Genomic DNA, 57,671 nt, shown 5'->3' on the forward strand with positions numbered 1-57,671 from the left:
CTGCGTCCACATCCAGAGCCTGAATCATGCCGCCATCCGGTTGGCAAGGCCAAGTACTGATTTTCCAAACAGCCTCTTAAGGCATCGAGTGTCTTTTGCGAAGGAAGGGGTATATTGCTCTTGGGTATTCCGAATCCTTCTTGAAATCGTCGTAAATATGCGCGTTCTATCAGAATTTGACTGATGCTGAGAGCAGCATAGGCATGATCGAGCGCCTGCTGTTTAACAGGAGCATCCGGCAGCCTGCTAAACGCTTCGATCACACTTTCGGTGAAGTTTGCGGACTTTTCCCAGAGACCTTCAGCAATGTGAAATTCACCTGCGTTTGTGCAAACAGGCGCGATAAAAAAGTCTTCGGCGGGATCTTCTAGTAGGGCGCTGCCCGAACGGGCGAGATCGCGATTGATCAGCTTGACCAGATCGCTTCGATTTGGACGGACTTGCCCTTTAGCTTCAATGACAACAAGGCGCGTGGCCAGATCAAGCCTAGTCTGGTGTACCTGAAATTCGGGCCTTAGTTGAAGCCCAGCCAGAACTCGCAGCGCGGCCCCGCGATCCCACGCTGCAATGCGTTTCCTCAAGCCCGAAATCTGTTCGAAAATTCCTTCCGGGGTGGAACCTCTGTTGAGATCAAAGTGAAACGGAAAATCCATTGCTGTGCTGCCCCGCTTTTTATTCCATCGCCCCATGTTTCTGTTTTGTTCGGTATATGAAAGAATAGCCAAGGTGCAAGAAGGGTTCGGTTTATCGCAACCAACAAATCAAGCGAAGGAGCGAGGCCCTTTGGCCATCATCGGTATGTTTGCTTTATTAAGGGGCGTTGTTGTCGCTCGCTCGTCGATGAACCAACGGCTGCTTCCGGGCGTCGCGATCCGGACTCCGAATGACTGGGATGTCGGCGAACGCGGCCATGCCCATCGGCCACCGTCTACCTCGTGCCGCACAGGATTCGCGTCGCCCAATCGACCCCGCCTGAGGTGCCCGCGGTTCTGCGGGCACCGCCCTGGCTCAGAAGTGGACGCTGAACGTCAACTTGCCGCCATGATCGGCCCAATCCCCGGCAACCGATCCGATATAGCCCGCGCCGATTTCGACATTGCCGAAGCGCGCCGACACGCCGCCGTCAATGATCGCGGTATCCTGGGGCAGCTGCGAACCGAGCACCGTGAAGCTGCCCGTCGCACCTACAAAGCCCGCGGTCGTGCGGCCCTGGAGATCGCCCGAGGCGTGCTGCCATGCCGCGCTGACGCGGGGCAGAAGCTGGCCGCCGCCGCCGAGTTCGATGGCTCCGCCGAGCTTCACGCCGAGGGCGAGCAGGTCGACTTTTCGGGCATCGCCCTCGACGTCGAGTACGCCCGTGCCCCCCGTCTCGCTGAAGCCATCGGTCTTCACCCTGACATTCGCATAACGGGCAAAAGGCTCGAGCGTGAACGGCCCCGCTGCCATGCTGTAGCCGGCCTCGGCGAAGAACTGACGGCTTTCGGCATCATATTGCGCGTCGACACTGCTGGTGACGCCGGGGAAGCTGATGCCGCGAGTGGTGTCGAGATCGTGCCAGGCGAAGGCGGCACCCGCACGGATCGCGAAGCCGCTTCCTGCATAGCCGACAAGGCCGCCGACGAACTGGGTGTCGACATCGGTGCTGCTGTCGCGCGCGCTGGCCCGGTAGTCGGCATTGGCGATACCGCCGCCCAGTGACGCGCCGAAGCCATTGCCGCCGAAGCTCAACCCCGCGATCATGCCGCGATACTCGGTTGTCATCTTCGCGACACCGTCACGCACATCCGCCTGGCCCCAGCTGCCCATGCCCTGCCCCCAGATGCCAAAGCCCTCGACATCGGGCTTGATGCTGTCGGTCAGCGCGTCGCGGACATGGCGGCTGTCCTGCACCAGCGCCGAAGGCACGCTGGCGTGGAGTTCCCCCGACAGGGCGTCGTACGCCGTGCGCGCGCCCGCCTGATTCTGGACGAGGACCGCCTCGAACAGCGTGTTGCCGACGCCTAGCGCCTCGACCGCATTAGCGGTGCTTGCTTGGTTCGGCGTGACGGCCACCGCGGCAAAGTCGATATCGTTGCGCAGCAGCGTCAGCGTCACCGCATTGGCCGAATAGCCGAGGCTCGGAGTCAGGAAGGCCAGGTTCGAGGTGACGTTGCCGAAACGGCCCGTGACCCCGCCATTGGCGGTCAGGATCGTGTAATCGGTCCGTCCGCGATACTGGCCGTTGGCAGCGAGCACCTCGACCGTGCCGCCGCTGATCGTCGCGGTGCCGGTCGCGTCGATGCGATCGGCAGCGCCGCTTGCCTCGACCTCGACCTCATAGACCGATCCCGCCGCAAAGCTGATATTGCCCGCCACCTGCAGGTGGCCGATCGAGTTGCCCGGAGCAACGGTGCCGTTGCCCGTCGCGACAATGCCGCCCACGGTGCCGTTGCCGCCCAGCGTGCCGCCATCGACGGTGACCGTCGAGACGATCGAGCCATTGACCGAGAGAGTGCCGCCCTCGACCGTGGTCGGCCCCGTATAGGTGCTGTTGCCCGTCAGGTTGAGACGTCCGTCGCCGGTCAGCACCAGCGACCCGTCGCCCGCGATATCGCCAGCATATTCGGTGTTGCTGTCCTGATCGACGGTGAGCGTACTGTCGTTGATGACCACGCTGCTCTCGTCGGTGCCCGAAAGCGACGCGATCGTCTGCGACGTACCCGAAATATCGAAAGTGCCGCCGCCCAGCTCGACCTCGGTAGTCGGATCGATCTGGCCTGCCAGGCGGACGGTGCCCCCCAGTATGCGGGTGACGCCCGTATAGCTATAATCGCCGCCGAAGGTCAGCGTGCCTGCGCCCATCTTGGCGAAGTCGCCGGTGCCCGAGAAGTCGCCGAGGAAATCGTAGTCGTCCGACCGGTTGAACACGAAGCTGCCATTGTTGACGAGATCGCCCGTAAAGCTGCCCGTGGTGCCCCCGTCACCCAGCTGGAAGCTGCCGTCGCCCGAGGTGACGACATCGCCGGCAAGACCGCCGGTCAGGATCAGCCCGCCATTGGTGATCTCGGTGGTGCCGGTATAGGCGAGCGCCTCCGTGTCGACGGTGAAGATCGCCTCGCCAATCAGGCGCAGATCGCCCGTGCCCGAGATGACGAGATCGTCGGCGTCGTCGATCGCGCTGCCATCGTCGAAGTTGAAGACCAGAAGGCCATCATTGACGACGGCGCTGGTTGCGATCGGGCTTTCCGCTCCACCCGGTGATGCGACCTCGTTGAGCTGGAGCGTGCCGTTCGCTGCGATGGTCACTGCGTCGAACAGGCCGACCGTGGCCGACGTGTTCCAATAGCCCGCCTTGACTGAAAGCTGCTCGAAGCCGTTCGTCTGCGTGATCGACTGCGTCGCCGTCGCCACCGCGCTGGTGCCCTCGAGCATGATGCTGTCGAAGCCCGCGCCGCCGTCGACCGTGCCGGTGATGACCGATCCGGTCTTCAGAACCAGGCTGTCATCAAATCCGCTCAACGTCGCCGCCGTGCCAGCGCCGCCTGTCAGCGCGCCGCTATTGGTGAGGGTCACTGCGGCGTGCGAGGTGAACGCAACCCCTGTGCCGCTGACAATCGTGCCGTTGTTGTTCGCGGTCGCGGTGTCGACGTTGAACACCACACCGCCGGTGATCGTGCCGCTGTTGGTGAGCGTAGCAGTCGCCCCGGCGACCAACGACTGGATGAGGACGCCCCCCGTCTGGCCCACGACGGAACCCGCATTGGCGACCGCGCCGCCATAGGAGAGGATGATGCCGTAACGCTGCCCGGTGATCGTGCCGCCCTCAAGGTTGTTGACGGTGCCAATCGTGGTGATCCCCGTCAGGTCCTGTGCGACCGTGTTGGCGCCCGTCGCCGCGGGCCCCTGATAGGCGAACATCGAGATACCGTCGGCACCCGCCGCGCCGGTACCGGTGATCGTGCCGCTGTTAGTGACCATGCCGCCGCCGATCAGGCGGACACCGTCATTGCTGTCGCCGCGGATCGTGCCCGAGTTGGTGACCTGTGTGTTGACCGCGCGACCCTCGAGCTGCGTCGTCGCAGCATTGTCGAAATAGGCGGTCGAGATGCCGTGTCCGGCACCCGTGATTTCGCCGCTGTTGGTAATCGTCGAGACCCCGCCCGCCAGCGTGACGCCGCCCTCGGGCGCGCCGTTGAAGCCGTCATAGGCGCCATGGCCGCGGATCGTGCCCGCATTGTCGAGCGTGACGGCGCCCGATTGGCCGAACACGCCGGTCCGCGCGCCGGTGATCTCGCCATCGGCTTCGTTGTTTAGCGTGAGCGCACCCGAGGTGCCGCCATGGACGCCATAGGATGCGGCGCCCGTGATCGTGCCGCTGTTGGTGAGATTCGCCGATTGGAGGATGCCGCCGAAGACCACGCCGTTGCCGCCCGTAACCGTTCCGCTGTTTTCGAGCGTGCCGATCATGCCCGCGACGGTCGACTGGATATAGACGCCGCCGGTCTGCCCCGAGATCGCGCCCGCATTGTCGACCGTGCCGCCAGTGGATGAGATGATGCCGAAGCGCTGCCCGGTGATCGTGCCGCCCACAAGGTTGTTGACGGTGCCGATCGAGGTCCTCCCGGTCAGGTCCTGCGCCACCGTGTTGGCGCCCGTCGCTGCGGGACCCTGATAGGCGAACATCGAGATGCCATCGGCACCCGCCGCGCCGGTGCCAATGATCGTGCCGCTGTTGGTGACCGTGCCGCCACCGATCAGGCGGACGCCGTCATTGCTGTCGCCACGGATGGTGCCGGTTGCGTTGTTGGTGATCGAGGTTCCGAGGGCGCGGCCTTCGAGCTGCGTCGTTGCAGCATTGTAGAAATAGGCTGTCGAGATGCCGTGGCCCGCGCCACTGATTTCGCCCGAATTTACGATCGTCGATAGTCCGGTGACGAGCGTTACCCCGCCATCGGGCAGCCCGGCGAGCCCGTCATAAGTGCCCGTTCCCCGGATCGTGCCGACATTGTCGAGATCGATCGCTCCAAGATCCGCCAGCACCGCCGAGGTGATGCCGCTGATCGTGCCGCCTGCCGCATTGTTGAGCGTCATTGTTCCCGAGCCGCCCTGATAGACGCCATTACCCGCGCTACCCGTGATCGTGCCGCTGTTGGCGACCGTGCTGCTGCTGATGTTGAGCAGGACTACGACTCCGTCCGCACCACTGATCGTGCCGGTGTTGGTGACCTGGGCATCAACCGGTGTCGCGCTGTTGTTCTGGATCTGGACACCGACAACGCCGCCCGTGATCGTCCCTGCGTTCTCGACTGTGCCGCCCGCCAGATGGATGACTCCGCCACGCGCGCCCAGGATGGTGCCGCCCATCTGGTTGATGACCGTGCCGACGGGGTCGGGGCCGCTGACGTCCTGGCCCGCAAACGCACTGGTGCTGACGCCGTCGGCGCGGCCGCTATTGAGGCGCCCCTCGATCGTGCCGCTGTTGATGACGGTACCGCCGCCGATCAGGCGCACGCCGTCATTGCTGTCGCCGACGATCGTGCCGCTGTTTTCGACCAGGATGTCGCGCGCGACGCCTTCGATGAGCCCTGATGCGGGATTGTAGGCGGCAGTGGTTGTGATACCCGCATTGGCGCCCGAGATATTTCCACTGTTGATAACGTGCGATTCGGGCTGGCCGATCACGATACCTGCATCGGGCAGCGCGGTGGGGTCGTCGGCAGTGCCATTGCCGCGGATATCGCCGGCATTGGTGACATTGAGCACGCCAAGTTCGGACATGATGCCGCTGCGCGCACCGATGATTTCGCCGCCGGCCAGATTGTCCACGGTCATGAGTCCGTTGGTCAGCTTTTGAACACCATAGGATGCGGTGCCGGTGATTGCGCCGCTGTTGGTGAGGCTCGCCGATTCTAGGATGCCGCCAAAGACGACGCCGTCGGCGCCGGAGATCGTACCGCCAGCAGCGTTGCTTGCAGTGCCGATCATGCCCGCGACGGTCGACTGGATGAAGACACCGCGCACCTGACCCAAGATCTCGCCCGCATTTTGCAGGGTGCCACCAGTGGAAAGCGCGACCCCATGTCGCGCACCAGCGATGGTGCCACTGGTTTCATTCTGGACGGTCGCGATCGAGATGATGCCCGTCAGATCCTGAAGCTCAAAGGCATAGGCCGATACGCCGTCGGCACGCGCGCCATCGAGGCGCCCCTCGATCGTGCCGTTATTGGTGATGGTCCCGCCACCGATCAGTCGTACGCCGTCATTGGTATCGCCGATGATCGTGCCGCTGTTCTCGACCACGATATCGCGCGCGACTCCCTCGATCAGCCCCGACGCAGGATTGTAGGCGGCGGTGGTGGTGATGCCTGCATTGGCCCCGGAGATGGTTCCGCTATTGACGACATGCGATCCCGGCTGGCCGAGCACGATCCCTGCATCGGGCAACACCGTGGGATCGTCGGACGTTCCGTTGCCCCGGATTTCGCCGGCATTGGTGACATCCAGCCGGCCCAGTTCGGCCATGATACCGCTCTTGTCGCCAGCGATCACGTCATCGGTGTCAAATGTCGCGGTCAGCGTGTCGGGCATCGTGTGGTGCACGCCATAGGGAGCAGCGATCGTGCCCTGCGCGAATAACAGATTGGTCGTTGCCACCAGCGCGGTGGTGATCATCGAACGAGTCTTGACGCTTGCGGTCACTGGAACTTCCCCCCGGAAATTTGGTCGCCTGCAGGGGTCGCGTCCTGCAGGCAGGATGCGAGATATCGCCACGCCGAAGAACCCTCATCCCATGATCATGGGATGAGGTCAGTTATCGCAAGATGTACCATTGAATGGCTGCAGTAATTTGATAAAAAACGATATTGTTTCCTTGGTGCGGGATCGGCCGGCAATAGCGTGCGCGCAATGAACGCGGCGCAGCGCACAGCGCTTCATGGTTAAGAGATTGACGTATCCACCTGCCCAAGCATAGCGATATCCCATGGGGTCATGCGGGGGCGCGATCCGGGCATGGGGGGTATTCGCGCGTGCACAAACAGGTGGCGGCGATCTCGGAGGCGTTCATGGCGGCGCCTCTGAACGATAACGGATGGGAAAATGCGCTGGGTCAACTGGCCAGCGCGACGCGATCAGAGCGTGGACAACTGCTGGCAGTGGGCGGTCCGCGCGAAATTCCGTTCAATTGCGTTACCAACGCACCGAGCGCCAGTTGGACCGAGGAGTTCGCCGAGATCGGTGGAGGCAGCGCCAAGGTGAACTGGCGCATTAAATGCGTGCGCGATCCACTCGTGGTGATGAGCGAGGCCCATTACGCTGCCGCCCGGCGCGGAATGGACTGCGAGATCTATGACGACTTCGCTTCGCATTATGACATGCTCCACGGCTGCCAGACGGTGCTCGTCAACGAGAAGAATCGGTTTTTCGGGCTCGCAGCGTTGCGCACGCGCGCTGACGGAAAGACCAGTGACGCCGATCGCGCGATCTTTGCGGCTATTGCGCCATCCGCGCAGGCGGCGATCCGGATGCAATATGCGCTCGAGCATCAGGGCGCCGTGTTGATGGCGGGAGCGCTCGAGGCGCTGGGTACGGCCGCCTTCATCTGCGACGCAGCCGGGCAGGTGGGCGCGCTCACCCCGGCGGCTGAAGCTGCCGCGCGAACACGCTCGGGCTTGCGACTGCACAGGCGTCGCCTGTCCGCCCTGCGCCCCGACGATGACAGGGCGTTTCAGCGCGCGCTGGGTGACGCGCTTCGCGGGTCAAAGCCAGCGCCCGAGCCTGCAAAACTCTGGCTGCGCGGGAGCGACGGCCCCCTTTCAGGCCAGATCTGCGAAATTTTCGCCTTGCCGGGCAAGCCATGGTCCTTTGGGTTCGATCCCCGCGTACTCGTAACGCTGCGCAAGCGATCAGAGCTGGATGATGCGCACCGCGATCTGCTCGCAGAGATACTCGGCCTGTCCGCGGCCGAGGCGGACGTCACCATCATGGTAGCGTCGGGCATTTCACGCGACGAGATCGGCGTTCGGCGCGGTTCGTCGGGCCAGACGGTCAACAGTCAGCTGAAGAGCATCTTCCGCAAAAGCGGGGTCAGCCGCGAAGCTGAACTGGTCGCACTGACGCACAGGCTGTTGCAGCGTTAGGAATGCCCCTCCTGTCACTTGCTGACCGAGTAGGCGATTGCACTTTGGGGGAAGTCCACCGAGCATTTCTTCCGGTATACGAGGCGGCACTTTATCCAGCGCGAAATCCGGCAATCCAGCCTCTCACGGCAGAGTGCCGTGGCAATCAGCAGTGTCTGATGGCGGAACGCTACGGTCTAGCGATGACCCGCTTCCCCGACAAACGCTCCTTGAATGGCCGAGGAGGCGGCGGATACGGACGTTATGAGATCACCGAAGCTTCGCCAATGAAGCGCCCGTCCCACAGATAGAAATGGCCTGCCTGCTTTATCGCATCTGCGCCTGCGGGCGTAAGGAAGACGAAACCGATCTGACGACTAGTTCCCGGTGAGAACGGTTCGTTGCCAATCTGCAGACGTGCGTCCCAGCCTCCTTTAGATATGGACTTCGACAAAAAGCAGAGGCAGCCAAATGCAACCTCGGCTGGGATTGCTTGCCGCCGACCGTCTTGATCAGCATCATAGAGCCGTACGTCGGCCACAAGATCTCGGCTTCTGGATTGGAACATTTCCTGGTTCATCGACTGGAGGATGCTCTGCTCTGCACGCGCATGCAATCATCGTGTGCAGGCGACTTTGTGCACGTGAACAAAGGGCGGCGTTCGCGGTGACCCAAATGGCCATCCAACGTCCGACATGTCGGCGCGAATTGCCCTCCACGCCCTAAGGCCTGCCTTGGCCGCATCCACCGGCAAGTCAGTCGAAATTCCTCCGCAAATCGCGGACGCCCATCAATAAGTGATATCCGCCTTGGGGATCCTCAGCATGTCGATGCAGCCTAGTACTGCGTCTTCGTGGCCCGCTCGCGGTGCGTCGCCTGTTTGGCTCGGTTTCCGCATACCGCCATGCTGCACCAGCGGCGGCGGCGTCCGCGCGTCCGGTCGACAAACATGAGCGTGCAATTATGGCCCTCGCATGCCTTCACATCGCTAAAGTTTTCATTGCACACAAGTTCCGCCATGACTTGCGCCAATGGAAGCAAGAGGCTCTCCGGAGTGCGCCAGCGCCGCTGGCGCGCCAGGACTGGCGTGCCTTGCGCACGTGTTTCTTGTTGCGCGACAATCTGGGAAAACTGTTCGTCGCGCGCAAGGATGCGGTTGATGGGTTCCAGATCGGCAAGTGCTGCGGCGCCCAGTGGCACGCCCCGGTTGCGGTCGACGAAATCGCGGAACCATTCGCGCAACGTCCTGGCCTGGGATGCGACCGAGTCCAGTTCGCCAGGAAGGGCTGTTCGGCGAAACGCGTCGAGCGCCTCGGCATCGACCAATCCCGATTGGTCCAGCCAGTTCAACATGCCTGCACCTGAACCGAGCCACTCGACCGGATGATCCAATGGTGTCGCGATCGAGTTCAGGAAATCCAGGCCTGGTGCGTCCGCGATAAATATCGCCTGCGCTCCGTTGCTCGTCATGGCTGTCCGTCACCTTTCACGGCCGATTGCCGAAATGTAACCATAAAAACACGATTTTAAAAGTTATGCAATTCATTGGATATCGCATGGCGCCCGCCAAGGTCCCGGCTCGCTCCGGCTGATAAGGCCGCCAAGGGCTTAGCCTTATTAGATTCTCCGAGCGCAGCCTTGGGTTGAGCCCTCCTTGGGTGGATTGTGACCGCCATCGCCCAAATAACCTTTCTAATGGAGATTGACAAGTTATCCAACACAGCATAACCCACCTGAAGTCGATAGACAGGTTACGCATTTTAATGGAGTCGAGGCCATGACCAAAATTCGGTTCAGGAAAACAGATGTCGACGGATTCAGCGTCTTCTACCGCGAGGCCGGATCTGCCGATGCGCCCACCATCTTGCTGCTCCATGGCTTTCCGAGCTCAAGCCATATGTTTCGCGACCTAGTTCCGCTGCTGGCTGATCGTTATCATGTCGTTGCGCCCGATCTCCCGGGCTTCGGGCAATCTGACATGCCCTCGCGCGACAATTTTACATATAGTTTCGAGCGTATCGCCGACATCATCGAGCGCTTTACCGAGGTGATCGGGCTCGAGCGCTTTGCCCTCTACGTCTTTGACTATGGGGCACCGACCGGCTTCCGGCTCGCAATCCGCAATCCGGACCGCGTGACGGCGATCATCTCGCAGAATGGCAATGCCTATGTCGAGGGGCTGAGCGAGGCCTGGAGCCCCATTCGAGCGTATTGGGAAGACGCGTCCGCTGGGAATCGCGAGGCGCTGAGGGCATTGCTGAAGCCCGAGACAACCTACTGGCAATATACACTGGGCGTGCCGGACGTGGCGACCGTGTCGCCCGACGGATATTCACTTGATGACCATTATCTTGCCCGCCCGGGCGCCGACGAGGTCCAGCTTGATCTTTTCGGAGACTACAAGACAAATGTCGCGCTCTATCCCCAGTTCCAGGAATATTTCAGGGATCATAAGCCGCCATTCCTTGCCGTTTGGGGAAGAAATGATCCCTTCTTCCTGCCGGCAGGTGCCGAGGCATTCAAGCGCGACATTCCCGACGCCAGGATCCGCCTGCTTGATGCCGGTCATTTTGCACTTGAGACGCACGCATCGGAGATTGCCGCGGAAATTCGCTCCTTCCTCGGCTAATCCGGGCTTCGCATCCCCGCTTCGATTGCAGGCGCACTCGCCGCGCGGGGTACAACGGTCAAGCCTGGAAGGCGCTGCTGCATTAGTTCCGGATGGAGCGATGCGCTGCGCCCGCTCGGCCGGGACAGCAAGGCTGTTCTCGATGCAGTGCCCGTCGATTGGCGGGTCGCCCGCACGGTGCGGCGGCCTCGCTGGTTCCGGCATAAAACCTTCCAGCCGGATCAGTGGATGGCGACCAACTCGTCCCTGCTGGGGACTCCACGACAGCCTGTTAGAAGTCGAGATCGCTCAGGCCAGGGTGATCGCCGGGCCGGCGCCCAAGTGGCCAGTGATAGCGCCGGTCCGTCTCGGCGATGGGCATATCGTTGATGGACGCAATGCGACGACGCATCAGGCCGCTGGCGTCAAATTCCCAATTCTCATTTCCGTAGGACCGGAACCAGTTGTCGCTGTCATCGCGCCACTCGTAGGCGAAACGCACGGCGATCCGATCGTCCGTGAACGCCCAAATCTCCTTGATGAGGCGGTAGTCGAGTTCCCGGTTCCATTTACGGGTAAGGAAAGCCACGATCGCCGCACGCCCCTGGAGGAACTCGCCCCGGTTTCGCCAAACGCTGTCGAGCGTGTAGGCGAGCGACACTTTCTCGGCGTTGCGGCTGTTCCAGCCATCCTCTGCGCTGCGGACCTTCTGGATCGCCGTCTCTGTCGTGAAGGGAGGCAAGGGCGGTCGCTGTTCGTTTATCGTATATTCCCAGCTTCTTGCCGCACCAGAATAACGGCGCGGTCACCTGATTACCTGGAGCGCGCGGCGAACTCGAGGCGGATGCCGTCGGCCATCGCAACGATGAAATGCAGGTTTTCGGATCCCGGGCGAAAAGGGCCGGGTGCAAATTCCACGGTCACGCCGGGATGGGCCGATACCCGCTCGAAGGTCGCTTGCAGGGCCGGTTCGTCAGGAACAGCAAGTGCGAGGTGGTGAAGGCCGATATTGGCACGCCGGTCGAACCCGATTGCAGTCCCGGGATCCTTTACCCGCCAGAGCGTCAGCGTGATGCTGCCATCGGATACGAACGCGCAAGGATAGTCGTCATTGCGGCCGACCTCTTTCCAGCCGAGCGCTTCGATGAAAAACTCTGCTGCCGCGTCGTGGTCGCGCACGGCGAGCCCGAGATGGTGGACGCCGCGAGTAAGGGCTTCAGTCACGCATGTCTCCTTCACATCATGCCCCAATTAGCGTCGCAGGCGGGGCGCATCACTAGAGAGGATGCGAGAAACACTTTCCCGCCTTTCGTGAAAATCGACCGTGCCGCTATTCCCTGGTCTGGCTGGACTTCCAGCAAACCGGCGCTTTTTGAAAGACATAGGGCGTAATGTTCGTTGCAATCGGCGTAGCAAGAAGCCCAGTGACAGTAATCTATCTATGGATAGATAGCGTTTGACTCGAAAAAACTCGTTCGCCATGAGTAATGTCGATCGATCAGTAGATAGACTGATTGACCACAAGCATTCTTAGGCCCCGCGCTCGATGCAGCGCGTGGGAGTGGGCGTGGTTCGCGTTGGGCATGTCCTTTTGGCGACGGAACACCTGGCGAATTTCGTCGACATTCAATGGGGAAGAAAGTGACCCGGTATCAAGCCATCAACGAGACGGAATTGTCTGACTATCACGAGCTCAATCCAAGGCGATCCAAGGCCTGGCTCGCCTCTGTCGCGGGCGTTGCCCTGTTCGTGGCGGCAGGAATATGGGGCTCTCATTATCTTGAGCAGGACCCACCACCTGTTGCAAAATCCGCATCGGTTGCCGTCAGCGCGCCCCTCCAGCGCGAGGTCGAGCAGAGGCTCAGCTTCCTGGGACAACTTGCTGCCGCGAAGCAGGTAGAGGTTCGCGCCCAGGTCGGCGGGACCCTGAAGGGGATCTATTTCGACGACGGCGATATCGTTCGCCAGGGGCAGCTGCTCTTCGAGATCGACCCCGAACCATATCGCATCAAGCATGCGCAAGCGTTGGCGGAGCTGAGCGCCGCCCAGGCGCGGCTCAGCCTTGCGACGCGCGAACTCGCACGCGCCCAGCAGCTCAAGGACACCGACGCAGGATCGGCCGAAAATCTCGAGCAAAAGCAGGCTGGCAAGTTAAGTGCCCAAGCCGCCGTCACCGGGGCGAGCGCCATGGTGCGCGATGCCCGTTTCGACATGGACCGCACGCGCGTTCGTGCGCCCTTCACGGGCCGGATCGGAGCGCACCAGGTCTCAGTCGGCAATCTTGTCGCCGGCAGCCGCGCTGGCAATGCGTCGACCACCTTGTTGGCTACGCTCGTGTCGCTTGACCCTGCCTGGCTGAATTTCGACATGAGCGAGGCGGATTACATGAAGTTCCAGCGCGAGCGGGCCAAGGCGCCAGGGCGGCTTGCGAACACCGTCTACGCCTCGCTTGGCGACGAGGCGAAATTCGACCGGATAGGGACGCTCGACTTCGTCGACAACGCACTCGATCGCGCAAGCGGGACGATCCGGGCGCGCGCCACGCTCAAGAACGCAGATGGGTTCCTTACGCCGGGCGCATTCGCCCGCGTGCGGCTTGCGCTGTCGACGAAGTCCGCGGTCCTGCTCGTGCCCGATGCTGCCGTGCTTCCTGACCAGTCGGATCACATCGTCCTGACCTTGGGCAAGGACAATGTGGTGACGCCCAAGAAAGTGGAGCTCGGCGACCTGCGCGGTGGCCTCAGGGTCATCCTCTCGGGGCTCGCCCCCAATGACAAGGTGATCATCGACGGCATCCCATCGGCGGCGCCTGGGTCAAAGGTCGCGCCGCACCCAGGCACGATCCGCTTCGACGCGGGCAAGGACTGAATTCATGAGACTAGCGCACTATTTCATTGACCGCCCACGCTACGCTGCGGTCGTGAACATCTTCATCGTGCTCGCGGGGCTGGCAACCGCGATGCTCCTGCCGATCGCCCAATATCCCAACATCGTCCCGCCCAATATCGACATCGTGACAAGCTTTCCCGGCGCTTCGGCCGATACGGTTGCCCGCACGGTCGCGACGCCGATCGAGCAGGCTGTCAACGGCGTCGAAGGCATGGACTATATCACGAGCCAGTCCACCGGAGACGGCAGGCTGACGACGACGGTCGTCTTCAAGGTCGGCGCCGATCCGAACACGGCCCTCATGTTGACGCGCAACCGCGTCCAGGACGTGCTCTCGCGCTTGCCACCGGAAGTCCAGCAACAAGGCGTGCAGGTCAACAAGACCATCAAGTCGCTGCTCCTGGGGATCCACATCTATTCCCCCGATGGCTCACGCAGCGTCGAGTACTTGTCCAACTACATGCTCAAGATCAAGGACGAGGTCGCGCGTGTTCCCGGCGTGTCGCAGTTCTGGAGCCTGGGCGAACGCCAATATGCCATGCGGATCTGGGTCGATCCGGACAAGGCCGCTGCCTATGATATCAGCGCGAAGGAAATCCTGGGTGCCCTGCGTGCGCAGAATGCCCAGGTCGCTGCCGGCGTCCTGAACCGGCCGCCGCATGCCGGCCACGGCGCCTATGAGGTCAATATCGAGACGCTTGGCCGTCTCGAGACACCCGAGCAGTTTGGCGACATAGTCATCAAGTCCGACGCGCAAGGGCGGGTCACGCGGATCCGGGATATCGGCCGCGTAGAGGTCGGTTCGGCGGACTATGGCTCGAAGGCTTATACCGACAAGGAGCCCTCGTCGCCCTCCTGGGTGATCGCAACGCCCGACGCGAACGTTATCGCCGTCCAGCACGCGGTCTGGGCGAAGCTGGAGGAGTTGAAGCAAAGCTTCCCGCCCGGCGTCGATTATATGCGCGTCTACGATCCGACCAACTTCGTCAGCCAGTCGATCGAGGAAGTGATTGTCACGATATTCATCGCGATCCTGCTCGTCGTCGGTGTCGTCTACCTTTTCCTGCAGAGCTGGCGGGCGACGCTGATCCCGGTGATCGCAATCCCGATCTCGCTCATCGGGACACTGACGGTTCTTGCGCTCACGGGGACGTCCATCAACAACCTTTCCCTTTTCGGCCTGGTCCTGGCCGTCGGCATCGTCGTCGACGACGCGATCGTGGTGGTCGAGAATGTCGAGCGAAACATGGCGCTGGGCCTTTCCCCGCGCGATGCCGCGCGCAGGACGATGTCGGAGGTCTCAAAGGCGCTGATCGCCATTGCACTCACACTCTGCGCCGTGTTCGTGCCCACCGCCTTCCTCTCGGGCATCTCGGGCATCTTCTTCAAGCAGTTCGCGATCACGATCGCGGCGTCGACGGTCATCTCGTGCTTCGTCTCGCTGACATTGAGCCCGGCACTGTGCGCCATGCTCCTCAGGCCTCACAAGAAGGGCGACGTCCACGAGGAGCCGCGAGGCCTGGCGCGCTTCCTCCATCCCTTCTTCCGTCGTTTCAACCATGGCTTTGAGCGGATGTCGTCATCCTATGGCAAGGTGACAGGTCGCCTCGTACGGGCAACCGGCGTCATGTTACTGGCCTATGCTGGCCTGGTCGGTCTCACGACGTTCCAGATGTCGCGCATGCCCACCGGCTTCATCCCGGACTCCGACATTGGCTATCTCGCGACTGTCGTGATGCTGCCACCCGGGTCGAGCCTCGATCGCACCGATGAGGTCATCCGGCAGGTCAACGAAATCGCGCTTGGCACTGAAGGCGTCGAACACACGTCTCCCATCGCCGGCTTCGATATCACGAGCTACACCGTGGCACCCAATATCGGTACGGTCTTCTCGGCGCTGCCTTCGCTCTACCGCAAGCACATCCCGGGCATCAACGCTGCCACCATGGTCAAGACCCTGCAGGCCAAGTTCGACGCGCAGATCAAGGATGCGGTCGTCGTCACGATCATGCCTCCGACGGTCCAGGGCCTGGGCAATGCGGGCGGCTTCAAGGCAATGCTCGAAGATCGCGCAGGTCTTGGGCCCGAGGCGCTTGCCAAGGCTGCAAATGACCTGGCTGCGGCCGCCAACAAGGATGGATCTTTTGCGGGCGTCTTCACGCTGTTCAATACCGGCGCGCCCTCGCTCTATACGGATGTCGATCGGCTGAAGGCGGAAAAACTGGGGCTTTCGTCCGACGACGTATTCTCCACGATGCAGCTCTATCTGGGCTCGCAATATGTGAACGACTTCAACCTGTCGGGACGCACCTATCCGGTCTTCGTCCAGGGCGACCAGCAATTCCGCTTGTCGGCCGACGACATTGCCAGGCTCAGAGTGCGCAATGCCACGGGCGACATGGTCCCTATCGGCGCGGTCGCGAGCTTCAAGGACCAGACAAAGCCGTACCGGGTGCCCCGTTACAACCTCTTCCCGGCCGCCGAGATCATCGGGGCCGCCGGACCTGGCGTCGCCTCGGGCACGGCGATGAAGCGACTGGAAGAATTGGCGCAACAGACCTTGCCCAACGGCATCGTGATGGAATGGACCGACATTGCCCGCCAGCAGCACCAGCAAGGCATTCCCACGGTCCTGATCTTCGCCGCCTCCGCGCTGTTCGTCTTCCTCGTGCTGACCGCGCAATATGAAAGCTGGAAGATTCCGCTCGCTATCCTGCTGATCATTCCTATGTGCCTGCTGGCCGCCTCCACAGGCCTCCAGTTGCGATCGATGCCAATCGACATTCTTGCCCAGATCGGCTTTGTCGTGCTGCTTGGCCTGGCGGCAAAGAATGCGATCCTGATCGTCGAGTTCGCAAAGCATCACCAGGATCGCGAGGGAGTTGGGCCAGAGGAGGCCGCGACGCTGTCGGCCCGGGAGCGACTGCGACCGATCCTGATGACCTCGCTTGCCTTCATAGCAGGCGTGTTCCCCCTCGTGATCGCTCACGGCGCGGGATCCGAGATGCGCCAGTCGCTCGGCACCGCCGTGTTCTTTGGAATGCTCGGGGTCACGATCTTCGGCCTGGTCTTCACGCCCGCATTCTACGCTGCCGTCCAAAGGCTGCGCGTCGGGAGGGCTCCAACTGCCCTTTCCCGCGATTTCACCCCGCTTGGCGACAGGAATCCCGCATGATCTCCAAACCCAAGAAAAGCGCCTGCATTGGCCGATACAGCCCGGTTCTCTGCCTGGTCCTCCAGGCCTGCGCGGTTGGCCCCGACTATGCAAGGCCGGAGACTAAGCTGGTCCCTTTCCACGCGAAGGTGGAAGCGTCGGCAATCCCGGCACGAGCGGCGGCGCCCCTGGATAGCTGGTGGACGGGGTTCAATGATCCCGTGCTGGTGACGGTGATCCAGCGCGCCCTCGACCAGAATCTTGATCTTGCAGCATCGCTCGCCCGCGTCCAGCAAGCCCGCGCCATAGCCAGGAGGGCGGGCGCCGACCTCTTGCCCAGCTTCGACGCGGCCGGGGCTGCCACCGCCTTCCGGCTGAGCGAGAACTCCGGCCAAAATGCCTTGCTCAGCCAGATTCCCGGCTTCCAACGCAACTTTGAAGACTATTCCGTGGGTGCGTCGGCAAGCTGGGAGATCGACCTCATGGGCGGCCTGGCGCGCGGTGCCAGGGCCGCCAGCGAAGAGGCAATGGCGGCCGAGGCAGACCGGATTGGGCTGCGCGTCACTGTCGCTGCCGATGCAGCCGACGCCTATCTCCAGGTTCGCGGCTATCAAGCCCGGCTCGCCGTTGCGCTCGACCAGGTGTCGAACGACAAACATCTCGCACGGCTCGTTGGCGATCGTTACAAGGCAGGGGCAGGGACCGGGCGCGAGGTTGCCCAGGCCGATGCCCTGTTGCGCCGCGCACGTGCGAGCATCCCCCCGCTGCGGATAGGCCTTGAGGCGCAGCTCAACCGGCTCGATGTCCTGATGGGGGTCCAGCCCGGGACCTATGCCCAGCAACTTGCAGAACCTGGGACCCTGCCGCCTGTCCCGGCAATCGCTGTGGATGCGGCGCCGACCGATATGCTGCGCCGAAGGCCGGACATCCTCGCGGCCGAGCGCCGGCTGGCGGCGTCGAGCGAGCGGATCGGCGTTGCGATCTCTGACTACTACCCCAAGATTTCACTCTCGGGCGCGCTTGGCTTCGGCAGCCTCAGCACTGGCAATTTGTTCAATGCAGGCTCTTTCCAGGCGCACGGGAGCGGGCTCATTCGCTGGCGCCTGTTCGACTTCGGCAAGGTAGACGCTGAGGTAAAGCAGGCGCGCGGTGCCAACGCGGAAGCGCTGGCGATTTATCGGCAAGTCGTGCTTCGCGCCGCCGAGGACGTTGAAAATGCCCTGGCCGCCTTTTCGCAGACGCAGCTTCGCACCAGCGAACTGGCAGCGCAGGTGCAGGCACTGACGAGGGCGCGCGACCTCTCCGAGCAGGCGTATCGAGCTGGCTCGATCCCGTTGACCGATGTGTTGAACGCCAATGCGGACCTGCTCGTGGCGCGGGACCAACTCGATACCGAACGTACCGCCATTGCACGCTCCGCGGTCGCTGTCTTTCGGGCACTGGGCGGAGGTTGGTCGCCACCGCCGGCGGGGTCGCGAGGCGCAACTGTCCTTGGCGCCAGCATTGAACCTGGAGACTGAAGCTTCGCCTGCGGATCGGGTGATTGATCCCAGGCGCCGTTGACCAGGTTTCCGACAGACTATTCCCCGCGAAGATGGAGGTGGAGATGACCAAGCAAATAGGCAGGGCAGGCAAAGACTTCTTCACGAGGCTTTGGCGAAGCTTGCAAGATTTCGCCGAAGTGGCCGAACTGTCGCAAACCGAACTGCTCGAACGACGCGTGGCGCAGATCGAGCGACAGCTTCGACAGCCGGAGGAACCCAAGGCCAGGCCGTCCATCGGTGCATCCAATGATTGATCAGCAAGAGGCCGCCCCATGAGGTCTAATGCGGAGGATATGCGACGCCCGGGAGATCTCGAAGGACAGTACGCATTCAGGAACGGTCCTTGCGTCATGGTCGACTTTGCCTTGCCTGGCAGCGCTGCCCGTGAAGATAAATCTTGCACTGCCTGGGCTATCTATCTATCAGGAGATAGATTTGGAGGTTATCATGAGTGACGTTGCAATTGCTATCATGGACGCCGCCGAAAAACGGATGCGCCTCGGTGGCTTCAACGGCTTCAGCTTCCGGGAGATCGCATCCGACGTCGGCATAAAGAGCTCGAGCGTCCACTACCATTTCCCGACCAAGGAAAACCTGGCCGCCGCCGTCATCCGCCGGCGTCAAAAGGAAACATCGGAGCGCATGGACCTGGAGTTCGCGATGAACCCGGATCCCGTGCAGGCCTGGTTCAAGGTGTTTCGCGCGACGCTGACCGAGTGCCGCATGTGTGCTTGCATCGTCCTCGGGGCCGCGCAGCTGGACTCGCCGTCCGAAGTGGCGGTGGCGGTGAAGAATTTCTTCAACATGTGCCTCGACAAGCTCGTCGAGCAGGGTCTCACCAAGGAGCGTGCCGCGGAACTGCTCGCGACACTCTCGGGCGCGATGGTCCTCGCAAATGCGCTTGGCGACGTCGAGGCATATGACCGGGCGACCTCGCAGATGATCAAGCAATCCGCCCGGCCTGCCGGGAGACTGAAGGCGTGACGGTACGGGGCGGGGCGGCTGTAATGTCGGGAGATTTGGTCGTGGATATGCAAGCAATGACCGGGCAAAGGCAGCTGCATGGCCAGCCTGGGCGGACGCGGATCGACAATGAAACGCTCTCGGTCGCCTTGAACCTCTTCCTCAGGAGGGGATATCTCGGGGCATCCGTCAAGGAACTTACCGCGGCGATGGGTATCGCCCGGCCGAGCCTCTACCGGTGCTACGGGAACAAGGAAGGCCTGTTCAAGCGGGCGCTCGAACTCCATTCGGAGCGGCATATCGCCTATTTGCGATCGGCCATTTGCGCACCGACGGCGCGCGAGGTCGTCGAGCACCTGCTCGTGCGCGCCCTCTCGGATCGAAACCCGTGCAGCGGCGTGCAGGGTTTCATCGGGCTGTTCTCGGCGCTTCCCGACGAAGCAGAGATCGCGGGGCTCCGCGAGATCGTCGCCGAGCACCATGGCCATGCGATCGAGTTGCTTGCCGAGCGGTTCGGGCAAGCACGCGACCAGGGGGAGTTTGCTGCCCATGCGTGCCCCAAGGTGGTTGCCTATATGCTTGAGTTCGTCATCCATGGCGTGGCGGTGCAAGGCCGCAACAGCGCACCGAATGTGGACCTTGGCGAGTTGATCGAGGTAATCTTCAGCGGATTGAAGCGACAGGACGGAGGACTTGCCGAACTCGCCCAGACGGCAAACCTCACCGGACTGATTGACGCTCTGGCGCCTGGTACTGGCGGATAGGGCTCCGTTGCGCTGCCCCGGGCATGCCGGGGTCGCACCTGCTCACGGGGCAGCGCACGGGTTTCCAATCGCGCCAGGGCTTCATTTCGCCCCAGACGCCGATCCCAAGAGTCTTATTGCCTTCCTTAGCCGTGGCGCGGCGAAGTCGAGAAATCGCCGCATCTTGAGCGGCATCTGCGCGCGTGCCGCATGCACCAAATGGACGGGAAAGGGTTCGAGCTCGAATCCATCGAGCACGATGGCGAGCTGGCCCGCGCGCACTGCCTCGTCAATTTGGTAATGCAGCTGACGGGAGAGACCCACGCCGCGCACCGCAGCTTCAAGCGCAGCCTCTGCATTGGTGGTCAAGCGGGGGGTGATCGGTAGTTCGAAGATCGAGCCTTTCGCGGGATCTCGGAAACGCCAGCTGCAGGTTGCGTTTGGACCGTCGGGAGAGACGCAGGGAAGATCCCTAAGGTCATCCGGCTTCTGCGGGATGCCGTACTTGGCGAGAAAGGTTGGGCTTGCGCAGACGACCCCGCGGATTGCACCCACCTTCGTTGCAATCATGGCGCTGTCTGGAAGCTGCCCGATCCTGACAGCCATGTCGACCTGGTCATCGAGCAGGTTGACGTTCCGGTCGTCGAGCACCAGGCGGATGTTGATCTCGGGGAATTGCGCCAGGAAGTCGGACACGATCGGCACGACATGCAGGCGCCCGAAGCACAAGGGTGCGGTGATCACCAGGTCACCTTTTGGCGCGACGAACTCGCCCGCAGCCTCGCGCTCTGCCTCCTCGACGAACTCGACGATCCGCTTGGCGGCCCCGGCATAGGCCATACCGGTATCGGTGAGCGCGAGCGTGCGGGTCGTTCGCGCAAGCAATTGCGTGCCCAAATGGCTTTCGAGATCCGCGATCTTTCGGCTGATCGTTTGAACCGGCACACGCATGTCACGCGCCGCCGCCGAGAAGCTGCCTTTTTCGATGACCGCTAGCAGGATGGTCATTGCCTCGATGCGATCCATGGAGCTTCCTGAATTTCGTGAAACTGTTTCACGATCCTACCCGAATAATCGTCCTTGATGCGATCCCAGGAGCTTCCCGGATTTCGTGAAAGTGTTTCACGATTCTACCCGATTACCTGTCGTGAAATGAAGACGCATATCGAGACTGCGGAGAACGCTGCCGCCGAAGGCGTCGCCTCAAACTTGCGTGGTACTTCGCAATGGGCCGAAGCCGGCTGCGTGGCTGTTATGGACCGGGAGAGTGACTGTGTTCTGCGTTGTCAATGACCACGAAGCAGCGGCAGCATGGGTGCAACAGGCGCCATCGCCCAGGCGCGGGGCTACTGCGTAGCCATGGACACCGATTCGACTGCGGATGGCTATCCGCCACTTCCCTGGCACGCGGGGGAATTGGAGATCCAGAATCACATCGGCGATGCCGCTCGAATGGCAGAAATCGGCCGCCGCACGATACGGCCATTCCTCATCGAACAGCATCGAGACTTCTTCCCTCTACTCGCCTTCATCGTTATCGGGGCGGTCGACCAGGAAGGTGACCCGTGGGCGACCCTGCGCGCCGGCACCCCGGGCTTCGCCAGTTCGCCCGACCCGCTGCACCTGCGCATTGCGACGATCCAGGAGGACCAGGATCCTGCCGATGCGGCCATGAAGGACGGAGATGCCATCGGCCTGCTTGGGATCGACCTTGCCACGCGGCGCCGCAACCGGCTGAACGGTCGCATCGAGGGGCGCGACGCGGAAGGCCTTTCGGTGGCCGTCGACCAAAGCTTCGGCAACTGCCCGCAATACATCCAACGCCGCGCGTTCAGCTTCCACCGCCCCTCGGACACGCCCTCGCCAATCGCGGCGCGGCACACGACTCGCTTTGATGAACGCGCCCGCGCGATAATTTCTGCGTCAGACGGGTTCTACGTCGCCAGCTATGTGGACCTGGAGACGGGCGGTCGGCAGGTCGATGTTTCGCACCGGGGCGGCAAGCCAGGCTTTGTCGGGATCAACGACGAGGACACGCTGACCGTGCCGGACTATCCCGGCAACCACTTCTTCTCGACGCTTGGGAACATGCGGCTGAATGCACGCGCCGGCCTGGTCTTCATCGATTTCGATACAGGGGACTTGCTGCAGGTCACAGGGGATACCGAAGTCGATCTCGAACGACCAGGTCCTTCATTTGGGATCGCGGAACGCCTGTGGCGCTTGAGGCCGCGCCAGATTGTCTATCGGCCACTCGGGCTCCCCCTGCATTGGGCCGACATCGCGCGCCCGGAGAAAGGCGACTAAGCGTCGGGTCTCGGCCGGATGGAGCCGACCGCCAGGCCGGCATTCATGCGCGCGCCGGGGGGGCGACCTGCTATGCCCAAGGTTGCGGACGCTTTGATAGCGGCGGTCCGCGCCCAAGCTCACATTTCCGGAGTCCCAAAAATGGAGGCGGCAGCTACAGTAGGTCATGTGCCGGCGCGAAGCGCCAATCCGAATACAAATGCCTTCACTGTGATGAAGTTACATTCAAATCGAGCCGAGGCAATGAACTTCGCATCGCACAACATTCCGGCAGTTCCATGGAACAATGAATAGATGACCGCTTTCAAGACTTGGAATGGGCGCGCCCAACGGCTAATTTGTCGGCGGATCCGGCCCTTGGCTCCAGTCTTGCAGCAACGAATTCTTTCGCGGCAGTTCTCTTAAACAGTTTCGTTAATGGTCAAAATTGGGACGCACGGAAGACATATACCCTCAGTTATATTTACTAAGTTTTTACCCAAAGGCACGCTCGCCGTCTTTAGGGGAACCTCGTTTGGAAGTCTGCTGGTGCAGGCAATCCATCCGGGGCGTGAGCGAGGGTGGGGTAAATGCCGACGGTACCAGCGAAAACGACCATAAAGGTCGCGATCACCAACAACGCCGCAAAGGATGACAGCTTCAGCGGTTCGGGTCTGGAGTGGCTCAGTGAGGACGGAAGCCTTGTCGGTTCGCTGAATGTGCTGGGCAATGACCCCGGATCCGCGCACCTCTGGGCCGTATCGAGCACGGCGCCAACCGGCACCGGCTATTTGCCTCAGGAGAGCGTTGGAAGCACCGACAGCTTCAACGTCGACTTTCATGGCAACACATATCAGGGTGTTCTGACGCTGAATGCCGATGGCACGGTCGGCTTTGATCTCAGCAGCATATTGGGCGAGATCGGCAGCCTTGCGGAAGGTGAGTCCATCATGACCACCTTCTATTACACGGCCCGCATGGCCAACGGCGCGCTGAGCACCGCGAAGGTCACGATCGAGATCACGGGCGAAAACGACGCGCCAACGCTCGCGGCTACTACCGGACTCTTTTTCGACACCGAATTCAACGACGACTTCTCGCCCATCGGCGGGCAGCTTCCGGGACATGACGTCGATCACAATGCCGTGCTTCATTATGGATTTGTGGGCAGCGAAACCGGAGAAAGCCCATATGGTGCGCTGACGGTTGGAGCAGATGGCACCTGGAGCTTCGATCCCGACGATGCTGCCATCAATGCGCTCAAAACCACCGAGATTGTGACCTTCAACGTCTATGTTGAAGACGAGCATGGAGCACGGGCCGAGAGCACGGTAACGATCACGCTCCATGGAGCAAATGATGCCCCGACGCTGGCGCCGGTGGCACCGGGGTCGGTGGCCGAGGTCGACCAGAGCAGCGCGACGCTCGATGCGGGGCTGTCGGGAACGCTGGTGGGCGCCGATGTCGATGCCGGCGAGACGCTCGTCTATGGCATTGCGGGCGGCACCGACAATGGCGACGGCACGGTGAGCTATGTCGGCGGCTTCGGCACGCTGACGGTGACCACCGCGACGGGCGGCTATGTCTATGTGAAGAACGCCGCGGCGATCGAGGCGCTCGATACCGGCGACACGCCGGTCGACAGCTTCAGCGTGACGGTGAGCGATGGCGACGGTGCGCCGGTGGCGCAGACCTATAGCATCAACCTGACGGGGGCGGACGATACCCCGACCTTGGCGCCGGTGGCGCCGGGGTCGGTGGCCGAGGTTGATCAGAGCGGCGCGACGCTCGATGCGGGGCTGTCGGGGACGCTGGTGGGCGCCGATGTCGATGCGGGCGAGACGCTCGTCTATGGCATTGTGGGCGGCACCGACAATGGCGACGGCACGGTGAGCTATGTCGGCAGCTTCGGCACGCTGACGGTGACGACCGCGACGGGCGGCTATGTCTATGTGAAGAACGCCGCGGCGATCGAGGCGCTCGATACCGGCGACACGTCGGTCGACAGCTTCAGCGTGACGGTGAGCGATGGCGATGGCGCACCAGTGGCGCAGACCTATAGCATCAACCTGACGGGGGCAGACGATGCTCCGACACTGGCGCCGGTGGCGCCGGGCTCGGTGGCCGAGGTCGACCAGAGCAGCGCGACACTCGATGCGGGGCTGTCGGGAACGCTGGCGGGCGCCGATGTCGATGCGGGCGACACGCTCGTCTATGGCATTGTGGGCGGCACCGACCATGGCGACGGCACGGTGAGCTATGTCGGCAGCTTCGGTACGCTGACGGTGACGACCGCGACGGGCGGCTATGTCTATGTGAAGAACGCCGCGGCGATCGAGGCGCTCGACGCGGGCGACGCGCCCGTCGACAGCTTCAGCGTGACGGTGAGCGACGGTGATGGCGCACTGGTCGCCCAGACCTACAGCGTCAACCTGACGGGGGCGGACGATGGTCCGATCAGACAGGCGCCGACCGACATCGATCTTGTGGTCAATCCCGCGAGCGTGACGCAGAACAATGTGAGCAATTTCAACTTCAGCGCATCCATTGTCGCGACCGATACCGACAGCGGAGGGTTCAGCTTTACATTTGCAGACGGGAGCACAAGCCTGACCAATGGCGGCAATATTTTTGCCATCAGCGGAAACACGCTGTCGACGGGCAACCTTGCGGGCAGCACAACCTACACGCTGACGCTTAGGGCTACGCAGACGGGCGATCCCGCAGGAATGTTCTATGACGAGACGTTCCAGATCATTACCGGCAAGACAGGCAATCAGGACGATACGTTGCCGGGTGGAACGCCGTCCTCGACCGACGATGTCCTGTTCGGCGGTGCCGGCATTGACGTGATCTTTGGTGGAACCGGCGACGATACACTGTTCGGTCAGGGCGGGGCCGACCAGCTCAATGGCGACGCCGGAAACGACACGCTATATGGAGGTGCGGGCGCCGACTTCTTCGTCTTCCTGACCAAGAGCGACGGTGTCGATATGATCACCGATTTCTCGGTGGTCGACGACACGATCCGTCTCGAGAACAGTGGCGCAGACGGCTTCTCGGCGCTCACGACTTTGGGCACACTGAACAGCGCCGCATTCTACGCGGGGGGCGCTGCTCATGATGCTGACGACCGGATCATCTACAATCCTGTCGATGGCAAGCTCTACTATGATGCCGATGGCAATGGCGCAGGCGCGGCGATCCATCTTGCGACGCTGGGAACCGGCCTTGCGATTACCAACACCGATTTCGTTGTGATCTGAGCGATCCAAGGGGGGCGCGATGAGCGGCATGAGAGAGTTGATGCAAATCAAGACTGCGGCGCGGGCGGCGATCGGCGCCAGCCTTGCGATCAACCTGCTCTCTCTCGTCACGCCACTATATTTCATCCAAGTCTATGATCGGGTCCTGTCTTCGCGCAGCTTAGCAACGCTCGTAGCGGTGACGCTCGTGACGTTGCTGGTCATCGCCTTGCTTGCCGGGTTCGATCTGCTTCGCAACCTCATCTTCGCCAAGGCCAGCGCGACAGTTTATGCAGAGCTTGAAGCACGCGTGTTTGCGGCTTGTCGGCGCTGCGCTTTGGCGGGCGGTTCGGGCCGTCGCGCCCGGCCGCTCGATGATCTGGAAATGGTTCGCGGTTTCCTCGCTAGCGCCACGCCAGGCGCATTGTTCGATCTGGTGTTCGTGCCGCTGTTCGTGCTCGCGCTCTTTGTCGTTCATGAGGCGCTCGGCGTACTGACCATTGCTTTCATCATCGGACTAGGATTGCTGGCTTTTGCCCAGCGATCCGCGATGGCGCGAACGACTGACATCTCCTTCGAGGAATTCAGAAAGGCGCGCGACACCGCTGAGGCGCATCTTCGCGATATCGAGCCGGGCATGGCCATGGGATTCGCTTCGCGCGCAGACGCCCGCTCGGCCGCGGCCAATCGCAGTGCGATTACCGCGCAGATGCTGGCCTCTGCGACGACCGGGAGCATAACCTCGGTCATCAAAGGCATCCGCCAGGCAAGCCAGATTCTCGTCATTGCGCTTGCCGCGTTTCTCGCGCTCAGAGGGTCGGTCAGCATGGGCGCGATCATCGCCGCATCGATCCTGTTTTCGAAAGCGTTCGCCCCGATCGACCAGCTTGTCGGGACTTGGCGAACCCTGTTCGAGGTACGCGGGGCGTGGGCGCGCCTTGGCGGCCTTGCTGCAACGGCCGAGGAGGAGGGCACTTCACCGATGTCGCTCCCCGCGCCGACAGGTGCGATTTCTATGAGCGGCGTTGTTGCCGGCGCACCGGGCGGCAGTATCGCAATATTGAAGGGTGTATCGCTGACTCTCGAAGCAGGGGAGTCGCTTGGGATCATCGGCCCCTCGGGCTCGGGAAAGTCGACCCTGGCGCGCGTTTTGCTCGGTGTTTGGCCGGTCAGCCAGGGTGTCGTCAGGCTCGACGGCGCGGACCTGTCGCTTCTCGATCCAGATCAGCTTGGCCCCCATATTGGGTATGTTCCGCAGAGCTTGGATCTGGCGCCCGGTACCATCGCCGAGAATATCAGGCGTTTTGGCGCTGACGATCCTGAGGCGGTGGTGGCAGCGGCGATCGAGGCGGGAGCACACCAGATGATCCTCGCTCAGCCCAAAGGGTATGACACAGTCGTCGGCGGACCCGGATTCGCGCTTTCCGCCGGTCAGAAACAGCGTATCGGGTTGGCGCGTGCGCTTTACGGCACACCTGCGTTGCTGGTGCTCGACGAGCCCGATACCGGTCTCGATCGCGACGGCGAACTGGCGCTGGCGAATGCGATTAAAAGTTTGAGAGCGCGCAAGGCAACAGTGCTGGTAGTTGCGCACCGCCCTTCGATGATAACCGGTCTCGACAAGGTCCTGGTCCTTGCCGATGGCCGCGTCCAGAAATTCGGCCCCTCTGCGGAGATACTGCCGCATGTCGTTCCCGGCGCGGCAAGGAGGATACCCGCATGACCGTGGTCAGCGCGACAGAGAGGCTGGCGCTGGCCGAGAGCCTTGCCGCGGCCCCTTCGAAGGTTATCAGGCGTCTCGCGATCGGGTGCACCGCTGCGCTGGTTCTCATCTCGGCGTGGTCTGTATTCGTGCCCATAGCTAGTGGCGCGGTCGCCCCAGGCCAGTTGGCGATCGAAAACAGGCGGAAAACGCTCCAGCATATGGATGGCGGAATCGTCCAGACGGTTGCCGTGCGCGAAGGCTCACGGGTGCGTGCGGGCGATTTGCTCATCCGTCTCAACGACAACGAGGCGCGGCTCAATGTGAAGGTGCTTCAGGCGCAGGTGGATTCGCTCAGGGCAGAGGAGGCGGTGCGGCTTGCGGAACTCTCGGCGACCGCGCAAGTAGCTTTTCCCGGAGACCTGTTGGCACGCTCCAATGATCCCGATGTGGCACTGATACTCGAAGCCCAGCGCACGGCCTTCAAGGCACGGCGCAGCAATGCGTCGGGTCGCAAGTCGCAGCTTGCGCAGAAGTCCCGGCAATTCGGAAGCGAGGTGGCGGGCGCCAGCGCGCAGGTGAATGCGAGGGAAACCCAGATCGCACTCATGGAGAGCGAACTTCGCGATCTGCAGGCATTGTTTGAAAAGGGCTATGTCACAAAGGGGCGGATACTTGCGCTGCAGCGTGCCATTGCGCAAACGCGGGGGGATCGCTCGGCGCTCGGCTCCGAAGCTGAACGGCTCAGATCACAAGCGTTGGAATCACAGATAGAAACCCGGCAGGTTGATCGCGAGGCAAGCACTGATGCAGCCAATGCGTTGCGCGAAATCCGGAACGAACTGGTGCAGGCTATCGACAAGCTTGCGGTCGCACGTGAAGTCCTCGCGCGAACCGAAATTCGCGCGCCAATTGCCGGAACCGTTGTCGGCTTGCAGCTATCTACGATCGGCGGCGTCATTCGCCCTGGCGAGGCGCTTCTCGACATCGTGCCGGAAGCCGATCGGCTAGTGGTCAGCGCACGGATATCACCGATACACGCCGATGATGTCCGGATCGATCAACCGGCTTTCATTCGCTTCGACGCTGCTGGCACCCGCTCCGCGCCGATGCTGGAGGGCAAGGTACTAAAACTGTCCGCCGACGCGCTGACAGACAGTCGGACCGGCGAGAGTTATTTCGAGGCCGCGATTTCGATACCGGACAATGAGGCCACAAAGCTCCCAAAGTCGCTGTTGAAACCGGGTCTTCCGGCGGAGGTTCTCATAAAGACCGGCGAGCGAACGGCGCTCGCATATCTGCTCGCCCCGCTGACGCGTGCGACTTTCCACGCGATGCGCGAATAGAGACGTTGGAGCCGGAGACGGCCGCCTGCAATTCGTCATCGATCGGAGATACACTGAAATTCCGCAATCCGCGTTTTGGTCCCAAGAAGCAGACCGGCCGCTGGCTTTGGCTTGTTCTTCAGCATCTCCAGAGCCTTGGCCTTGGCGCTGTTTGCGGCAGCAACCCGGTCGTTGAAGCCCGGTTCCTTGAATCCTCGCATCAAATCTATCTCTGTCTCGTCGTTGGTCGCTGGGGAAGGAGAGCCCCTTACAGAAAACTGCACGCTGTGCCCAACTTATGTGACACCGTAGGTGCTACCCGCACGTCACTGCGGCCGTGTCCACCGTAAATTGTGGGAGCGTCGCGTCAGAGCTTGATGAATGGATGACAGCTATTACGTGGCCTGGATGAAGGCTTGAACGGCCGAAATGTCGGCGGCTCTGGGCGCAGCCTTGGCCTGCGGGGGAGCGGCAGCAGCCGACCAACATACGCCGTTCCGATGCGGAGCCGGGAATGTCCGCTCGCGCGGAATCCAGCCATTCGCAAGTTTAACAGCTGCCGGGCAGCATGGCGCCCCAATAACGAACATTCCAGCTATTTTGGCTTTCGCCTGAAAGCAACCGCGCCGCATCTGACTCCGTTCCGCCGTTCAGCATGGAGTTGGAAGGCCCGGGGAATGGCGCGCCACCGCTTCCAGTAGTGTTTTCGGACGGTGCCCTTCACCTCGATTGGCGGCACGAACCTGTTGTTGGTATTTCCACTCGCCATCTTCGCCAGGCGGCGGATCAGCGCTTGTGTCGTACGGTAGCAATGAACGCCGCCAGGGCTGGCGACTGCTGGCGGCGGCTTGGATAGTAGAGGTGATAGCCTGGGAACGGGGGGCACCATTCTTCGAGCACCTGCACGAGAGATCCCGCGTCAAGCTGATCCTGCAAATAGTCGCGCGGCAAATAGCAAAGACCGAGGCCATCGACGGCGGCCTGACGGACAATGGCGATGCCGTTGACGACCAGTTGCCCTTCCACACGCACGTTTACAGGACGGCCGTCCCGTTCGAGGTCCCAGACCGAGTTTCCGCCCCTCGCCTGGTGCCGCAAGTTGATGCAATTGTGATTGGCCAGGTCATCGGGTGTCTGAGGCGTGCCGTGGGTGTCCAGATATTCGGGCGACGCGGCGATCGCCATCTGCATGTCCGGACCGATGGGTACCGCGATCATGTCCTGCGCCAGAGTTTCGCCCAAGCGAACGCCTGCGTCGAAACGCTCGGCTACGATATCGACGAAGCCGTTGTCGATCATCAGTTCGACGGAAAGGTCCGGGTAGAGCGGGAGGAGCTTCGCCAAGGCTGGTAGCAGGATGCTCTCGGCAGGCTGGTCTCCCGTGGTGATCCGCAACGTGCCAGCAGGCTTGTCTCGCAGTTCGGTCAGGCCGTCGAGTTCGTCGGCAACCTTATCGAAGTGCGGGCCGACACGTTCGAGCAGGCGCTCGCCAGGCTCGGTCGTCGAGACGCTGCGGCTCGTTCGGGTTAGCAAGCGTACGCCAAGCCGCTCCTCGAGTTTGCGGATGGTATGGCTGAGAGCAGACGGTGAGACGCCCAGCTTGGCAGCCGCGCGGGTGAAGCTGCGCTCTCGCGCCACTGCCAGAAAGGCCACCAGGTCCGCCATGGTTTCGCGATGCATCGATGAATCCTGCTCACAGCCGCATGCCGATCATAGCGGCTAATCCGCACGATGTGGATGGCCTAACTAGGCTGCATGGAAATAGCTCAACCTAATATTCCGGCGCCCCAACGTTCGGAAAGCCACGCCCCGGGCGGCGGATGGCCGGCCGTGTTCGCGCTGACGCTCTGCGTTTCGACGCTGATCGCGTCGGAGTTCCTGCCCGTCAGCCTGCTCACCCCGATCGCGTCGAGCCTGCACATCACCGAAGGCCATGCCGGCCAAGGAATCGCGGTGTCGGGCATCTTTGCCGTCATCACGAGCTTGTTCATCGCCTCCGCCAGTCGCGGGATCGATCGACGCATCCTTCTGCTGGCGCTGACCGCCGCCATGATCGTCTCGGGCGTTATCGTCGCGGGGGGGCCCAACTATCTGATCTTCATGATCGGCCGGGCACTGCTAGGGGTAGTCATCGGCGGCTTCTGGTCGATGTCGACCGCCACCGTCATGCGCCTGGTGCCCGAGGAGGCAGTGCCCCGTGCCTTGGCCCTGCTCAACGGCGGCAATGCGCTGGCGACCACGATCGCAGCACCGCTCGGCAGCTATCTGGGCCAGTATATCGGCTGGCGCGGTGCGTTTTTCTTCGTCGTTCCGCTCGCAGCAGTCACCTTCGTCTGGCTGTTCACGTCCCTTCCGAAGATGCCCAGTCGCGAGCGCGCCAGCGGCATGGCTGCGTTTCAGGCCCTCCGCCGGCCGCAGGTGCCGCTCGGCATGCTCGCGGTGGCGCTGTTCTTCATGGGCCAGTTCGCGCTGTTCACCTATCTGCGCCCATTCCTAGAGACTATTACCGGGGTTAATGTCACGACGCTCTCGCTGATGCTGCTTGGTCTTGGCCTTGCGGGTCTTGCCGGAACCTACGCCATTGGCGTCGCGCTAAGGCATTCGCTTTTCGGACTGCTCATCGGCATGCCGCTGGTGATGGCAGCGATCGCAGCGGCACTGGTCGCCGTTGGTCAGTCCGCGACAAGCGTGGCGATCTTGCTCGTGCTGTGGGGCGCGATCGGCACCGCGGCACCGGTGGCCTGGTGGACCTGGGTCAGCAAGGCCTTGCCCGACGAAGCCGAAGCCGGCGGGGGGCTGATGGTTGCTGTCGTTCAGCTCGCGATAACCTTGGGGGCTTCGGCTGGGGGGATGCTGTTCGACCGGTGGGGTTACCAGTCCACCTTCCTTGCCAGCGCCGCGCTTCTGGCCGGCTCGGCTCTGGCCGCTGTCCTCGCCGCCCGCGCGCCGAACCCGGCCTGGACGCCCCTCGTCACGTCACCACCGCAGCATTTTGAACCGGAGCGTATCGATGCACCATGCCTTTTTTGCCCGCAAATCGCCAAGCCGACGGTTACTCAAGGACGGAACGCTCCTTGCCGCCGCCGCGCTCGCTTTCGGCTTTGCACAGCCCGCGCTCGCTCAATCCGGCACGAGCCAACCCAATAGAACCGCCATGCAACTCACCCAGACCTGGGACAAGGTCTTCCCCAAGAGCGACAAGGTCGATCACCAGAAGGTGACGTTCACCAATCGCTACGGCATCACCCTCGTCGGTGATCTCTACCTGCCCAAGGACCGCGGTAACCGGCGGTTGCCCGCCATCGCTGTGGGCGGCCCGTTCGGCGCCGTGAAGGAGCAATCCTCCGGGCTGTACGCGCAGACCATGGCCGAGCGCGGCTTTGTAACCCTGGCGTTCGATCCGTCGTACACCGGTGAGAGCGGCGGTGTGCCGCGCAATGTCGCCTCGCCCGACATCAACACCGAGGATTTCAGCGCCGCGATCGATTATCTCGGGCGTCATGCCTCGGTCGATCGCGAGCGGCTCGGCATTCTCGGCATCTGCGGCTGGGGCGGGTTCGCGCTGAACGCCGTCGCGGTCGACAAGCGGGTCAAGGCCGTCGCCGTCAGCACGATGTACGACATGACCCGGGTAATGTCGCGGGGCTATAATGATAGCGTGACGCCCGCCCAGCGCACGCAAACGCTCGAACTGTTGAGCCGCCAGCGCTGGGAAGACGCCGCGAACGGCGCGCCCACCTATGGTCCCCCCATGAACGAATTGAAGGGCGGCGAGGCGCAGTTCCTCGTCGACTATCATGCCTATTACAAGACCCCGCGCGGCTTCCATAAGCGGTCGGTCAACTCGAACGGGTCGTGGACGATCACCAATCCGCTGTCGTTCATGAACCTGCCAATCCTGACTTACATCAAGGAGATCGCGCCCCGGCCGATCCTGTTCGTGCACGGCGAAAATGCGCATTCACGCTATTTCAGCGAGACGGCATACGCCGCGGCGGCCGAGCCCAAGGAACTCGTGATCGTTCCCGGGGCGAACCACACCGACCTGTATGACCGGGTCGATGTGATCCCGTTCGACCGGTTCACGACCTTCTTCCAACAGCACCTTGCCGGAGACCAGTAATGAAGATCCTGATAGCAGCTGCATGCGCGCTTCCGTTGCTGGCCTGTGCGTCTGAGTCCGAACAGCAGGCCGCGCCGGCAACGAACCAGACGGCAGACGTTGCCGGTCGTGCGGGTGACGCAGGCGCGATGGAAGTGAGCCGGAGCGCGGCGCGGTCGCCGACGCCTGGCCCGACCGATCTGTTCACCGGCGATGTGACGATCAGGCCCCTGTTCAATCCCAAGGGCCAATCGCAGGTCGGCGCGGCGCATGTGCGCTTCGAGCCGGGCGCCCGCACGGCATGGCACAAGCATCCTCTTGGGCAGCGACTGGTCGTCCTCGAAGGAAGCGGCTGGACGCAGGTCGACGGCGGGCCGATCGAGGCGATCCGTGCTGGCGATGTCGTCTGGTGTCCGCCCGACGTGCGCCACTGGCATGGCGCGACGCCGACGACCGCAATGGCTCACATCGCGATCCAGGAAGCCGAGAACGGCTCGCCCGTCGAGTGGATGGAGCACGTGCCGGATGAAATTTACAGCGCCGGATCGGCGTGATGCACCCGGCGAGTGCGCTGGTCGCCGTGCTGGCGCTGGGCGCATGCAGCGCGCCTGCCGAGTCCACCAGTCCGCGCAGCGAAACCGCAACCTCGAATGGCGGGCCGACGGTTGGACAGGCCCGCGAGCCTGGAAGCCGAGAAACGAAAGGAACCGCCATGTCCAAGACCGAGATACTGATCACGACCGACAACGGTCAGTTCCGCGCCCGGCTTGCTGACAATGACGCTGCCCGAGCGCTCGCCAGGATGCTGCCGCTCCGCATCAAGATGCGCGACCATCTTCGCCAGGAGAAGACCGGCGAGCTCCCTTCGTCCTTGCCCGATGGCGAACGACAAACCGACTTCTCGGTCGGCACGCTTGGCCTGTGGGAGGACCGCGATTTCGTCATTTACTACGACGAAGGGCGCGTTCCCGCACCGGGCATCGTCATCCTCGGGCAGGTCAGCGGCGATCTGTCGCAGTTCGACCATCCCGACGGCGTGACGGTCTCCCTACGGAATGCCGATTGATCGGCGCGCCGCCCCCATTTCCTTCAATCAAGCAAAGTTTCCCGAATGAACGGCATCGAAACCAAAGTCATCGTTATCACAGGGGTTTTGTCACATGTCACCTACGGTGCACCCAATCTACTTTTTGCCAAGCGATTGTGAAGATTGCCGGCTCTGGCCATAAGCTGGTCATCGTCTCTCTGGCAGCGCAGGGCAGCATCGAAAAGGATACATCGCCTATGCTCGAGGTGGATGAAAGGATGACATGGCAAGTATCGCATTCCGCTAACCGATGCCGAAGAAACGCTCGTCTCCAAGATCGACCTGCGCCTTTCTCACCGCAATCACGATGAAGCCCATGCCGCCTACAACGCGAATGCTGAGCCAATCCACGCCCTGCTTGCTTCATTGAGCGAACGGGACGGCCTGCCGCTGTCATACGAACCGAGGATTTGCCCCCTTGGGCGAAGTGAAGAACTGACCCCCTGTCATTGCGATACTGGAACGATGCCGAATATAATCCGGGACGGATCAAGGCATCGAGGAAGGGTGAGTTTGAGGACATATTTGTCCTGATTGGACAGTTTTCTCCGATGGTGATCGGGTTCGAGTTCAAGTGCGTCCACCACTTTTGCTATCCTCCTGGACGGGGAGAACGCAAAGTTGCTCGCGGGAGCTCTCTTGCTCTTTGCCTGAGGCGCAGTCGCAATGGCCCTGGGACTGCGCCGCGTCGAGAAGCCGAATTGGAACATTGGCTGGCACCGGCGAGCTGCTCAGCACGTTTCTGATCGACCACTTCGAGCTGAGGCCGAAATCGGGGATGCTGAAACCTAGGGACTAAACTTCGTTTCCGCCCGTCACCCGCTTGCCGGTGGCGGCTTCTTGTCCTTGTCCGGGTCCTCGGGATCGTCGGCGGAGGCCTCCGGGAATCTGGTGAGGGCGAGGAACCAGTCGAACGAAACGGTCGCTTCCAGCACTTCGTGCCAGTAGCGGGGGTTGCGGAACGGCAGATAGACATCGTTCCTCGTCTTCGAGTTCTCGGCCAGATAACCTTTCTGGATATAGAGCTTGTTGTTGAGATCCTTGTCATCGTCCGCGGCAAGAGGGACTTTCACGACCGTGCCGAACGGCAGGCCCATGTAAAGCGCGAGATCGACCTGGCAGTCGACATCGACCACGTGCTTCTTCGCCTTGTTCCGGCAGTGCGCAAAGAAGCTGTAGGTGCCGTCGACACGGCAGGTGAGCTTCCCGGCGAGCCACGTCACATCGCGCCCCACCGGCTCGCTGGTCACCGGCCTGACCTTGGGCGCGGGCAGCGTGAATATCTTCTCGCCCTCACGCACCCTGAACGATGGGCCCGGCTCGGACTCGAGACCGCAGATATATTGCACCGCATAGAGGCTCTCGCCCTCGCGCAACGGTTCGGTGGTCGGCACCTGGCCGCTATGCGGATCGACATGGCCCGAGCCGATTTCCTGAATGCCGTCGCGCCTGACGAAGATCCTGACGAACGCCCCGGGCAGCGCCTCGACCGTGACATGCCACTGCGTGGCGAAGGCGAAGACCACCCATACCGGCTGCGGCGGGGGCAGCGCGTCGACACGCACGGGCGCGATCGATCGAAGCGGCGGACCGCCGCACCGCACCACCTCGCCATAAATATCGTCACCCTCCACGAGATAGGGCGAAACCTCGAGCGCGATGGTCGAGCCCGGGCACCATGTGAACGGCGCCAGTTCCCGTTCGCCCGATGGACCTCGCGCAATGACGCGCACGAGCGATCCCGGCGTCATGCTGTAGAGCCGGACTACGCGCGCGCATTTGAACAACGGATCCGCCACACGCGGCGGTTCAACGAAGGTTGGGCCTTCGACGGTCGTGGTGCCGGCGCCGCTCACCTTGCCGCATGTGCCCTGCGTCACGCTGATGGGCGTATCCTCTGCCATCGGTGCGAGCTCGAAGCTGTGGCTCGACCCGATCGTCGGCGCCTTGGCGCGATAGATCGTACCGCCCACATCGATCGACAGGTCGGCGCCGGGCTTCAGATCGTCGATATGGAGGAAGGACGATCCGCCGCAAGGCGGATGCGGGATCGGGACAGGCGGCACCTGCACTGGCCCGAAACCGACGGTCGTCGCGTCCGATTCAGCGACACCGCAGCGATCGCCGACCGCCTGAAGCACCGTGAGCCGACCGCCATCGGGATTGAGTCGAGACTGGAGAATGAAGCTCAGGGCCTCGAGGTCGAAGAGCGACTTCTCGACGATACCGTCCTCGACCTGAACGACCGTGACCTCGGCGCCATCGACGATATTGCGGATGACCACATTGGCGTCGCAACCCATCGGCATGGGCTCGCCAATGATCGGAGACGGCAACTGGCCCTTGCCCGATACCGGCAGTGGCTTGACCGGCACGATGATCACCGGTGGCGACCCTGCAGGGACGGGCGCGCCTGCGGGCGCCTGCTGCCGGATCGAGATGTCGACCTCGGATGCGGGCAAGGGCTGCGTGAACTGAAGCCTCGCCACGCCTTCGTGCGCACGCCCGGTGCCATAGGGCCCGCCGGCGTCGAAAACGGTGACCTCGGCGCCCGGAACGGCGCCTTGGATCCACAGTGCCCGGCCGCAGGTGAAGATGCGGCTGCGCACCCAAAGCGGTGGCAGGGACGCGTAGTTTATGGGTGGCGAGCCGACGGTGATCGCAAGGCTGGGCTGCGTCCATCCGCTGCTCTCGCCCAGATGCTGGAAGGCAAAGAGCTGCGCGCCCGGCGTCAGGCTGACGCCGGCGAGGAGCGGCAGACGGTCACGGCCACCACCGGCGGTTTCGCTGAGCACGAGCCGGCCAGCCGGACCACCTTCACGGACATCGACTTTCGCGCCCGAAAGCGCGTCTTCAATCAGCAGCGTCGCGCTCCAACTCGAAACCGGACCGACGATACGAGGCACGCACAGCGGCATCTCAGGTCTCCCCGATCAGAACATGCAAAAAAGCTCTCGGGCAGCGCCCGCGAACATCGTTCGACCCGCTATTATGTCATGGACTCCAGCCACGCTCGCCCGTCTTCTAGCAGCTATTGTGCTGACAGAATTTGAGATTTCTCGGGTGCTACGAGCTGCGCGGGCAAATTGCGAATGCCGGCCTGCGGCTTGCCATGGGATACCCGTTTAGCATGTTGATTACGCCAAAAGTCGAGGATCGCGGTCGGGCAGCTCGCTCCGCCAGGTTTGCCATTCCGGACGCATATTCTCACGCCCGAAAGCGGGCATCCATGTCTGGACAAGTATATTTCATTCTCCCGAGTGGCGGCCCCTGATCGGTCTCTCAACGCCCTCCCACCAATCAACGCCGCCTGGACGCTACCGCTTTATTATTACAGCGTTATCTTTAATCCGCCGCCGGTCTGTCACTATCTCGTCGTCAGCACGTCATTCGCCCAGTGCAGTGGCGCCGCAACGATTCACGCACGCTTGAATCGCACAAGGGGAAATAAGAAATGAATCGTTGCATAGGCTTGGTCACCCTCCTTCTGTGCGGCACCGCTGCACCCGCTCTTGCCCAACCGGTCCAGGAAGCTGCAGACGCCACTTCGGAAGCTGGCGAAGGGATCATCGTCACCGCGCAGAAGATCGAGCAGCGCGTGATCGACGTGCCCATCACCGTTTCGGCGGTCAGTGCAGCACGGATGAAGGAACTCGGCGTGTCGGACCTCGATGAGCTGTCCAACTATATTCCCGGCCTCAACATTCAGGAGCAGAGTGCCAATAATCCCGGCATCGTCATCCGCGGTATCACCTCGGACAGCGGCTCCGCGCAGCAGGCGCCGCGGGTGACGCTCTATTACAACGGCGTCGATATCTCGCGCTCGCGCGGTTCGTATCAGGACATCTACGACGTCGAACGAATCGAGGTCATCAAGGGGCCGCAGGCGACCCTGTTCGGCACCGCATCCGCGGTCGGCGCAATCAGCATCATTTCCGCGCGGCCGAAGCCCGGTCTTTCCGGCGAAGTCTATGCCAGCTACGGCAATTATGACGCCAGCGTCCTTGGGGGCTTCCTGAATGCCGGATCGGACAAGGTCGCCGGCCGCGTCGCCTTTGCCTGGAAGAAGCGTGACGGCTATGTCACCAATCTTGCTCCCGATCAGGACGACCTCTACCGGCAGGACCAGCTCGGCATCCGCGGGTCGCTGCGGTTCACGCCCAGCGACGCGCTCACCGCCGACATCATCTTCACCTATGACCGGCAGCGCAATTCGGGCACGCCCTTCATTTCGGGCAGCCTGCCGACCACTGCAGGCCCGGCAAATCCGTTTGGCCCGGCCCATCTGGGCGGCTCGCCCGTGTCGGCGACGGCGCTGGGCGGCGACAAGCTCGGCCTGACCCGCGACGTCTATGACGCCAATGTCACGCTAAGCTGGGACTTCGCCGATGGCTGGACGCTGACGACGGTCAACGGCTACCGGGATTTCAACAGCAACGAGTTGTTCGACGCCGACGGTTCGGCCGCCTGGTATCTGGAGTTTGCCGAGAAAGCCGTAGGCTGGCAGGCAAGCCACGAAACGCGCTTTGCCTATTCGTCGGACAATTTTCGCGGTTCCTTCGGCTGGAATCTGTTCCGCGAAAAGAGCTTTCAGCGCGTGCCCTTCTCCACCGAGGAAGGCACCTATCTGCAGTGTGCCGCGCGCCTCATCCCCGGTCTGCCCTGCATCAACAGCGCCGGCGTGGTGACGGCCGCACAGGCGACCGCGCTGCTCACCGGCGGCGCCGCCACCGTCATCCCCTACAGCTCGGTGTTCGAGAATCAGGGGAAGAACGACAGCTACTCGATGTTCTTTGACGGCACCTGGATCGCCACACCTTCGCTGGAACTTACGGCGGGCATCCGTGCGCTGATCGAAAAGCGCCGCTCGGGCTTCATCGCCAGTGCTCCCAATTCGGTCATCAGCCGCGCGCCGCTCATCCCCGGCCAGGTCGATACCGGCGGGCGCACATTCCGCACGGAAGACAGCTTCCAGGCATTCCTGCCGCGCTTTAACCTGCTCTATCGCTTTTCGTCCGACGTGAACGCCTTTGCGACCGTGTCGAAGGGGCGCCGATCGCCCACGGTGAACCTGGGGGCAGTGCGTGTGGCGGGCGTCGTCATGCCGAACAACCAGTTGGTGGAAGAGGAAAATGTCTGGAACTATGAAGCCGGTCTGAAAGGCGCGACCGGCATCCTCTCCGGTTCGCTCGGCGTCTATTACCAGAAGTACGACAATTTCCAGGTAAGCGTGACTGGGACCGACGGCATAACCCGCGCCGTCAGCGCAGGGTCCGCCAGCAATCTGGGCGTAGAAGCCGAGGCGCAGATCCAGCCGACGAACTGGCTCAATATCTTCGCCAACATCGGCTATATCGACGGCGGCATCGACGACAAGGCGGCAAACGGCCGCTTTGCGGGCAACAAGTTCCGCCTCCAGCCCGAGGTGCAGGGCGCGGCGGGCTTCACCATCGACGCACCGATCAGCGACAGCGTCCGTTTCTTCGCGACGCCCACCGTCACCTACCGTAGCCGCATCTTCTTTGAAGTGCCCAACAATCCGCTGATCAGCCAGAAGGCCGTGACCCTGGTCAACCTGCGCGCAGGTGTCGCTTTTGCTGACGACCGCATTGAGATTGCCGGCTTCGCGCGCAACCTTACCGACGAGGATTATCTGCTTGATGCGGGTAACACCGGTGGCGGCTTCGGCATCCCAACCTTCATCCCCGCCGAACCGCGCTTCTACGGTGTACAGCTGACCGGCCGCTTCTGATCACGCCGCCAGGAGAACGATGACATGACCTTCCCGATCGACCGCCGCCTGCTGATCAAGGGCAGCATGCTGGGCCTTGGCGCGCTGGCAATCCCGGGCGCGGCCGCGGTGCTCTCCGCAAGCGGCTTCACGCATGGCGTGGCCAGCGGCGAACCCTCGGCCAGTTCGGTGCTGCTCTGGACGCGCTTCGTCGCTGCAAATGACACAAGGTTGCGCTGCGAAGTCGCCGCCGACAGCCGCTTTACGAATGTGATTGGTGGCGGCGACCTGACCGCGCGCGGGGAGGCTGACCATACGGCCAAACTCACCGTCACCGGCCTGCGGCCCGGCCAATGGTATTTCTACCGTTTCATCGCGCCCGATGGCAGCATGAGCACCGTTGGCCGCACGCGAACCTTGCCGGACGGTGATGTAGCGCGCTTCGGTCTCGCGCTCTTCTCCTGCTCAAACCTGCCCTTCGGGTGGTTCAACGCCTATGGCCACGTGGCGCAGCGCAGCGACGTTGACCTCGTCGTCCATTGTGGTGACTATCTCTACGAATATCCCGTCGGCACCTATCCCAGCGCAAAGGACGCGCTACCCGGCCGCCTGGTCCAGCCGAGTAGCGAGATGGTGACCCTGGCCGACTATCGCCTGCGCCATGCCTGCTACCGGCTCGACCCCGATCTGCAGCGCCTTCACGCCCTGTTCCCGATGATCGCGCAATGGGACGATCATGAACTGACCAATGACGCCTGGGAAAATGGCGCGGAAAATCACCAGCCCGAAACCGAAGGCGACTGGGCGACACGCAAGGCGGTGGCCGAGCGCGTCTATCGCGAATGGATGCCGGTTTCGGAGGCTGCATACAGCAGTTACGAGATCGGGTCGCTGGCGACGCTTTTCCGTCTCGAAACCCGCGTCACCGGCCGCACCAAACAGCTTGAATTGTCCGATGCGCTGGCCGGTAGGGGTGACATGGCAAAGGCGCTGGCGGAGTTCCGTGACGGACCCTGGAGCGCTGCGGACCGCTCGCTGATGGGCAAGACCCAGGAAAAGTGGCTCTACGACGGCCTCGCCGCATCGACCCGCAAGGGCACGGCATGGCAGATCATCGCGCAGCAACTGGTGATGGGTAACGGGCGCTTCCCTGCACAGGCGATTGACTGGGTGCCCGCCTCGGCCCCTGATTATGTGCGTCAGCGCACGGAAGCGGGCGTCGCCGCATCAAGCGCGGGCCTGCCCTACAACCTTGACGCATGGGACGGTTATCCCGCCGCACGCACGCGACTTTACGAAGCGGCGCTGGCGGCGGACGCGAACATGGTCGTTCTCTCGGGCGACAGCCACAATGCCTGGGGCTATGACCTGGGTGACAAGGGCAGCAATGGCAAGCGGATCGCGACGGGCGTGGAGTTCGCAGGGCACAGCGTCACCTCGCCGGGCTTTGAAGCCTATGTGCCCGCTGTCGCACCGGCAGACGTCGCGAAGGCGCTGAAAGACACCAACCCCGACCTGATCTTCAGCGATACCAGCCGTCGCGGCTATGTCTCTCTGGAGATCAGCCCTGCGACAGTGACCGGTGCATGGCACTTCATGGCCGATATCCGCAGCCGCAGCACTGCCCTTGCCGAAACGCGGCAGATGCGCGTCCGGAAGGGACAGCGGACACTGGAAGCGATCTGAGCGTTTGCCAGTATCCAGGGGTTCCAAAGTTTACGATTCGCGTCTCAAGGCAAACTTTGCCCCGCCTCTGGAACGACGGCTTCCGACCAACTAAACTTTGCCCTGCAAGGCGGCCGCAAACTCGGTCGGGCTTGGCGTTTCATCGAAGGATGGTGTTGATTTTGGAAGGGCAAGCCATCGCTGCTTGCGCTTCGCCCAAATATGAACCGCAGGGACGAGTTCGTCGCTGCGGTCCAGAGTGCCGGCGCGTAGAACCACCATGCCGGGAACTGCAGCATTACGATTGGCCAGCCGGGTCGAACAGGCAGCACCGGCAAGATGCTGCGAGGGGAAGCGTTCTCCGGCATCAATGGAAAATTCGCCAACTTCGCCTGTGATCTGCAGCAGCGCCTCCGGTAACAGAGCATTGATGGCAAAGGCGCTGCCGCTCCAGGTTTGGCAGTCATTGCAATGGCAGGCGTAGGTGACTGGCAGTTCTTCGACGGCCAGTTCGTATCGAATGGCCCCACAACGACAACCTCCTGTGATTGGCATGCGATTTCCTCAGTTGAATGGACGGAGCCCCGATAGCGCGGTCGGGTTTTTGGACAAGCGCCTACCAGACGTTCGGCCCTTCTGAACTGACAGCCGCACCGATGATCCGCCTGCAGCAAATGCCGGGTTACTCGTTGAAAGAGATCGCACTGCATAAGGCAGCATATCGAGCAGGTGCGACTCCCCCGAGCGAACCGTGACTGTCTTGCAAAAAAAGACGGTCATACCGGAGGAGCGACGCGCGGATCTGTGCGCCGCACTCGAGTTTCTCAAGGGCGAGATCGCCTTTCGCCAATGTCGAGCCAGGCGCGCAGTCATTCAGCCCTCAAGGCTGCCGGGGTACGACCGCCAGAATCGCCCGGGCAGCGTCACGCATCAGGTCCTCGACGTCGAGATCGGGCTCCTCGAACGCCATTTCGATCGCGCCATAGCCGATTTCGACGACCAGCCGCATCTTGGCAAACAGCGTTGCGTGATCAGCACCGGGATTGGCGGCGAGTTCGGCCTCGGTAAGCACGCGCGCCATCTCGCGATGGGAATCAATGCGGATATGTTCAAGCGCCGGTACTGCGCGCAGGATGCGCATCACCCAGTGTCCTCCCGGGAAACCACGCGTCACGTCCACATGCGCGATCAGCATCGCCGCGATACCCTCGGCATTCTGATCAGCATCGATCGGCACCAGTGCGTTCTGCGCATCCATGAGCCGCTTTCCGAGCGTGCCAAGCACGTCGTACTTGTCGTGGAAATAGTGATAGAAGGTCGGCGGAGTGAGCCCGGCACGCTCAGCGATCAGATTGGTCGAAATGCGCTCGATGCCGACCTCGGCGACAAGCTCGCCGGCCGCAGCCAGCAGCTTTTCATAGGTGGCGCGTGCGCGCGGCTGGCTTGGTATGTGTTTGGCCGTCGCCGTCGTCATGCTCGCGTCATTCCCGGTATCTTTAACTGACTTCGCGCCCCTCATAGCGCGGTGCCTCCGCCCCTGCATCCACCCGCTTGACAAGATATAGCCATCGCTACAGTCTAGCGATAACTAGATAATATCAAAGGGGGAGTAGGCGTGGTGAAGACCCTGTCTGCGCGTTGGAAGGCCGCTCTGGCGGTTGCCGTTTCATGCGCTTCGCTCATCTCGGCCGATCAGGCCCTTGCTCAGGATCAGGCAGCACAGGACGAGCGCAACAGCCCGGTGCTCGACGACATCATCGTCACCGCACAAAAGCGCGAGCAATCGCTGCAAGAGGTGCCGATCAGCATCAAGGCGTTCAGTTCAGAGGCGATCGAGGCGCTCGGCGCCGAAAGCGTCGGCGATCTCGATACCTTCACCCCCGGCCTTTCGGTCAACGACACCTCGGTTACCCAGCCACGCTACAGCATCCGCGGCGTCGAAACTGACGACTTCGGCATCGGCACCGAGCCCGCGGTCGGCATCTTCATCGACGGCGTCTATTCGGCGCGCTCGGGCGCGGCGCTGATCTTCTTCGACGATCTCGAACGCGTCGAGGTGCTCAAGGGGCCGCAGGGCACGCTGTTCGGCCGCAACACCTCGGCGGGCGCAATCTCGATCGTCACCAGAAAACCGTCGGACCGACTCGAAGGCGTAGCGACGCTGACGCTGGGCAATTACGACAAGCGGCAGGTGACCGCGATGGGCAATGTGCCGATCACCGACACGCTCTCGCTGCGCGTCAACGGCATCTACAACAAGCGCGACGGCTATCTGCACGATGCGGTGACGGGCGCCGATCTCGAGCGCGAGGACAACTGGTCGATGCGCGCCGCGCTCCGCTTCCAGCCGACCGATCGCACCGACATCATCCTGAGCTACGATCACGACCATACCGAGAAGGACGGGCCGGCCGCAGTAGGCATCAGCCCCTTTGCGCTGAGCCAGGATCCCTTCGGCCCCTTCGCCAACGACGTCGTCGAATCGCGCGAGTCGCGTCGGCTCGACGCGGTGACGCTCAACGCCAGCCACGATTTCGGCGAAGTCACGCTGACCAGTCTGACCGCGTACAAGAAATTCGAGACGCACAATCGCGAGGACGAGGACGGCACCAACGACATCACGCGCTATCTCGACACCGAGAATATCGAGAACAACAAGAGCTTCTATCAGGAACTGCGGCTGACGCATTCGGGCGACCGGTTCAACTGGGTCGCGGGACTCAGCTATTATGAGGAAAAGGCGCGCCAGACGAGCGCGGTTTCGCTCTTCACCGATTCGGTCGATACCGCACTGGGGCTCGTCGCGGGCTTCCCGGTCTTCACCATCCTCGACAGCGTGGGCCTGCCCGTCTTCGGCATTCCCTGGCGCGAGGACATGAACAACGAAGCGCGCAACAAGGCCTTTGCCGCCTTTGGCGACATAAGCTGGGCGGCGACGCCGCAGCTCAACCTGACCTTCGGCCTGCGCTACACCAGGGACAAGAAGCGTTTCGCCTGGCTCAACGACCGCTACATGGCGCCCGGGCTCGACGACGTCGTCGCCCCCGGCGCGCTCTACAATGCCATTCTCGGTGTGCCCGTCTTCCCCGATGACGCGCTGATCGACGTCAACACTTTCTACAACGCGGTCGGCGGCACCGACCTGATCTTCGATGTCGGGCCGCTCGAAGGCGTGCGCTTCGAGCGCAAGGACAGTTTCGAGAATCTGAGCCCGCGTTTCGTGATCGACTATAAGGCGAGCGACGACGTGCTGCTCTTCGCTTCGGCCACGCGGGGGTACAAGGCCGGCGGCTTCAACAGCGTCCAGATCAACTCATTCTTCCGCCCCGAAAAGGTGTGGAGCTACGAGGCGGGCGTGAAATCCGAGCTGCTCGATCGCCGGCTGCGGCTCAACGGCTCGACCTATTATTTCAAATATACCGATCGCCAGTCGATCAGCCTTGAAGGCGTGTCGGGTTCGGGCATTCCGCAATATGTGACATTGTCGGGTGATTCCGAGGCCTGGGGCGTCGATCTCGAGACGCAGTTCGTGGCGACCCCGAGCCTGACGCTGAGCGCGATCGCGGGCTATATCGACAGCCAGTGGGTCAAGCGTACCGAGCGCGGCGTCGATATTTCGGGTCAGCCCACGGGCGAACCGCATCTGCGCATGGTGCTGAGCGCGCATTATGATCGCGAACTGGGCGGGGGATCCTCGATCTTCGCCGACGCGAGCTACAGCTACACGTCGAGCACGCGCATCAACGACGCGGTGCGCGCGAGCGACGCCGCGCTCGAAAACCATCCCGCCTATGGCGACCTTGTCGACTTCTCGAAGCTCGGCAAGCTGCGCGGCAGCCGCGAGATCGTCAATGCGCGGCTCGGATGGCGATCGCCGAACGACCATTTTTCGGTCGCGCTGTTCGCTGAAAATCTGTTCGACGTGCGCACGCCCCGGACGCTCAACAACATCAGCGCGGATATTTTCGGGACGCCCTATGTCCGGATCGACCGGCCGCGCTTCTGGGGGGTTGAGCTCGGCGTGAAATACTGACGATGCGGCTGCTGATCCTTTCCGGCCTTGCGCTGCTCGCCGCCTGCCAGTCAGAGCCGGCACCCGTGCCATTAACCCCCGAACAGAGCGCTGCGCTCAAGCCCGCCGACGCGCGGCTGGCGGGGCTCTACGAACAGTCCTGCAAATCGTGCCACACGGCGCGCGATACCGGCGCGCCGCTAACCGGCGACCGGACGATGTGGGATCCGCGCTGGGCCAAGGGCATGCCCGCACTCGTCCGGAGCGCGGTCGGCGGACTCGGCGGCATGCCCGCAGGCGGACAATGTTTCTCGTGCACCCCCGCTGACCATGAAGCGCTGATCCGCTTCATGGCGGCGCGCTGAGGGTTTTGGCTATGGCCCGCATTTCAAGACGCGCGATGCTGATCGGCGGCGGGGTCGTTGGCGCCGGCCTGCTCGGCGCCGCGGGCCTTGCCGGACGCCGCATATGGCTGGATCGCGAGCCCGAGGCGCTGCCGCTCCAGGACGACAAGGCGCGGCTGCTCTGGCAGAACTGGTCGGGCACCGAATATGCCTATCCCGCCACGCGCGCGGCGCCGCGCAGCGAGGACGAACTCGTCGCGTTGCTCAGGACCGCAACCGCGCCGATCCGCCCGGTGGGTTCGGGGCACAGCTTCACCGGGCTCGTTCCGACACCGGGTACGCTGCTCACGCTGGACGGGCTGAGCGGGCTTGTCGGGCATGATGCGGCGACCAGCCGGGCGGTCGTGCGCGGCGGCACGCGGCTTGGCGCGCTCGGCCCGGCGCTCTCGGCGATCGGGCAGGAAATGTCCAACTTGCCCGACATCAACAAGCAGTCGCTCGCAGGGGCGCTCGCAACGGGCACGCACGGCACCGGGCGCGGCATCCGCGCGCTCCACGGCGATGTCGTCGCATTGAGGCTGGCGACGCCCTCGGGCGATCTGATCGATTGCGACGCAACGACGCATCCCGAACTCTTCAACGCTGCGCGCGTCGGACTCGGCGCCTTCGGCGTGGTCACTCAGGTAACGCTGCAGAACCGCCCCCTCACGCGCGTCCTCAAACGAACCTGGCTGCTGCCGACTGAAGAGGTACTGGCGCGCTGGCCCGCACTCCGCCAGCAGCACCGCAATGTCGAATTTCTTGTGCTGCCATTTACCGGCTATGCGGTGGTGATCACGCACGACGAGACTGACCGGCCTATCAAGCCACGCGGTCCCGATCGCGATACCGAGACGCTGATGGGGCTGAAGCGCCTGCGCGACATCTTCGAGTTCGCGTCACCGCTGCGTATCGCCGCGGCCAAAGAGGCGCTGAAGGACATTCCACCCGAGGAAATGGTCGACGACGGCTGGAAGCTGCTCTCCAACGAACGCCCCGTGCGCTTCAAGGAGATCGAATATCACCTGCCGATCGACGCACAGATCCCCGCGCTGCGCGAGATACTGGAGGTGATCGAGACACGCCGTCCCGACGTGTTCTTCCCCATCGAGGCACGCGTGATTGCCCCCGACGACGCCTGGCTTTCGCCCTTCAACGGCCGCGAGACCGGGTCGATCGCGGTCCATGCCTGGTACAAGGACGATCACGATTTCTTCTTCAGCCTGATCGAACCGATCTTCCGACGCTATGAAGGCCGGCCGCACTGGGGCAAACTGCACAGTCTGAAAGCGCGCGATTTCGCCGCGCTCTACCCGAACTGGCGTGAGGCGCAGGAAGTGCGCCGCGCGCTCGATCCGGAGGGCCGGATGCTCAACGATTATCTCAAGCGGATCCTTGTCGATGAAGCGTAGCTGGACGCGCCGTGCCGCGATGATTGGGGGCGGGGCGATCGCGCTTGGCGGCGTGGGGCTGTTCGCATCGCGCAAACCCGATCGTGGCGGCGCGCATGATGCCTATTTCACGGGATTGTCCGCAGCGCTTCGCGAGGCCGGCATTGCGCACCCCGTACTCGTAATCGATCAGACGCAGCTGGCGCACAACATGGCCGTCACTCGCGCGGCACTGTCGCCAGCGAAGCTGCCGCTGCGCGTCGTCGTGAAGTCCTTGCCCGCTCCCGCGCTGATCGAAGCCGTGATGAAGGGCATGGCGACCGACCGCCTCATGGTTTTCAACGGCGCGATGCTCGCCGACATGGCAAGACTGCATCCCGATGCCGACATGCTCCTCGGCAAGCCACTGCCTGCGCAGCAACTCGCACAGTTTCTCGATACCGCCGGGGTCGATGCCGCATCGAAGGTGCAATGGCTGGTCGATACGCCGGAACGCATCGCGCAATATGCCGCCATCGCGCGCGCACGGAACGCGCGACTGCGGCTCAGTTTCGAGATTGATGTCGGGCTCCATCGCGGCGGCTTCCCCGATGCGCCGGCGCTTGCTTCAGCCGTGCGCAGCGCGCGCGCTGAACCCGCTTTCGAGATAGCAGGGCTGATGGGCTATGACCCGCACGTCCCCAAAATGTCTGATCCCGACACGGCCTATGCGCGGTCGCAGGATCAGTACCGCGCCGCTATCGCGACCTTGCGCGAGGTGGCAGCGCTCGACCCCGCAGCGCTGACGCTCAACGGTGCGGGCAGCCCGACCTTCGTCCGCCACGCGCGGGGGACGGTCGCCAGCGAGGTGTCCGTTGGTTCGGCTTTCGTGAAGCCAGCCGATTTCGATCTCCCCGATCTTGCACGACATGTGCCTGCCGCGCTCATCGCCACTCCGGTCATCAAGGAGGGGCAAATGCGCCTGCCGGGCGCCGAATGGCTTTCCGGGCCGATGGGGTTCATCAATCCCAATACCAGCCGCGCCTTCTTCATCTATGGCGGCCACTGGCTCGCGACGCCTGTCTCTCCGCCGGGGCTCGAATATAGCGATCTGTTCGGCCGGTCGAGCAATCAGGAAATGCTGACGGGATCGCACCGCGTCACCCTAAAGCCCGACGATTTCGTGTTCTTGCGCCCCACTCAGAGCGAAGCCGTGCTCCTGCAGTTCGGCGATATCGCGCTGTTCGACGGCAAGGCGATCACTGGCTACTGGCCGACGCTGAACGTGTCAGCATGAGCGCCTGGCGGTGGCGGGGCCAATGGACACAAAGCGCGGCCACCGAACGGTCACGGTGACTGTATTCACGTCCGGTATTCGCGAATCCTAACTGAAAATGGGCAGGTCGCGCTCGGCCAATCCCGGCTTCAACATTTGAAATGAACGAATGGCTGGTTTTGGGCACCTCGCAAGACCAGCTCAACGTCCAACATGTCGTCGAATGCCGCCGGTCCGTCTTGGCAAAACTATGACCTGGGCTGTGGCGACCCGCCCAGCCTCTTCTCGCCTTACTCCGCCGCCAGCAATTGCTCCGCCCCGCCGAGATCCACCGAGACGAGGCGGCTCACGCCCTGTTCGACCATGGTCACGCCGAACAGGCGGTGCATGCGGCTCATCGTCACCGCATTGTGCGTGACGATCAGGTAGCGCGTCTCGGTTTCGCGCGTCATCGCGTCGAGCAAGTCGCAGAAGCGCTCGATATTGGCGTCGTCGAGCGGCGCGTCGACCTCGTCGAGCACGCAGATCGGCGCGGGATTGGTAAGGAACAGTCCGAAGATCAGCGCGACTGCGGTCAGCGCCTGCTCGCCGCCCGAAAGCAGTGTGAGCGTCGTCAGCTTCTTGCCCGGCGGCTGCGCCATGATCTCGAGCCCGGCCTCGAGCGGATCGTCCGAATCGACGAGTTCGAGATGCGCCTGTCCGCCATTGAACAGCGTCGCGAAAAGGCGGCTGAAGTGGCCGTTGACCGCCTCGAAGGCGGCGAGCAGCCGCTGCCGTCCTTCGCGGTTGAGGTTTCCGATCGAACCGCGCAGCCGGTTGATCGCGAGGCCGAGTTCCTCGCGCTCGGCGGCGGAGGTCGCGCGCTCGGCCTCGATCTCGGCGAGTTCCTGTTCGGCGACAAGGTTGACCGGGCCGATGCGCTCGCGGTCGACGCTCAGCCTGTCGAGCCGCGCGGATTCATCCTCGGAGGCGCCGACCTCGGCGCTGACGAAGCCGACCTTCTGGGGCAACACCGGGGGCGGGCATTCGAATCGCTCGCCCGAGATGCGCCCCATTTCGATGCGACGCGCTTCCTGGTTCTCAGCACGCGCCACGGCACCTGCGCGTTGCTCGCGCGCCTCGGCGAGCGCCTCGCCCGCCTGCGCGGAGGCGGTTTCGGTCTTGCGCAATTCGGCTTCGGCCTCGCGTTCAGCGTCCGCGAGCGCCTGCGCCGCGACCGATAGCTGCGCGACCTCGACCTCGAGCGCGCCGATCCTCCCGTCGAGCGCGGCGGGCGCATCCGCCAGCGTCAGCGCTTCCTTCTCCGCCGCCTCGGCGCGTTTGGCGAGATCCTCGACGCGCTTCGCGGCTTCACCCGCACGCGCGCGCCAGCCCTTTGCCTCGGCGAGCGCAGCGGCATGACGCTCGCGATCGGCAGCGATGCTGCGATCGAGCGTCGCGCTTTCGGCCTTGAGCTGCGCAACCTTTGTACGGGCCGATTCATTGCCCGCCTGCAGCGAAGCCACGAGCGTCGCGGTCGCGCTGCCATCGGGAAGCGCCGTCACCGTCGCCTCGGCCGATTGCGCTTCTGCTCCCGCTTCACCGCGTTCGGCGTCCGCGCGTGCGATCCGCTCGGCCATTTCGGCGCGACGCGCGGTGAGCCGTTCGATCTGGCCTTGTGCCTGGTCTTCCTCGCGCGCTGCGGCGCGTGTGACCTGTTCGGCGCGGGTCAGCGCGGCACGCGCGGCATCGGCAGCGGCGCGCGCGGCATCCATGCCGGATCGGGCGGCTTCGGCATCCTGCGCGGCATGGGCAACCGCGGCCTCGGCATCGGGAAGATGCGCCTCGATCTCGGCAAGCCGATTGAGCCGGATCAGCCGTTCGGCCGCCGCAGCGCCGCCTTCGCGCGCGACATAGCCGTCCCAGCGACGCAGCACGCCACCCAGCGTCACCAGCCGCTGGCCCACCGCGAGCGCAATCCCGCTATCAGTGTCGACAACGCCGATCTGCGCGAGCCTGCGCGCGATCTGCGCGGGCGCTTCAACATGGTCGGCAAGGCATGCGACGCCCTCGGGCAGCGCCGGATCGGCCTTGTATGTGTCGGTGCCCGCCCAATAGCGCGGCCCATCCTCACCGAGCGCCGCGTCGAGGTCATCTCCCAGCGCCGCCGCGAGCGCGCGTTCGTAACCGGGCGCGGCCTTGATCCGATCGAGCAGGCGGTTGCCCGTGCCTTGCTGGTCAACCGCACGCCGCAGCGCCTTCGCTTCGCCTTCGAGCGCCGACAGCGCGGCCTGCGCCGCGGCGACCGCACTCTGCGCCAGATCGCGACGCTCGGCGGCGGCGGCGCGATCGGCCTCTGCGCGCTCGATCGCGGCGGTGGCCTCGATCGCTTCGGCGTCTGCGGATTGCCGCGCGGCAGCCGCCGCCTCGCGCGCTGCGACCAGCGGCGCCTCGTCACCAAGCGCTGCGCTTTCGCCTGCGAGCCGCTGGCACTCGCGTTCGGCGCGTTCAAGCCGCGCCCTTGCGGTCGCAAGCGCGGCCTGCGCGACGCGCGCCTCGGCCTGTTCGCCGGCCTGTGCGGCAAGCGCGCGCGCCAGTTCGACTTCGGCGTCGCGCGCCGCCGTTTCGGCTTCGATCACCGCGCGTTCGAGTGCCGGACGACCTTTTTCGGCATCTGCGACGCGGCGGTCGAGCGTCCTGGCTTCGTCGCCCAACCGGGCCAGCGCCTCGGCAGCGTCCCTTGCCAGCGCGCCCTCGCGGTCGCGATCCTCATCCATGCGCGCGCGTTGCGCGGCAAGCTCGGTGATCCGGCGATCGAGCGCGGTCCGCTCGGTGCGGAGTGCCGTAAGCTGATGCCCCGCCTCGCTCGCCCTTTCGCGCGCGACCAGCGCGGCGGCGCGGCGCTCGGCGAGCACTTTGGTCGTGTCCGCCTGCCATGCGGCAGCCGCACGTTGTGCCTCGGCGGCGCGTGTGACGAGCGCTTCGGCGGCTTCGGCCTCCTTCTTCGCGGTGTCGGCCGCGGCAGCGGCGTCGCGCCAGCGCGCGTAGATCAGGCGTCCCTCGGCAATCCTGATCTCGGCAGAGAGCTTGCGGTAGCGCTCGGCCTGCTTGGCCTGACGGCGCAAATTCTGCGCGCGGACTTCCATGTCGGCGAGCAGTTCGTCGAGCCGGGTGAGGTTTGCCTCGGTCGCGCGCAGCTTCTGCTCGGCATCCTTGCGGCGGACGTGCAGGCCCGCGATCCCCGCGGCCTCCTCGAGCATCTGGCGGCGTTCTGCGGGCTTGGCGGCAATGACCGCGCTGATCTTGCCCTGGCTGACGAGTGCGGGGGAGTGCGCGCCAGTGGCCGCATCGGCGAAAAGCAGCGCAACGTCCTTGGCGCGGACGTCGCGGCCGTTGACGCGGTAGGCCGAGCCCGCCCCTCGCTCGATGCGCCGCACGACCTCGACATCGCCGTCATTGGCGCTGCCGATCGAGCCGAGCGCTGCGGCCGCCGCGGTCTCGGTCAGGATCGATACCTCGGCGAAGCTGCGCGCGGGGCGGGTGGTGGTTCCCGCGAAGATCACGTCTTCCATGCCCGCGCCGCGCATCGAGCGCGCCGAGCTTTCGCCCATCACCCAGCGAATGGCTTCGAGCAGGTTGGATTTGCCGCATCCATTGGGGCCGACGATTCCCGTCAGCCCGTCTTCGATCCTCAGCTCGGCCGGCTCGACAAAGCTCTTGAACCCCGAGAGCTTGAGGCGCCGTATCTTCATGAATGCGCCCCCCGACGCATCGGGCGCGCCTTAGGCGCCCGCGGCGCGGAGCTTGGGCTCCAGCGCTTCCCAGGCGGCGGTGTCAGGCACGACCTGGCCGTTGATCATGAACATCGGCGTGCCGGTGAGGCCATATTCCTCGGTCGCCTTCTTGTTCATCGCGACGAGCTTGTCTACGGCCGCCTTGTCGGCAAGGCACTGGCCAGCCTTCTGGCTGGAGACGCCGCGCTGCTGGACGAACTGGTCGAGCTGGCCCGCCTTTGCGAGTTCGGCGAACTGCTGCGCGGGCGGCAGCGACTGGATGCGCTGGAAGCCGGCTTCGCCGAGCGACTGATAGCGGTTCATCCACTCCGCCTGCTCGCCGAACATCTGCTCGGTAAGCTGGAAATAGGGACCGGCGCCGCCGCAACGCGAGAGCAGCGCCGCGGTCATGTCGATCGGATCACGCACATAGTTGCGGACCTCGAGGCTGACCGTCCCCTTGGAGATGTATTTCTCCTTGAGCGCGGGGACGCCCTTTTCAGCGAACTCGGCGCAGTGCGAGCAGGTGAGCGAGGCATATTCGACAAGCTTCACGGGCGCGTTGGGATTCCCCATCAGGAAGCCGCCATCCTCGGTCTGGGTCACGCTATCCGCCCAGTTCTGTCCTGCCGGGGCGGCGATCGGCGCGGCCGAGGAGGTCGCTTCGCCGGTCTTGGCGTCGTCGCTGCTGCCGCACGCGGCGAGCGCCAGCGTCAGGGAAAGGGCGGTCAGGCCAAAAATGCGCTTCATTGTTCGTTACGCTCCTGCATTGATCATTTTGCTGCCGCGTCGAGCTGCGGCTTCAGCCCCGCCCAGTCCATCGCACCGGCAACGATCGTGCCGTTGATGAGGAAGGCGGGTGTCCCCGGAATCTTGCGCTGCTGCCAGGCCTCGCCCGACATGGCGACGAGCTGGTCGGTCGCGGGCTTGCTCACAAGGCAGGCCTGCGCTTTGGCGGGCGCCATGCCGCGCGCCTGCATCAGCGCGGTCAGCCCCGAACCGCCCGCGATTTCGGCCAGCGCCTTTGCCTGAGGCATGCCCTGGAGCCGGTCGGCATTGGCCCTGTGAAATTCGATGCCCTTGTTCATCCATTCGGTCTGTTTGGCAAAAATTGCTTCGCTATGACCGAGAAAACGGGCGGGGCCGTCGCAACGCGCGAGCAGCGATGCGGCGAGGTCGAGCGGATCGCGCACCGCGTGGCGCACCTCGATGCTCGTCCCCCCCTTGGCGACATAGTCCTGTTTGAGTGTGGTCGAGGCCTCGCCGACGAAATGCGCGCAATGGTTGCAGGTATAGCTGAGATACTCGACCAGCTTCGCCTTGGCGGCAGGATTCCCAATCACATAGCTGCCCGTGGACGTGGTCGCCACGGTTGTGACCCAGTTGCGCGCCGCGGGCTGGGCGGCGACTGCGGCGACACCTGCGCCGGCCAGTGCAAATGCGAATAGAAATGCGGATTTCACGTCTTGTCCCCATCGATAACGGGCGCGCCGTGCGATGCCGCGACGCCGCGCGCAAGCGATTCGAGCACCGCCTTGAGCTCGGGATCGGCAATTGTGCGCAGGCTGTCGCCAAGCTCGAGCGGAATCGGCTTCAACGACGGCGGCGCGGCGCGCCTGGGTGCCGGCTTGGGCGCTGCGCCCTGGCGGATCGCGAGCCGCGCGACGGCGGGATAGCCGAAGAAGCGGTTGACGCGCTCGATGATCTCGGGCGCGACATGCTGCATCATCGGAGCATGCGCGCCGGCGACCGAAAGCGTCAGCACGCCGTCGGCGCGCGACCCTTGCGGAAATCGGATCGATTCGGGGGACGAGACATCGGCGTAGCGGCTGCCGACAATCTCTGCCCAGCGACTGACCACCGCGCTCTGCACGAAACCGAATCGGCGATACGCGGCGCGGCCGATATCGGGCAGCATCTCGGAAACGGTGCGCGCACGCCCGCCCCGCGGCCGCCCTGCGTCCGTCTGCCCCTTTTTCTGCCCACGCCTTTCGCTCATTGGTCCCTCCATGCCATAGCCGACCCATGCCAGTCGATATGCCATTGGAGGAACGGGTCGAAATCCCGGCTGCGCTGTTGCGCTGGTACGACGCCCATGCGCGCGCTCTGCCCTGGCGAAGCCCGCCGGGAGCGCCCGCGCCCGCGGCTTATCGCGTCTGGCTTTCCGAAGTCATGCTGCAGCAGACCACGGTTGCCGCGGTAAAGTCCTATTTTGAGGCCTTCACCACGCGCTGGCCGACGGTCGAGGCGCTTGCCGCAGCGGATGAGGCCGAGGTGATGAGCGCATGGGCAGGACTTGGCTATTATGCCCGCGCGCGCAACATGCTCGCCTGTGCACGTGCGGTCATGCGCGACCATGGCGGGTGCTTCCCTGATACCGAGACGGAACTGCGCGCGTTGCCCGGAATCGGCGCCTACACAGCGGCAGCGGTCGCCGCGATCGCCTTTGGCCGCCGTGCCGTTGTCGTCGATGCCAATGTCGAGCGCGTCGTCGCGCGGCTGTTTGCGGTGGAGGAGGCGCTTCCCGCGGCCAAAGCGGTGCTGCATGCGCTCGCCGACAGCATCACGCCACCGACGCGCGCGGGCGACTTTGCGCAGGCGATGATGGATCTGGGCGCGACGCTGTGTTCACCGCGCAAGCCGGCCTGCGCGCTGTGTCCGCTCCAGGCGCCCTGTGCCGCCCGCGCGCTCGGCACGGCCGAGCGCTTCCCGATCAAGGCGGCGACGAAGGCGCGGCCGCGACGCTTCGGGACCGTGTTCTGGGTGGAGCGTGACGGGCATGTCCTGCTGGTGACGCGCGAGAGCAAGGGGTTGCTCGGCGGGATGCGCGCCTTGCCCACCGGTCCCTGGCAGGACGAGGCACCCGGGCTGGCCGACGCGCCGCTGGGCGGCGACTGGCGGATCGGTGCGACCGAAGTCTCGCATGTTTTCACGCACTTCGCGCTCGATCTCGCGATCGCGCGACTACGGGTCGAAAAAGGTTGCACCGAAAAACCCGCCGGGGAATGGTGGCCGATACAGCGGCTCGACACCGCGGGCTTGCCCACGGTGTTCGCAAAGGCGGCGCGCAAGGTTCTGGAGGACAGGAATGGCTGACATGATGCTCGAACGGCGTGATTTTCTTCGCAGCCTCGGTGCGCTCGGCGCGATCGGGGCGCTGCCGTCGGGCGCATGGGCGCGTGTCGCGGGCGATGACTGGTTCAAGGTCCAGTCCTATCTCGCGCAGCTTGTGCCCGCCAAACTCCCCGCGCTGGCCGCGGCGATCGGCCGCAACACCGCCGATGCCGATTTTCTTGCTATGGGCACGCTTGGCCGCGACAGGCCGACGCCGCTAAACATCGACACGCTGTGGCGCGTCTATTCGATGACCAAGCCGATCACGGGCATGGCAGCGATGATGCTGATCGAGGACGGCAGGCTGAAGCTCGACCAGAATATCGCCGATTTCATCCCGGGTTTCGCAAACCCCAAGGTGCAGCTCTCGCCCGATACGCTCGAAGGCCGCCCCGCCAAAGGGCCCGTCACGGTCCGTCACCTGCTGACGCACACCGCAGGGCTCGGCTATTCGATCATCACCAAGGGGCCATTGCTCCAGGAATATCTGCGGCTGGGGCTCACCCCGGCCGCGCTCAGCCGTACAGCGAAGCTCGATGCCAGCACCCAACCCACGGCGCCCAGTCTGAAGGAATTTGCCGATCGGCTCGCGACGCTGCCGCTGATCGCCGATCCGGGCTCGAAATTCAGCTACTCGATGAGCCTCGACCTGCTCGGGCGCGTGATCGAGGTGGCGTCGGGCAAGCCGTTCGACGTTTTCCTGCAGGAACGCATGTTCGATCCGCTCGGCATGAAGAGCACCTATTGGCGCGTGCCCGAAGGCGAGGCGGGCCGCTTCGTCACCAATTACATGGTCACGCCGCAGGGACTGCAGCCCGTCGATCCCGCTGCATCGAGCGTCTATCTCGACGCGCCTCCCTTTCCCTTTGGCGGCGCCGGGCTGGTTATGAGCGCGCGCGACTATGACCGCTTCCTGCAGATGCTGATGGGCTGGGGGGCGGTGAACGGGGTGCGCGTGATGAAGCCCGAAACCGCGCGCCTCGGCATGTCCAACCTGCTGCCCGAAGGCGTGACTCTGGGCGAGGGCTTTCCGCCCGGCACCGTTTTCGGTGCGGGCGGGCGCGTCGCCGCGCGATCCGTTGCGGGTGGCGAAGGGGCGGGCGCCTATGGCTGGTCGGGCGCGGCGGGGACGGTCGCCTGGGTCGATCCGCTGCGTGGCATCCGCGCCTGCGGCTTTGCGCAGTTCCTGCCCTTCGGCACCTTCCCGTTCCAGACCGATTTCCCCAAGATCGTCTACGCAAGCATCGCATGATCAGTCAGCATCTTCCGGGTTTCACGGGCAGCACGCTCGACCGCGCCGATCTGGTGCGCACCAATCCCGAGCAATTGGGCGCGATGATGGGCAGCCTCTCGGCAAGGTTGCTCGCGCTTGACGGTATCGACCCCGTGCTCGACGCCGACGGAATGCTGGTCTGGATAAGCCTGGCCGAAGCCGATCCCGCAAGCGAGCTGATCTTTCTCGGGCTGATCGACGGCAAGCCCCGCTTTGCCGAGGTGCGCCCCGATCTGCCCGATGGCGTCGAGCGATCGAACGCGATCTTCCGCATGCTTGGGCTGATGCCGCCGGGTGAGGCGGGGACCTATGCGGCCGCGCGCAGCCTGATCGACTGGCATGTGCGTCACGGCTTCTGCGCGCGGTGCGGCACGCCGACCGCGATGTTCCGCGGCGGCTGGGGGCGCAAGTGCGACGCGTGCAATGCGGAACATTATCCGCGCGTCGACCCCGTGGTGATCATGCTCGCCGAATTTGACGGAAGGGTGCTCGTCGGGCGCCAGCCACGCTATCCCGCAGGGCGTTATTCTGCGCTGGCCGGGTTCCTCGAACCCGGCGAATCGCTCGAGGAGGCGGTCGCGCGCGAACTCTTTGAGGAGGCGGGGCTACGGGCTTCCAACGTCCGCTATGTCGTCAGCCAGCCCTGGCCCTTTCCCTCATCACTGATGATGGCCTGCGTTGCCGATGTCGACAGCGCCGAACTCACCATCGACTATACCGAGCTTGAGGACGCGATCTGGGTGACGCGCGAGGAGGTTCAGGCCTCGCTCGACGGCGATCCCGACGCGCCATTCCTGCCGCCGCCACCCTATGCCATCGCGTACACGCTGTTCCAGCGCTGGCTGGAAGGGGCGGATTAGGGTCTATCTGAGCACTTCCCGATCGAAAAACCGGTTCCCACTTCTGCGGGAAGTGCCCTACCGCAGGATGTCGGCGGCGAGCAGCAGCAGCATCTTGGCGTCGATGACAAAGCCCTGATTTCGCTTCGCCGCGACGAATTGCGTGACCTCGGCCAGTGGGACGCGGTGGACGATGATGTGTTCGTCCTCGACCCCTCCACCTTCGCCTACGCGCGCAAGTCCCGTTGCACGCACCAGATCGAAGGTTTCGGAAACCATGCCCGGCGAGGAGGCGAAGCGACCGATCAGCTCGATCTTCTCGGCGTGATAGCCCGTCTCTTCCTCGAGCTCGCGCGCGGCCGCGATCTCGACGGGCTCGCCTTCCTCGTCATCGCCGACCAGCCCCGCGGGCAGTTCGAGGCAGGGGGCTTTCAGCGGATGGCGATATTGCTCGACCAGCAGGACATGGCCGTCGTCGATCGCGACGATCACCGCCGCGTTGATGTTGCGGG

Annotated in this window: 42 protein-coding genes (1 of these 42 running past the window's edge); 25 read left to right on the forward strand and 17 right to left on the reverse strand. The window is 63.5% G+C overall.

The genetic code is table 11. The features are described from left to right. Positions 1-653 (reverse strand): hypothetical protein (locus MKI88_RS11010; protein WP_241631431.1); only part of this gene is annotated, 653 nt, incomplete at its 3' end. Between the two features lie 355 nt (positions 654-1,008). Further along, on the reverse strand, positions 1,009-6,678 hold the full coding sequence (locus MKI88_RS11015) for an autotransporter domain-containing protein (protein ID WP_241631432.1): 5,670 nt from the start codon (positions 6,676-6,678) through the stop codon (positions 1,009-1,011). A gap of 365 nt (positions 6,679-7,043) precedes the next feature. On the opposite strand from MKI88_RS11015, the gene MKI88_RS11020 reads away from it, so the two are divergent. Continuing rightward, positions 7,044-8,117, forward strand: a complete 1,074-nt coding sequence (locus MKI88_RS11020) for a helix-turn-helix transcriptional regulator (RefSeq protein ID WP_241631433.1) — start codon at positions 7,044-7,046, stop codon at positions 8,115-8,117. A gap of 241 nt (positions 8,118-8,358) precedes the next feature. On the opposite strand, the gene MKI88_RS11025 is transcribed toward MKI88_RS11020, so the two are convergent. Next, positions 8,359-8,676: a hypothetical protein gene (locus MKI88_RS11025; RefSeq protein WP_241631434.1), complete on the reverse strand. Its 318-nt coding sequence runs from the start codon at positions 8,674-8,676 to the stop codon at positions 8,359-8,361. 257 nt (positions 8,677-8,933) lie between these two features. Then, the gene (locus tag MKI88_RS11030) at positions 8,934-9,566 is read right to left on the reverse strand and encodes an ABATE domain-containing protein (RefSeq protein WP_241631435.1); all 633 of its coding nucleotides are present in this window, start codon (positions 9,564-9,566) and stop codon (positions 8,934-8,936) included. Positions 9,567-9,873: 307 nt separating this feature from the next. On the opposite strand from MKI88_RS11030, the gene MKI88_RS11035 reads away from it, so the two are divergent. Continuing rightward, a complete protein-coding gene (locus tag MKI88_RS11035) occupies positions 9,874-10,725 on the forward strand; it encodes an alpha/beta fold hydrolase (RefSeq protein WP_241631436.1) in 852 nt (283 codons plus the stop codon). Between the two features lie 271 nt (positions 10,726-10,996). Here the strand turns inward: MKI88_RS11035 and MKI88_RS11040 are convergent, their stop codons facing one another. Both MKI88_RS11040 and MKI88_RS11045 read right to left on the reverse strand, forming a co-directional pair. Then, on the reverse strand, positions 10,997-11,467 hold the full coding sequence (locus MKI88_RS11040) for a nuclear transport factor 2 family protein (RefSeq protein ID WP_241631490.1): 471 nt from the start codon (positions 11,465-11,467) through the stop codon (positions 10,997-10,999). 50 nt (positions 11,468-11,517) lie between these two features. After that, the gene (locus tag MKI88_RS11045; RefSeq protein ID WP_241631437.1) at positions 11,518-11,928 is read right to left on the reverse strand and encodes a VOC family protein; all 411 of its coding nucleotides are present in this window, start codon (positions 11,926-11,928) and stop codon (positions 11,518-11,520) included. 417 nt (positions 11,929-12,345) lie between these two features. On the opposite strand from MKI88_RS11045, the gene MKI88_RS11050 reads away from it, so the two are divergent. The 6 genes from MKI88_RS11050 (at position 12,346) to MKI88_RS11075 (ending at position 20,018) form a co-directional block, all read left to right on the forward strand. Then, positions 12,346-13,572, forward strand: coding sequence for an efflux RND transporter periplasmic adaptor subunit (locus MKI88_RS11050; RefSeq protein WP_241631438.1), 1,227 nt, complete (start codon positions 12,346-12,348; stop codon positions 13,570-13,572). Positions 13,573-13,576: 4 nt separating this feature from the next. After that, positions 13,577-16,768: an efflux RND transporter permease subunit gene (locus MKI88_RS11055; RefSeq protein WP_241631439.1), complete on the forward strand. Its 3,192-nt coding sequence runs from the start codon at positions 13,577-13,579 to the stop codon at positions 16,766-16,768. After that, positions 16,765-18,267 carry an efflux transporter outer membrane subunit gene (locus MKI88_RS11060; RefSeq protein ID WP_241631440.1) on the forward strand — a complete coding sequence of 501 codons (1,503 nt, stop codon included), beginning with the start codon at positions 16,765-16,767 and terminating at the stop codon, positions 18,265-18,267. The genes MKI88_RS11055 and MKI88_RS11060 overlap by 4 nt, the downstream gene beginning before the upstream one ends. A gap of 86 nt (positions 18,268-18,353) precedes the next feature. Next, positions 18,354-18,545 (forward strand): hypothetical protein, encoded by a 192-nt coding sequence (locus MKI88_RS11065; protein WP_241631441.1) that lies wholly within the window; start codon positions 18,354-18,356, stop codon positions 18,543-18,545. 217 nt (positions 18,546-18,762) lie between these two features. Then, positions 18,763-19,275 (forward strand): TetR/AcrR family transcriptional regulator, encoded by a 513-nt coding sequence (locus tag MKI88_RS11070; RefSeq protein ID WP_241631442.1) that lies wholly within the window; start codon positions 18,763-18,765, stop codon positions 19,273-19,275. Further along, positions 19,272-20,018 (forward strand): TetR/AcrR family transcriptional regulator, encoded by a 747-nt coding sequence (locus MKI88_RS11075; RefSeq protein ID WP_241631443.1) that lies wholly within the window; start codon positions 19,272-19,274, stop codon positions 20,016-20,018. The genes MKI88_RS11070 and MKI88_RS11075 overlap by 4 nt, the downstream gene beginning before the upstream one ends. Before the next feature lie 81 nt (positions 20,019-20,099). On the opposite strand, the gene MKI88_RS11080 is transcribed toward MKI88_RS11075, so the two are convergent. Beyond that, the gene (locus tag MKI88_RS11080; RefSeq protein WP_241631444.1) at positions 20,100-21,023 is read right to left on the reverse strand and encodes a LysR family transcriptional regulator; all 924 of its coding nucleotides are present in this window, start codon (positions 21,021-21,023) and stop codon (positions 20,100-20,102) included. 285 nt (positions 21,024-21,308) lie between these two features. On the opposite strand from MKI88_RS11080, the gene MKI88_RS11085 reads away from it, so the two are divergent. The 4 genes from MKI88_RS11085 to MKI88_RS11100 all read left to right on the forward strand — a co-directional run bounded on the left by MKI88_RS11085 (position 21,309) and on the right by MKI88_RS11100 (position 28,576). After that, the gene (locus MKI88_RS11085) at positions 21,309-22,304 is read left to right on the forward strand and encodes a pyridoxamine 5'-phosphate oxidase family protein (RefSeq protein ID WP_241631445.1); all 996 of its coding nucleotides are present in this window, start codon (positions 21,309-21,311) and stop codon (positions 22,302-22,304) included. A 569-nt stretch (positions 22,305-22,873) separates the two neighbouring features. Further along, positions 22,874-25,549: a VCBS domain-containing protein gene (locus MKI88_RS11090; protein WP_241631446.1), complete on the forward strand. Its 2,676-nt coding sequence runs from the start codon at positions 22,874-22,876 to the stop codon at positions 25,547-25,549. 40 nt (positions 25,550-25,589) lie between these two features. Then, positions 25,590-27,251 (forward strand): type I secretion system permease/ATPase, encoded by a 1,662-nt coding sequence (locus tag MKI88_RS11095; RefSeq protein ID WP_241631447.1) that lies wholly within the window; start codon positions 25,590-25,592, stop codon positions 27,249-27,251. Then, complete coding sequence (locus MKI88_RS11100; RefSeq protein ID WP_241631448.1) at positions 27,248-28,576, forward strand: HlyD family type I secretion periplasmic adaptor subunit; 1,329 nt, start codon at positions 27,248-27,250, stop codon at positions 28,574-28,576. The genes MKI88_RS11095 and MKI88_RS11100 overlap by 4 nt, the downstream gene beginning before the upstream one ends. 35 nt (positions 28,577-28,611) lie before the next feature. Here MKI88_RS11100 and MKI88_RS11105 read toward each other — a convergent pair whose 3' ends face one another. Both MKI88_RS11105 and MKI88_RS11110 read right to left on the reverse strand, forming a co-directional pair. Beyond that, a complete protein-coding gene (locus MKI88_RS11105; protein WP_241631449.1) occupies positions 28,612-28,776 on the reverse strand; it encodes a DUF6481 family protein in 165 nt (54 codons plus the stop codon). Between the two features lie 565 nt (positions 28,777-29,341). Then, on the reverse strand, positions 29,342-30,235 hold the full coding sequence (locus MKI88_RS11110; RefSeq protein WP_241631450.1) for a LysR family transcriptional regulator: 894 nt from the start codon (positions 30,233-30,235) through the stop codon (positions 29,342-29,344). Between the two features lie 150 nt (positions 30,236-30,385). Here MKI88_RS11110 and MKI88_RS11115 point away from each other — a divergent pair, with 150 nt between their 5' ends. The 4 genes from MKI88_RS11115 to MKI88_RS11130 all read left to right on the forward strand — a co-directional run bounded on the left by MKI88_RS11115 (position 30,386) and on the right by MKI88_RS11130 (position 33,723). Further along, on the forward strand, positions 30,386-31,702 hold the full coding sequence (locus MKI88_RS11115; protein WP_241631451.1) for an MFS transporter: 1,317 nt from the start codon (positions 30,386-30,388) through the stop codon (positions 31,700-31,702). 7 nt (positions 31,703-31,709) lie between these two features. Beyond that, a complete protein-coding gene (locus MKI88_RS11120) occupies positions 31,710-32,678 on the forward strand; it encodes an alpha/beta hydrolase (RefSeq protein ID WP_241631452.1) in 969 nt (322 codons plus the stop codon). Continuing rightward, positions 32,678-33,211, forward strand: coding sequence for a cupin domain-containing protein (locus MKI88_RS11125; RefSeq protein WP_241631453.1), 534 nt, complete (start codon positions 32,678-32,680; stop codon positions 33,209-33,211). Before MKI88_RS11120 ends, MKI88_RS11125 begins: the two co-directional genes overlap by 1 nt. A 158-nt stretch (positions 33,212-33,369) precedes the next feature. Continuing rightward, the gene (locus MKI88_RS11130; protein ID WP_241631454.1) at positions 33,370-33,723 is read left to right on the forward strand and encodes a cyclophilin-like fold protein; all 354 of its coding nucleotides are present in this window, start codon (positions 33,370-33,372) and stop codon (positions 33,721-33,723) included. 836 nt (positions 33,724-34,559) lie between these two features. Here MKI88_RS11130 and MKI88_RS11135 read toward each other — a convergent pair. Further along, positions 34,560-36,662: a hypothetical protein gene (locus tag MKI88_RS11135; protein WP_241631455.1), complete on the reverse strand. Its 2,103-nt coding sequence runs from the start codon at positions 36,660-36,662 to the stop codon at positions 34,560-34,562. A 536-nt stretch (positions 36,663-37,198) separates the two neighbouring features. Between MKI88_RS11135 and MKI88_RS11140 the strand changes: the two genes are divergently transcribed. Beyond that, complete coding sequence (locus tag MKI88_RS11140) at positions 37,199-39,496, forward strand: TonB-dependent receptor (protein WP_241631456.1); 2,298 nt, start codon at positions 37,199-37,201, stop codon at positions 39,494-39,496. A 24-nt stretch (positions 39,497-39,520) separates the two neighbouring features. Beyond that, positions 39,521-41,161, forward strand: coding sequence for an alkaline phosphatase (locus MKI88_RS11145; RefSeq protein ID WP_241631457.1), 1,641 nt, complete (start codon positions 39,521-39,523; stop codon positions 41,159-41,161). A gap of 90 nt (positions 41,162-41,251) precedes the next feature. On the opposite strand, the gene MKI88_RS11150 is transcribed toward MKI88_RS11145, so the two are convergent. Next, positions 41,252-41,695: a GFA family protein gene (locus MKI88_RS11150; protein WP_241631458.1), complete on the reverse strand. Its 444-nt coding sequence runs from the start codon at positions 41,693-41,695 to the stop codon at positions 41,252-41,254. Positions 41,696-42,020: 325 nt separating this feature from the next. After that, complete coding sequence (locus MKI88_RS11155) at positions 42,021-42,614, reverse strand: TetR/AcrR family transcriptional regulator (RefSeq protein WP_241631459.1); 594 nt, start codon at positions 42,612-42,614, stop codon at positions 42,021-42,023. 144 nt (positions 42,615-42,758) lie between these two features. Here MKI88_RS11155 and MKI88_RS11160 point away from each other — a divergent pair, with 144 nt between their 5' ends. Genes MKI88_RS11160 through MKI88_RS11175 form a run of 4 tightly spaced genes read left to right on the forward strand, consistent with a single transcriptional unit; the run spans position 42,759 to position 48,202 of the window. Further along, complete coding sequence (locus MKI88_RS11160) at positions 42,759-45,173, forward strand: TonB-dependent receptor (RefSeq protein WP_241631460.1); 2,415 nt, start codon at positions 42,759-42,761, stop codon at positions 45,171-45,173. Positions 45,174-45,175: 2 nt separating this feature from the next. After that, a complete protein-coding gene (locus tag MKI88_RS11165) occupies positions 45,176-45,517 on the forward strand; it encodes a cytochrome c5 family protein (RefSeq protein WP_241631461.1) in 342 nt (113 codons plus the stop codon). Between the two features lie 11 nt (positions 45,518-45,528). Beyond that, positions 45,529-46,947 (forward strand): D-arabinono-1,4-lactone oxidase, encoded by a 1,419-nt coding sequence (locus MKI88_RS11170; protein WP_241631462.1) that lies wholly within the window; start codon positions 45,529-45,531, stop codon positions 46,945-46,947. Next, complete coding sequence (locus MKI88_RS11175) at positions 46,937-48,202, forward strand: alanine racemase (RefSeq protein WP_241631463.1); 1,266 nt, start codon at positions 46,937-46,939, stop codon at positions 48,200-48,202. The genes MKI88_RS11170 and MKI88_RS11175 overlap by 11 nt, the downstream gene beginning before the upstream one ends. Positions 48,203-48,471: 269 nt before the next feature. Here MKI88_RS11175 and smc read toward each other — a convergent pair whose 3' ends face one another. From smc to MKI88_RS11195, 4 genes are read right to left on the reverse strand one after another with little or no spacing between them, the layout of a single operon-like run. Then, positions 48,472-51,912: a chromosome segregation protein SMC gene (gene smc, locus MKI88_RS11180; RefSeq protein ID WP_241631464.1), complete on the reverse strand. Its 3,441-nt coding sequence runs from the start codon at positions 51,910-51,912 to the stop codon at positions 48,472-48,474. 30 nt (positions 51,913-51,942) lie between these two features. After that, on the reverse strand, positions 51,943-52,683 hold the full coding sequence (locus tag MKI88_RS11185; protein ID WP_241631465.1) for a thioredoxin domain-containing protein: 741 nt from the start codon (positions 52,681-52,683) through the stop codon (positions 51,943-51,945). A 23-nt stretch (positions 52,684-52,706) separates the two neighbouring features. Further along, on the reverse strand, positions 52,707-53,396 hold the full coding sequence (locus tag MKI88_RS11190) for a thioredoxin domain-containing protein (RefSeq protein ID WP_241631466.1): 690 nt from the start codon (positions 53,394-53,396) through the stop codon (positions 52,707-52,709). Beyond that, positions 53,393-53,944: a DUF721 domain-containing protein gene (locus MKI88_RS11195; RefSeq protein WP_407073345.1), complete on the reverse strand. Its 552-nt coding sequence runs from the start codon at positions 53,942-53,944 to the stop codon at positions 53,393-53,395. The genes MKI88_RS11190 and MKI88_RS11195 overlap by 4 nt, the downstream gene beginning before the upstream one ends. A gap of 14 nt (positions 53,945-53,958) precedes the next feature. On the opposite strand from MKI88_RS11195, the gene mutY reads away from it, so the two are divergent. Genes mutY through nudC form a run of 3 tightly spaced genes read left to right on the forward strand, consistent with a single transcriptional unit; the run spans position 53,959 to position 57,180 of the window. Further along, positions 53,959-55,029, forward strand: coding sequence for an A/G-specific adenine glycosylase (gene mutY / locus MKI88_RS11200; RefSeq protein ID WP_241631468.1), 1,071 nt, complete (start codon positions 53,959-53,961; stop codon positions 55,027-55,029). After that, a complete protein-coding gene (locus MKI88_RS11205; protein WP_241631469.1) occupies positions 55,022-56,299 on the forward strand; it encodes a serine hydrolase in 1,278 nt (425 codons plus the stop codon). The genes mutY and MKI88_RS11205 overlap by 8 nt, the downstream gene beginning before the upstream one ends. Then, on the forward strand, positions 56,296-57,180 hold the full coding sequence (gene nudC / locus MKI88_RS11210; RefSeq protein WP_241631470.1) for an NAD(+) diphosphatase: 885 nt from the start codon (positions 56,296-56,298) through the stop codon (positions 57,178-57,180). Before MKI88_RS11205 ends, nudC begins: the two co-directional genes overlap by 4 nt. A 57-nt stretch (positions 57,181-57,237) precedes the next feature. On the opposite strand, the gene MKI88_RS11215 is transcribed toward nudC, so the two are convergent. Beyond that, a protein-coding gene (locus MKI88_RS11215; RefSeq protein ID WP_241631491.1) for an NUDIX hydrolase crosses the window boundary here: on the reverse strand, positions 57,238-57,671 show its 3' portion. It continues 61 nt past the right edge of the window; 434 of the gene's 495 nt are visible here — the last part of the coding sequence; the start codon falls outside the window, past its right edge — the gene reads right to left on this strand; its stop codon occupies positions 57,238-57,240.

Source organism: Sphingomonas sp. LaA6.9, from assembly GCF_022601895.1.
Taxonomy (GTDB): Bacteria; Pseudomonadota; Alphaproteobacteria; order Sphingomonadales; family Sphingomonadaceae; genus Sphingobium_A.

Coding starts and splice junctions, on each gene's coding strand:
- MKI88_RS11120 (WP_241631452.1), top strand. CDS start 31,710: ATGCAACTCACCCAGACCTGGGACAAGGTCTTCCCCAAGAGCGACAAG.
- MKI88_RS11165 (WP_241631461.1), top strand. CDS start 45,176: ATGCGGCTGCTGATCCTTTCCGGCCTTGCGCTGCTCGCCGCCTGCCAG.
- MKI88_RS11100 (WP_241631448.1), top strand. CDS start 27,248: ATGACCGTGGTCAGCGCGACAGAGAGGCTGGCGCTGGCCGAGAGCCTT.
- MKI88_RS11105 (WP_241631449.1), bottom strand. CDS start 28,776: ATGCGAGGATTCAAGGAACCGGGCTTCAACGACCGGGTTGCTGCCGCA.
- MKI88_RS11110 (WP_241631450.1), bottom strand. CDS start 30,235: ATGCATCGCGAAACCATGGCGGACCTGGTGGCCTTTCTGGCAGTGGCG.
- MKI88_RS11080 (WP_241631444.1), bottom strand. CDS start 21,023: ATGGATCGCATCGAGGCAATGACCATCCTGCTAGCGGTCATCGAAAAA.
- MKI88_RS11035 (WP_241631436.1), top strand. CDS start 9,874: ATGACCAAAATTCGGTTCAGGAAAACAGATGTCGACGGATTCAGCGTC.
- mutY (WP_241631468.1), top strand. CDS start 53,959: ATGCCAGTCGATATGCCATTGGAGGAACGGGTCGAAATCCCGGCTGCG.
- MKI88_RS11205 (WP_241631469.1), top strand. CDS start 55,022: ATGGCTGACATGATGCTCGAACGGCGTGATTTTCTTCGCAGCCTCGGT.
- MKI88_RS11060 (WP_241631440.1), top strand. CDS start 16,765: ATGATCTCCAAACCCAAGAAAAGCGCCTGCATTGGCCGATACAGCCCG.
- MKI88_RS11070 (WP_241631442.1), top strand. CDS start 18,763: ATGGACGCCGCCGAAAAACGGATGCGCCTCGGTGGCTTCAACGGCTTC.
- nudC (WP_241631470.1), top strand. CDS start 56,296: ATGATCAGTCAGCATCTTCCGGGTTTCACGGGCAGCACGCTCGACCGC.
- MKI88_RS11065 (WP_241631441.1), top strand. CDS start 18,354: ATGACCAAGCAAATAGGCAGGGCAGGCAAAGACTTCTTCACGAGGCTT.
- MKI88_RS11125 (WP_241631453.1), top strand. CDS start 32,678: ATGAAGATCCTGATAGCAGCTGCATGCGCGCTTCCGTTGCTGGCCTGT.
- MKI88_RS11140 (WP_241631456.1), top strand. CDS start 37,199: ATGAATCGTTGCATAGGCTTGGTCACCCTCCTTCTGTGCGGCACCGCT.
- MKI88_RS11170 (WP_241631462.1), top strand. CDS start 45,529: ATGGCCCGCATTTCAAGACGCGCGATGCTGATCGGCGGCGGGGTCGTT.
- MKI88_RS11055 (WP_241631439.1), top strand. CDS start 13,577: ATGAGACTAGCGCACTATTTCATTGACCGCCCACGCTACGCTGCGGTC.
- smc (WP_241631464.1), bottom strand. CDS start 51,912: ATGAAGATACGGCGCCTCAAGCTCTCGGGGTTCAAGAGCTTTGTCGAG.
- MKI88_RS11175 (WP_241631463.1), top strand. CDS start 46,937: ATGAAGCGTAGCTGGACGCGCCGTGCCGCGATGATTGGGGGCGGGGCG.
- MKI88_RS11145 (WP_241631457.1), top strand. CDS start 39,521: ATGACCTTCCCGATCGACCGCCGCCTGCTGATCAAGGGCAGCATGCTG.
- MKI88_RS11090 (WP_241631446.1), top strand. CDS start 22,874: ATGCCGACGGTACCAGCGAAAACGACCATAAAGGTCGCGATCACCAAC.
- MKI88_RS11195 (WP_407073345.1), bottom strand. CDS start 53,944: ATGGAGGGACCAATGAGCGAAAGGCGTGGGCAGAAAAAGGGGCAGACG.
- MKI88_RS11030 (WP_241631435.1), bottom strand. CDS start 9,566: ATGACGAGCAACGGAGCGCAGGCGATATTTATCGCGGACGCACCAGGC.
- MKI88_RS11130 (WP_241631454.1), top strand. CDS start 33,370: ATGTCCAAGACCGAGATACTGATCACGACCGACAACGGTCAGTTCCGC.
- MKI88_RS11155 (WP_241631459.1), bottom strand. CDS start 42,614: ATGACGACGGCGACGGCCAAACACATACCAAGCCAGCCGCGCGCACGC.
- MKI88_RS11025 (WP_241631434.1), bottom strand. CDS start 8,676: ATGAACCAGGAAATGTTCCAATCCAGAAGCCGAGATCTTGTGGCCGAC.
- MKI88_RS11185 (WP_241631465.1), bottom strand. CDS start 52,683: ATGAAGCGCATTTTTGGCCTGACCGCCCTTTCCCTGACGCTGGCGCTC.
- MKI88_RS11135 (WP_241631455.1), bottom strand. CDS start 36,662: ATGCCGCTGTGCGTGCCTCGTATCGTCGGTCCGGTTTCGAGTTGGAGC.
- MKI88_RS11150 (WP_241631458.1), bottom strand. CDS start 41,695: ATGCCAATCACAGGAGGTTGTCGTTGTGGGGCCATTCGATACGAACTG.
- MKI88_RS11085 (WP_241631445.1), top strand. CDS start 21,309: ATGGGTGCAACAGGCGCCATCGCCCAGGCGCGGGGCTACTGCGTAGCC.
- MKI88_RS11020 (WP_241631433.1), top strand. CDS start 7,044: ATGGCGGCGCCTCTGAACGATAACGGATGGGAAAATGCGCTGGGTCAA.
- MKI88_RS11095 (WP_241631447.1), top strand. CDS start 25,590: ATGCAAATCAAGACTGCGGCGCGGGCGGCGATCGGCGCCAGCCTTGCG.